General features: G+C 69.9%; 56 protein-coding genes. 6 read left to right on the plus strand and 50 right to left on the minus strand.

The window, feature by feature from the left end; genetic code table 11:
• The 3 genes from JK364_RS49360 to JK364_RS49370 all read right to left on the minus strand — a co-directional run.
• Nucleotides 1–181: DUF2637 domain-containing protein (locus tag JK364_RS49360; RefSeq protein ID WP_201858020.1), on the minus strand; the 181-nt coding region annotated here is incomplete at its 3' end.
• A gap of 144 nt (nucleotides 182–325) precedes the next feature.
• The gene (locus JK364_RS49365) at nucleotides 326–3,613 is read right to left on the minus strand and encodes a LysM peptidoglycan-binding domain-containing protein (RefSeq protein ID WP_201858021.1); all 3,288 of its coding nucleotides are present in this window, start codon (nucleotides 3,611–3,613) and stop codon (nucleotides 326–328) included.
• Nucleotides 3,613–4,080 (minus strand): Tad domain-containing protein, encoded by a 468-nt coding sequence (locus tag JK364_RS49370; protein WP_201858022.1) that lies wholly within the window; start codon nucleotides 4,078–4,080, stop codon nucleotides 3,613–3,615. The genes JK364_RS49365 and JK364_RS49370 overlap by 1 nt, the downstream gene beginning before the upstream one ends.
• A gap of 90 nt (nucleotides 4,081–4,170) precedes the next feature.
• Between JK364_RS49370 and JK364_RS49375 the strand changes: the two genes are divergently transcribed.
• Nucleotides 4,171–4,482 (plus strand): hypothetical protein, encoded by a 312-nt coding sequence (locus tag JK364_RS49375; RefSeq protein WP_307841646.1) that lies wholly within the window; start codon nucleotides 4,171–4,173, stop codon nucleotides 4,480–4,482.
• A gap of 90 nt (nucleotides 4,483–4,572) precedes the next feature.
• On the opposite strand, the gene JK364_RS49380 is transcribed toward JK364_RS49375, so the two are convergent.
• The 22 genes from JK364_RS49380 to JK364_RS49485 all read right to left on the minus strand — a co-directional run bounded on the left by JK364_RS49380 (nucleotide 4,573) and on the right by JK364_RS49485 (nucleotide 26,912).
• Nucleotides 4,573–5,079: a TadE/TadG family type IV pilus assembly protein gene (locus tag JK364_RS49380; RefSeq protein ID WP_201858023.1), complete on the minus strand. Its 507-nt coding sequence runs from the start codon at nucleotides 5,077–5,079 to the stop codon at nucleotides 4,573–4,575.
• Between the two features lie 4 nt (nucleotides 5,080–5,083).
• Nucleotides 5,084–5,512 carry a TadE family protein gene (locus JK364_RS49385; protein ID WP_372462087.1) on the minus strand — a complete coding sequence of 143 codons (429 nt, stop codon included), beginning with the start codon at nucleotides 5,510–5,512 and terminating at the stop codon, nucleotides 5,084–5,086.
• Nucleotides 5,512–5,718 (minus strand): hypothetical protein, encoded by a 207-nt coding sequence (locus JK364_RS49390; protein WP_201858024.1) that lies wholly within the window; start codon nucleotides 5,716–5,718, stop codon nucleotides 5,512–5,514. Before JK364_RS49390 ends, JK364_RS49385 begins: the two co-directional genes overlap by 1 nt.
• A gap of 46 nt (nucleotides 5,719–5,764) precedes the next feature.
• Nucleotides 5,765–6,652 (minus strand): type II secretion system F family protein, encoded by an 888-nt coding sequence (locus JK364_RS49395; protein WP_372462088.1) that lies wholly within the window; start codon nucleotides 6,650–6,652, stop codon nucleotides 5,765–5,767.
• Nucleotides 6,649–7,572 carry a type II secretion system F family protein gene (locus JK364_RS49400; protein ID WP_201858025.1) on the minus strand — a complete coding sequence of 308 codons (924 nt, stop codon included), beginning with the start codon at nucleotides 7,570–7,572 and terminating at the stop codon, nucleotides 6,649–6,651. The genes JK364_RS49395 and JK364_RS49400 overlap by 4 nt, the downstream gene beginning before the upstream one ends.
• Nucleotides 7,569–8,996 carry a TadA family conjugal transfer-associated ATPase gene (locus JK364_RS49405; RefSeq protein ID WP_307841648.1) on the minus strand — a complete coding sequence of 476 codons (1,428 nt, stop codon included), beginning with the start codon at nucleotides 8,994–8,996 and terminating at the stop codon, nucleotides 7,569–7,571. The genes JK364_RS49400 and JK364_RS49405 overlap by 4 nt, the downstream gene beginning before the upstream one ends.
• A gap of 94 nt (nucleotides 8,997–9,090) precedes the next feature.
• Nucleotides 9,091–9,930, minus strand: a complete 840-nt coding sequence (locus JK364_RS49410; RefSeq protein ID WP_201858027.1) for a CpaE/TadZ family protein — start codon at nucleotides 9,928–9,930, stop codon at nucleotides 9,091–9,093.
• Entirely contained in the window at nucleotides 9,930–10,607 is a 678-nt protein-coding gene (locus tag JK364_RS49415) for an SAF domain-containing protein (RefSeq protein ID WP_201858028.1), read from the minus strand. Before JK364_RS49415 ends, JK364_RS49410 begins: the two co-directional genes overlap by 1 nt.
• A 24-nt stretch (nucleotides 10,608–10,631) precedes the next feature.
• Nucleotides 10,632–11,285, minus strand: a complete 654-nt coding sequence (locus tag JK364_RS49420) for an ATP/GTP-binding protein (protein WP_230993745.1) — start codon at nucleotides 11,283–11,285, stop codon at nucleotides 10,632–10,634.
• 227 nt (nucleotides 11,286–11,512) lie between these two features.
• Nucleotides 11,513–12,067 (minus strand): hypothetical protein, encoded by a 555-nt coding sequence (locus JK364_RS49425; RefSeq protein WP_230993746.1) that lies wholly within the window; start codon nucleotides 12,065–12,067, stop codon nucleotides 11,513–11,515.
• Nucleotides 12,068–12,298: 231 nt separating this feature from the next.
• Nucleotides 12,299–13,084 (minus strand): SAM-dependent methyltransferase, encoded by a 786-nt coding sequence (locus JK364_RS49430; protein WP_201858029.1) that lies wholly within the window; start codon nucleotides 13,082–13,084, stop codon nucleotides 12,299–12,301.
• Complete coding sequence (locus tag JK364_RS49435; RefSeq protein WP_201858030.1) at nucleotides 13,081–13,920, minus strand: helix-turn-helix domain-containing protein; 840 nt, start codon at nucleotides 13,918–13,920, stop codon at nucleotides 13,081–13,083. Before JK364_RS49435 ends, JK364_RS49430 begins: the two co-directional genes overlap by 4 nt.
• Nucleotides 13,921–14,140: 220 nt before the next feature.
• The gene (locus JK364_RS49440) at nucleotides 14,141–15,091 is read right to left on the minus strand and encodes a replication-relaxation family protein (RefSeq protein WP_201858031.1); all 951 of its coding nucleotides are present in this window, start codon (nucleotides 15,089–15,091) and stop codon (nucleotides 14,141–14,143) included.
• Nucleotides 15,088–17,733, minus strand: a complete 2,646-nt coding sequence (locus JK364_RS49445; protein ID WP_307841649.1) for an ATP/GTP-binding protein — start codon at nucleotides 17,731–17,733, stop codon at nucleotides 15,088–15,090. Before JK364_RS49445 ends, JK364_RS49440 begins: the two co-directional genes overlap by 4 nt.
• Entirely contained in the window at nucleotides 17,715–18,398 is a 684-nt protein-coding gene (locus JK364_RS49450; protein ID WP_201858032.1) for a hypothetical protein, read from the minus strand. The genes JK364_RS49445 and JK364_RS49450 overlap by 19 nt, the downstream gene beginning before the upstream one ends.
• Entirely contained in the window at nucleotides 18,392–19,507 is a 1,116-nt protein-coding gene (locus JK364_RS49455) for a C40 family peptidase (protein WP_307841650.1), read from the minus strand. The genes JK364_RS49450 and JK364_RS49455 overlap by 7 nt, the downstream gene beginning before the upstream one ends.
• Nucleotides 19,504–22,116, minus strand: coding sequence for a hypothetical protein (locus JK364_RS49460; protein ID WP_201858033.1), 2,613 nt, complete (start codon nucleotides 22,114–22,116; stop codon nucleotides 19,504–19,506). Before JK364_RS49460 ends, JK364_RS49455 begins: the two co-directional genes overlap by 4 nt.
• 6 nt (nucleotides 22,117–22,122) lie before the next feature.
• Nucleotides 22,123–22,506, minus strand: a complete 384-nt coding sequence (locus JK364_RS49465) for a hypothetical protein (RefSeq protein WP_201858034.1) — start codon at nucleotides 22,504–22,506, stop codon at nucleotides 22,123–22,125.
• Nucleotides 22,503–25,172 (minus strand): ATP-binding protein, encoded by a 2,670-nt coding sequence (locus tag JK364_RS49470; RefSeq protein WP_201858035.1) that lies wholly within the window; start codon nucleotides 25,170–25,172, stop codon nucleotides 22,503–22,505. The genes JK364_RS49465 and JK364_RS49470 overlap by 4 nt, the downstream gene beginning before the upstream one ends.
• Nucleotides 25,172–25,756 (minus strand): hypothetical protein, encoded by a 585-nt coding sequence (locus tag JK364_RS49475; RefSeq protein ID WP_201858036.1) that lies wholly within the window; start codon nucleotides 25,754–25,756, stop codon nucleotides 25,172–25,174. The genes JK364_RS49470 and JK364_RS49475 overlap by 1 nt, the downstream gene beginning before the upstream one ends.
• Entirely contained in the window at nucleotides 25,753–26,067 is a 315-nt protein-coding gene (locus JK364_RS49480) for a hypothetical protein (protein WP_307841651.1), read from the minus strand. The genes JK364_RS49475 and JK364_RS49480 overlap by 4 nt, the downstream gene beginning before the upstream one ends.
• The gene (locus JK364_RS49485) at nucleotides 26,064–26,912 is read right to left on the minus strand and encodes a conjugal transfer protein (protein ID WP_230993747.1); all 849 of its coding nucleotides are present in this window, start codon (nucleotides 26,910–26,912) and stop codon (nucleotides 26,064–26,066) included. Before JK364_RS49485 ends, JK364_RS49480 begins: the two co-directional genes overlap by 4 nt.
• Nucleotides 26,913–27,705: 793 nt before the next feature.
• On the opposite strand from JK364_RS49485, the gene JK364_RS49490 reads away from it, so the two are divergent.
• The 3 genes from JK364_RS49490 to JK364_RS49500 all read left to right on the plus strand — a co-directional run bounded on the left by JK364_RS49490 (nucleotide 27,706) and on the right by JK364_RS49500 (nucleotide 30,149).
• Nucleotides 27,706–28,083: a hypothetical protein gene (locus JK364_RS49490; protein WP_201858038.1), complete on the plus strand. Its 378-nt coding sequence runs from the start codon at nucleotides 27,706–27,708 to the stop codon at nucleotides 28,081–28,083.
• Nucleotides 28,084–28,162: 79 nt separating this feature from the next.
• Nucleotides 28,163–29,449, plus strand: coding sequence for a helix-turn-helix domain-containing protein (locus JK364_RS49495; RefSeq protein ID WP_201858039.1), 1,287 nt, complete (start codon nucleotides 28,163–28,165; stop codon nucleotides 29,447–29,449).
• Nucleotides 29,450–29,672: 223 nt separating this feature from the next.
• Nucleotides 29,673–30,149, plus strand: a complete 477-nt coding sequence (locus JK364_RS49500) for a hypothetical protein (protein ID WP_201858040.1) — start codon at nucleotides 29,673–29,675, stop codon at nucleotides 30,147–30,149.
• Between the two features lie 128 nt (nucleotides 30,150–30,277).
• Here the strand turns inward: JK364_RS49500 and JK364_RS49505 are convergent, their stop codons facing one another.
• The 5 genes from JK364_RS49505 to JK364_RS57370 all read right to left on the minus strand — a co-directional run bounded on the left by JK364_RS49505 (nucleotide 30,278) and on the right by JK364_RS57370 (nucleotide 34,166).
• Nucleotides 30,278–31,306 carry a protein-L-isoaspartate O-methyltransferase family protein gene (locus JK364_RS49505; protein WP_201858041.1) on the minus strand — a complete coding sequence of 343 codons (1,029 nt, stop codon included), beginning with the start codon at nucleotides 31,304–31,306 and terminating at the stop codon, nucleotides 30,278–30,280.
• 93 nt (nucleotides 31,307–31,399) lie between these two features.
• Nucleotides 31,400–31,744 (minus strand): lasso peptide biosynthesis B2 protein, encoded by a 345-nt coding sequence (locus JK364_RS49510; protein WP_201858069.1) that lies wholly within the window; start codon nucleotides 31,742–31,744, stop codon nucleotides 31,400–31,402.
• Between the two features lie 5 nt (nucleotides 31,745–31,749).
• Nucleotides 31,750–32,052, minus strand: coding sequence for a PqqD family protein (locus JK364_RS49515; protein ID WP_201858042.1), 303 nt, complete (start codon nucleotides 32,050–32,052; stop codon nucleotides 31,750–31,752).
• On the minus strand, nucleotides 32,036–33,874 hold the full coding sequence (locus JK364_RS49520; protein WP_201858043.1) for an albusnodin/ikarugamycin family macrolactam cyclase: 1,839 nt from the start codon (nucleotides 33,872–33,874) through the stop codon (nucleotides 32,036–32,038). Before JK364_RS49520 ends, JK364_RS49515 begins: the two co-directional genes overlap by 17 nt.
• 160 nt (nucleotides 33,875–34,034) lie before the next feature.
• Nucleotides 34,035–34,166, minus strand: a complete 132-nt coding sequence (locus tag JK364_RS57370) for a hypothetical protein (RefSeq protein WP_269146434.1) — start codon at nucleotides 34,164–34,166, stop codon at nucleotides 34,035–34,037.
• Between the two features lie 147 nt (nucleotides 34,167–34,313).
• Here JK364_RS57370 and JK364_RS49525 point away from each other — a divergent pair, with 147 nt between their 5' ends.
• On the plus strand, nucleotides 34,314–35,597 hold the full coding sequence (locus JK364_RS49525) for an NsdA family TPR-like regulatory protein (RefSeq protein ID WP_307841652.1): 1,284 nt from the start codon (nucleotides 34,314–34,316) through the stop codon (nucleotides 35,595–35,597).
• A 184-nt stretch (nucleotides 35,598–35,781) separates the two neighbouring features.
• On the opposite strand, the gene JK364_RS49530 is transcribed toward JK364_RS49525, so the two are convergent.
• The 7 genes from JK364_RS49530 to JK364_RS57375 all read right to left on the minus strand — a co-directional run bounded on the left by JK364_RS49530 (nucleotide 35,782) and on the right by JK364_RS57375 (nucleotide 41,844).
• Nucleotides 35,782–36,492: a hypothetical protein gene (locus JK364_RS49530; protein ID WP_201858044.1), complete on the minus strand. Its 711-nt coding sequence runs from the start codon at nucleotides 36,490–36,492 to the stop codon at nucleotides 35,782–35,784.
• Nucleotides 36,493–36,708: 216 nt separating this feature from the next.
• Nucleotides 36,709–37,053 (minus strand): hypothetical protein, encoded by a 345-nt coding sequence (locus JK364_RS49535; protein ID WP_201858045.1) that lies wholly within the window; start codon nucleotides 37,051–37,053, stop codon nucleotides 36,709–36,711.
• 217 nt (nucleotides 37,054–37,270) lie between these two features.
• Nucleotides 37,271–37,780 (minus strand): hypothetical protein, encoded by a 510-nt coding sequence (locus JK364_RS49540; protein WP_230993748.1) that lies wholly within the window; start codon nucleotides 37,778–37,780, stop codon nucleotides 37,271–37,273.
• Nucleotides 37,781–38,147: 367 nt separating this feature from the next.
• On the minus strand, nucleotides 38,148–39,380 hold the full coding sequence (locus tag JK364_RS49545) for a hypothetical protein (RefSeq protein WP_201858046.1): 1,233 nt from the start codon (nucleotides 39,378–39,380) through the stop codon (nucleotides 38,148–38,150).
• A gap of 255 nt (nucleotides 39,381–39,635) precedes the next feature.
• On the minus strand, nucleotides 39,636–40,193 hold the full coding sequence (locus tag JK364_RS49550; protein WP_201858047.1) for a single-stranded DNA-binding protein: 558 nt from the start codon (nucleotides 40,191–40,193) through the stop codon (nucleotides 39,636–39,638).
• A gap of 69 nt (nucleotides 40,194–40,262) precedes the next feature.
• The gene (locus tag JK364_RS57860; protein WP_307841653.1) at nucleotides 40,263–40,952 is read right to left on the minus strand and encodes a DUF3263 domain-containing protein; all 690 of its coding nucleotides are present in this window, start codon (nucleotides 40,950–40,952) and stop codon (nucleotides 40,263–40,265) included.
• A gap of 70 nt (nucleotides 40,953–41,022) precedes the next feature.
• Nucleotides 41,023–41,844: an N-6 DNA methylase gene (locus JK364_RS57375; protein WP_201858048.1), complete on the minus strand. Its 822-nt coding sequence runs from the start codon at nucleotides 41,842–41,844 to the stop codon at nucleotides 41,023–41,025.
• A 72-nt stretch (nucleotides 41,845–41,916) separates the two neighbouring features.
• Between JK364_RS57375 and JK364_RS57380 the strand changes: the two genes are divergently transcribed.
• Nucleotides 41,917–42,051, plus strand: a complete 135-nt coding sequence (locus tag JK364_RS57380; RefSeq protein WP_269146435.1) for a hypothetical protein — start codon at nucleotides 41,917–41,919, stop codon at nucleotides 42,049–42,051.
• Between the two features lie 81 nt (nucleotides 42,052–42,132).
• Here the strand turns inward: JK364_RS57380 and JK364_RS49565 are convergent, their stop codons facing one another.
• The 13 genes from JK364_RS49565 to JK364_RS49625 form a co-directional block, all read right to left on the minus strand.
• Nucleotides 42,133–42,480, minus strand: a complete 348-nt coding sequence (locus tag JK364_RS49565; protein ID WP_201858049.1) for a hypothetical protein — start codon at nucleotides 42,478–42,480, stop codon at nucleotides 42,133–42,135.
• A 95-nt stretch (nucleotides 42,481–42,575) separates the two neighbouring features.
• The gene (locus JK364_RS49570) at nucleotides 42,576–42,932 is read right to left on the minus strand and encodes a hypothetical protein (RefSeq protein ID WP_201858050.1); all 357 of its coding nucleotides are present in this window, start codon (nucleotides 42,930–42,932) and stop codon (nucleotides 42,576–42,578) included.
• A gap of 102 nt (nucleotides 42,933–43,034) precedes the next feature.
• On the minus strand, nucleotides 43,035–44,636 hold the full coding sequence (locus JK364_RS49575) for a ParB/RepB/Spo0J family partition protein (RefSeq protein WP_201858051.1): 1,602 nt from the start codon (nucleotides 44,634–44,636) through the stop codon (nucleotides 43,035–43,037).
• A gap of 118 nt (nucleotides 44,637–44,754) precedes the next feature.
• Nucleotides 44,755–45,414: a hypothetical protein gene (locus JK364_RS49580; RefSeq protein ID WP_201858052.1), complete on the minus strand. Its 660-nt coding sequence runs from the start codon at nucleotides 45,412–45,414 to the stop codon at nucleotides 44,755–44,757.
• A 310-nt stretch (nucleotides 45,415–45,724) separates the two neighbouring features.
• The gene (locus JK364_RS49585; RefSeq protein WP_201858053.1) at nucleotides 45,725–46,057 is read right to left on the minus strand and encodes a hypothetical protein; all 333 of its coding nucleotides are present in this window, start codon (nucleotides 46,055–46,057) and stop codon (nucleotides 45,725–45,727) included.
• Nucleotides 46,058–46,117: 60 nt separating this feature from the next.
• Nucleotides 46,118–46,513 carry a hypothetical protein gene (locus JK364_RS49590; protein WP_201858054.1) on the minus strand — a complete coding sequence of 132 codons (396 nt, stop codon included), beginning with the start codon at nucleotides 46,511–46,513 and terminating at the stop codon, nucleotides 46,118–46,120.
• Between the two features lie 125 nt (nucleotides 46,514–46,638).
• Nucleotides 46,639–47,199, minus strand: coding sequence for a hypothetical protein (locus JK364_RS49595; protein ID WP_201858055.1), 561 nt, complete (start codon nucleotides 47,197–47,199; stop codon nucleotides 46,639–46,641).
• A 118-nt stretch (nucleotides 47,200–47,317) separates the two neighbouring features.
• The gene (locus JK364_RS49600) at nucleotides 47,318–47,950 is read right to left on the minus strand and encodes a hypothetical protein (RefSeq protein WP_201858056.1); all 633 of its coding nucleotides are present in this window, start codon (nucleotides 47,948–47,950) and stop codon (nucleotides 47,318–47,320) included.
• Between the two features lie 57 nt (nucleotides 47,951–48,007).
• Nucleotides 48,008–48,874, minus strand: coding sequence for a hypothetical protein (locus JK364_RS49605; RefSeq protein WP_201858057.1), 867 nt, complete (start codon nucleotides 48,872–48,874; stop codon nucleotides 48,008–48,010).
• A gap of 219 nt (nucleotides 48,875–49,093) precedes the next feature.
• Entirely contained in the window at nucleotides 49,094–49,567 is a 474-nt protein-coding gene (locus JK364_RS49610) for a hypothetical protein (protein ID WP_201858058.1), read from the minus strand.
• A gap of 834 nt (nucleotides 49,568–50,401) precedes the next feature.
• A complete protein-coding gene (locus tag JK364_RS49615) occupies nucleotides 50,402–51,586 on the minus strand; it encodes a DUF932 domain-containing protein (protein WP_201858059.1) in 1,185 nt (394 codons plus the stop codon).
• A 144-nt stretch (nucleotides 51,587–51,730) separates the two neighbouring features.
• A complete protein-coding gene (locus tag JK364_RS49620; protein ID WP_201858060.1) occupies nucleotides 51,731–52,300 on the minus strand; it encodes a hypothetical protein in 570 nt (189 codons plus the stop codon).
• A 60-nt stretch (nucleotides 52,301–52,360) separates the two neighbouring features.
• A complete protein-coding gene (locus JK364_RS49625; protein WP_201858061.1) occupies nucleotides 52,361–52,750 on the minus strand; it encodes a hypothetical protein in 390 nt (129 codons plus the stop codon).
• Nucleotides 52,751–53,498: the final 748 nt, after the last annotated feature.

Raw genomic sequence — 53,498 nt, forward strand, 5'->3', positions numbered from 1 at the left:
CGAGCAGGACCACGATCCCCGCGTCGATGCCGATCGGGAAGACGTTGGCGAATTTGCCGAAGCCTTTGTCGAGGGCGAGATCGCGCACTGCGGCGTAGGAACCGGCGAAGCCGATCCCGGCGATCACCACCGCCCCGGTGACGACCACCCCGGCCAGAACACGGTGGCCCCGAGTGAGCATCCCTGACGTCGTTTCCTTCCTTGTGGTCACCCTTGCGCCCTTTCTCAATCGGTCCTGTCACTCGAAGCGGGTATCAACAAGCGGTGTCGAACCTTGGTCAGTCTGGGGCGGAGCCCGCTGCCTCGAGGCTTGCGGAGAGTCTTTCTACATCGCCTCCGTGGACGGGGTGTTGGTGAGCAGGAGGCTGATCAGGTGTTCGGTTTCCGGTTCGAGGTCGAGGTCGAGGGCGCGGTTGGCCTGCTGGAGCGAGGTGATCGCGGTGTGGAGTCCGCCCCGGTTGCCCGCGGCGTGCTCGATGCGCATCCAGTCGCGGTAGAGCAGCTCTGCGGTGGGTTCGACGTCGATGCCGACGGCGATCGCGCGGCGGGCGGCGTCGAGGTCGAACAGCCCGCCGGCGGGATCGGAGCGGTAGGTGGCCAGGGTGTGGGCGACATCGACGATCCGGCTGATCATTTCCTGCTGTAGCGGTGCGGCCCAGGGCAGGTCCCGGCCGCCGAAGGGCCGGCCGCGGACCAGGCCGAGGGACTGCTCCAGGCAGCGCACGGCGGAGGCGGAGGATTCTGCGGCCAGGCCCTGCTCGGCGAGTTGTTGGAAGCGTGTCCAGTCACAGCGCACGGCGGGGGAGAGGTTGTATCCGTCGGACCCGCTGGTTCGACGGGGTACATACGGGTTGCCGTCGGGGTCGGTGCCGAGTTTGTTGCGTAGCCCGTACATGCGCGAGTTGAGGGTGCTGGAGGACCACGGGTTCATCGGGTCCATGGCCTCGCAGATCCCGGCAGCGTCCCGGTGAGGGCGGAAGTACAGCAGCACAGCCAGCTCGGTGAGTTTAGGGCCGTGCCCGGACGCGCCGACGCCGGTCACTTCGATCGGGCCCAGGACCCGGATCTCCGGTGCATGCAGATCACGCGCTGCTGGTGTCTCCGGCTCATCGTCCCCGCGGGAGTCCTCGGAGGAGCCCGTGCCGGCCGAGCTCTCAGGTTCTTGGGGGTCCGGGGCGTCCTGGGCGCCAGAACTCGCGGCGGCCGTGTCCGGGGTGTCGTCGCCATCTTGTTCCTCTGGACGATCCTGGGCGGGGACGGCGGGGGAGAGGAGCCGCAGTCCGGCCGGGTCGCTGGCGGCTCCGACCAGAGCGGGGAACGGCGCGTCCGGTGACTCCTCCTCCCCGGCACCGGCCTCTTCCTCGAGGGCCGGGCCTTCCCCGGGCGCGGGGAGGGGGCCGGACGCGGCCGGCTCGGTCGGCTCGGGCGGCACCTTCTTCCACACCCCGGTCGCGGGGCGCGCCGGTTGCTCGGCGACCGACAGGGTGGCCAGCAGCTGCTCGTAGGCGTCGCCGGAGACGGACTGCAGCCGCAGCCGCGCGCCGAGGACCTCCAGATCCTGGGCCCCGTCCGAGCGCGCGTCGAGGTGCACGGCGTCGGGGAAGAGCGGGCCGATGCCGCTCGCCGGGAGGACGGCTGCGACCTTCAGACCCCGGACCTTGTCCAGGGCGTCAGCCAGCTGCCATGCCTCGTCCTCGCTGATGCGGGCGGCGCAGATCAGCATCCATGGCAGCTGGGCGCCGAGTTCAGGGTCCTGGTGGGCTTCCAGGAGCCGCTCGCCCAGGTCGCGGATGGCCGCGGCGGCGTGGGGGAGATGCCGGATCCGGCTGGTGGGCAGCAGGCGGGGGAGTTCCCGGCCGAGGCCGATCAGGAGGATGTCGGCCTGGTCCGCCCACGGGCTCATCCCCGTCTCCAGTGCGAGCGCCGTGCAGACTGCGACCACCTGGGCCTGGTCCCCGTCGATCAGAACCGTACGGAGTTGGGGGAGGTTGGCCAGGTACAGGCTGCCGTCTTCCCCGGTGCCGAGGGTCGCCAGCCCCGGATAGGGCGCCGGGATCGTCCGGGCCTCGTCCGCATCCAGCAGATCAGTCTGCTCACCCAGGGTCCACCAGCCGCCGGCCCCGGCGGTGAACGGCGGCATGGCCTCGCCTGGCTCGTCCGGGAGGAGCTCGACCGTCCGCGCGGTGACGCGCGCGCCGCGCACGGCGGGCAGCGTGGCGGCGGTCTGGGTGGCGTGGTGGGCCAGCGTGCGCAGCGCGGTGTCGAGCAGTTCCGCGCTGACGGGGGTGGCGCTGGCGGTCAGGGCCTGCTCCAGGCGGCTGGAGTCATCCGGCATGGCGATGGTCTGGCCGGGCTTGCGGCGGCGCTGCTGGATCAGGCGCAGGAGGCCGATGCCGCCGACCAGGACGGCGGCCAGCAGCGCACCGATACCGGCGATGGCGCGGATCTGGATGCCGTCCGATGACGTGTCCGGCTCGGGTGCGGGCTGGTGTGGTGTGCCGGGATGCTGCTGTGGGGCGGTCGGCGCCGGTCGCGCCGACTCCTTGCCGCCACCTGCGCGGTCATGGTGCTGCGGCGGGGTCTGCCGTCGGGGAGTGGCCTCCGGACTGCGGGTCGGGTGGTCCGGCTTGGAGGGAGAACCAGACGGCTCGGTGCTGTCCTTGTCGTCGGAGGGGCGCTGCGGGGTGTCCGGTCGTGGGGCATGGTCGCTGTCGTGCGGGGGCAGGGTGAGGTGTTGTCCGGGGTAGATCTGGTCCGGGTCGGTGAGGGCGCGGCCGTCCGGCCCGGGGTGGTTCTTGTTCAGTTCGAAGATCTCGTCGTAGCGCGCCGGATCTCCGAGGGTGGTGTCGGCGATCGCGGAGAGCGTGTCGCCGGGTGCGACGGTCACCGAGCGGGACGGGGCGTGCTGCGGGCCGGCCGGATCGTCAGCGCTGCCGGTGTCCGGGAGCAGGAGCGTCCAGCCGGGCTGGAGGAAGGCGTCGGCGTCGAAGCGCGTGCCGTCGGCCATGGTGCGGCCCTGGTTGAGGGCGGCGATCTGCCTCCACCGTTCGCCGTCGCCGAGCTCGGTCTCCGCGATGCTCCACAGGCTCTCGGCCGGACGCGCGTCGCGCACGGTGTAGGTGTGCTGCTCGCTGCTGCGGTCCGCCACGGGGGCCGGAGCCTGGTGGTGATCGGCCGCCGTCGTCGGGCCGGGGGTGGGCTCGGCGGTAGGGGCTGCGACCGCGGGGGAGGGGGTGGCCAGCGCGGTGCTGGTGGGCAGCAGGACAAGGATGCTGCTGATCAGGGTGGCGGCGGCGTGACGGCTGATGTTCAGGCGGCGGGCACTTCGGGAGGGGCGGCCGCGGAGCTGAGCGGGGATCTCGGCGAGCACACACCATGCGAAGTGGGCCCAGGCGATCCATGCGATGGCGGCCAGAGCCAGGAGGAAAGCACCACCGGTGTCCTGGCGGTCCAGCAGGTGGGCCAGGTCGTCGTGTCCGCTGTCCCACAGGGCGGTGGTGACCTGCGCCAGCAGGACGGGCAGCCCGGCGACGGCCGCGGCCAGGACGAGGAGGCTGGCCAGGCCGCGCAGGACCGCCCGGCGAGGCGTCGTCGGCAGTGGGGGAGTGGGCATCACGGGCCTTCCTCGGGTGCGTCGACGCCGTAGAGGAGGGTGGCCTGCCCGTGGCCGGTCACCTCGAGGGAGCTGACGCCGGCCACGGCCAGGAACCGGGTGGCATAGGTGGTGTGGGTGGTTACGGTCAGGGTCTTGCCGTCGGGGGAGACGGTGACGCTGCCCGGGGTGCCGGTGGCGCGCAGGTAGGAGCGGGCCGCGGCCTGGGCGGCCTGTGGGTCGGCGACGATGGCGCGGCCGGGGATGGCCTGGGAGGGGTCGATCGCCTGCCCGCCGGCCCGGGCCGCCTCGGTGGCCAGAGCGTCGGCGCGTTCGACCGCCCTCACCTTGCCGCCGCCGTCGACCGCGATGCCGATGATGGCCAGCAGCGGCAGGACGCAGATGGCTACGTAGGCCGCCACACCACCCCGGTCTCCCACGGGGCGGCGGGCGCGGCAGAACGCGGCGAGGCTCAAGTTCAGGCGCATCTACGCTCCTTCGCGTGTCGGAAAAGCCATGGGTTCGGCAGTGGCTGCCGTCGCAGGCCGCGCTGTGGTGCCGGCCAAAAGGGGGACTTCATGGAGCAGTCGGCACGACCGCGCGCCATCACGGACAATGAGGCCATGACGCGCTGGTTCCGCAGCTACTGGGCCGAGGAAGAGATCTGGTTCTACTTCGAGGTCGCCGCCGACGGCTGGGTCGCTCGCCAGGTTGAGCTCCAAGGACCGCTCCAGGAGCCCATCGCTGCGGCTTCGTTGGCCGAATGGGAAGCCGCCCAGCAGGCCGGGACCCTGGGAGACTACGAAGCGACGTTCGGCGGCACGGCGGAGGTCCCTGTCCAGGAGTGGGAAGCACAACGAGCCGCAGGACCTCACCGCCGAGGAGTTTGAGACCGTCTGGCTCACGGCACGAGCCGTCTGCCGAGCAGGAGCTCGAGCACGCTCGGCGCACCGAGCGTGAGCCCGAGTACCCTCGCGCGCTCACTGCTCGGCACCCACACTTCGGTGTGTACTCCACGGCACTTCCACATTCGCGAACCCAAGAGCTCTTTGCCGGTACTGGTCGACGACCGAGGTGAAGGTCGAGGTCAGCGTGCGGGAGCCGGGGGCGGGCAGCAGCAGGTCGGTGAGATCGACGGTGCACCGCACGGTCACGGTGACGGAACCGGCCTGCCCCAGCGGCGCGTTGAGGCCGCTGGTGTCCACGGCCACGCTGGTGCTCGCGCAGGCGATCCCCTGATCGGCCAGAGATTCCTCGGCTGCGGCGGTGGCCGCGTGCTGTGCGGTGGCGGCAGACCGTGCGAGGGAGGCTTCGCGAGCGGCGTCCTCGGCCGCGGCGTCGATCTTCGAGCCCGACGTGGCCAGGCGGCCTCCGGCGATCGCCAGACACACAAACATGATCAGCAGTGGGGTGACGATGGCGGCCTGGACCGCTTCACTGCCCCGGTCATCGCCGAGCCGCTCACGCACCCTGTGTAGACGCGGCATCCTCTCAGCCTCCCGGCGTGGTGAAGCGTTCCACGGGCCCGGACGCGGACTGGGCGACCGGCAGGTCGGGTATGAGCGGCAGCAACGACGGCGCCGTGCCGTGGACCTGGACGCGGATCCGCTCGCCGGTGCTCCCGGAGGTCGACACCGTGGCCCCGCGGAGGCTGTCTCCGGCGGTGCGATCCAGCACCTGGCGGGCGCGGTCCGCCGCGTCGCTGGGCCTGGCCTGGTAGGTGCGGCCGGCGGCGACGCCGTCCCGTGCGGCGGCCAGAGCGATCTGACGGGCGTAGTACCACATGCTTGCCTGCACGACCGCGATCGTGAGCACGATGACGAACGGGAACACGATGGCCATCTGCACTGAGGCGTCGCCCCGGTCGCCGGACAGACGCCTTCTCCACGTCTGCCACACGCTCAAGATGGTGGCCGCCATCAGATGCCCGAGAGCTGCCCGTTGTACTTCGCGACTACCGCGGCGATGGTTCCGGCGATCGCGATGGCGCCGCCGATGGCGGCCACCCAGATGATGACCGTGGTGATGCTGATGTCCCCCCGGTCCGGGCGGCGCCTGGCCTCCTCAAGACCTTTGCCCCAGGCGGCGGCCAGTCCAACGGCGGTCTTCGCGGCGAGGTAACGCATGAGTTCCCCTCTGTGGTGATGTGCGTGGTCGGTCGTGCATGGGTGGTCAGGACGCGAGGATGCGGATGACGGCCGGGAAGGCGATCAGCAGCATGACCAGTACCGCCAGCAGGGCACCGGGGGCGGTCATTTTCTCGCTGTCGGCGTTGGCCTCGGCGGCCTGTGCCTCGAGGAGTTCGGTGCGCAGGCTCTGGGCGCGGGCTCGCAGACTGGCGTAGACGGCGGCCCCGTCATGGGCCGAGCGGCGCATGATCTCGGCGATGTCTTCCAGCACGGGCAGATCGAGTTCCTGGTGGAGGCCCTCCAGGGCCTCCCATGGGGGGACCCGGTCGACCCGGGCGCGCAGCAGGGCCTGCTGCAGGAGCTGGAAAGGCCACCCCTGTCCCACCGCGGCCGCGCGTTCCATGGCCTCGGTCGGGCCGGAACCGCCCGAGCGCTTGAGCGCCACCAGGTCCAGATAGGCGGTGAGCGCGTGGGCGAACTCCTCCCGGGCCCGCTTGGCCTGGTCGCGCACCGACAGATCCGGCACGATCCACAGCAGAGCGCCGACCGCCAGACCGGCCACGGCCGGCACATAGAACGGCACACCAACGCCCAGCAGGAGCCATGGAGCCGTCGCCACCGCGGGAGTCAGCAGCCCCAGAGCGGCCAGGGCGACCTTGGTCAGCACAAACTTCTCGGGGGACTGCCGGAGCAGCATGAGGTTCTTGGCCGGTATCCGCACTCCGGGCAGGCCGCCGAGGCGGTCGACCAGCCAGCGCCCCCACACCTCATCCCGGTCCACCGGCGCCTCGCCCGGCCCGGCAACTCCTGAGGGTGTGCGTTGCAGGGCGGCGGCCAGCGACGGCTGCGGGCGCAGCAGTTCCCGCACCAGCACGGCCAGGCCCGCGCCCACGGTGCATCCGGCCACGACGGCCAACGTCATGGTGCTCATGACACCTCCAGCGTGGTGGCGGCCGGGTCGGGCATGCCGCGGACACGGCTGCGTGGATCGGGGGCGAGGAAGCGGGGGATGGGGCGGTACTCGGCCAGCGACCGCATCCACGTCAGCACGGCGATGAACGCGGCGGTCACCGCGGCCAGGACCAGCTCGCCGAGCAGCGTGCCGTACGGGGCGGTGTAGCTGGTCACCAGGAAGCCCAGGCCGATTAGGCCGAGGGTGATGAAGGTCATCCAGCGCACCGTCTGCCGTGGCTTGGCCCGGTCCGCCTCGCTCTTGCGCCGCTTCCCGACCTCCTCACGGACGGTCTCGGTCAGGTCCTCCAGCGACTGCGCCAGCCCCGGACCGCGGTCGGAGACCGACAAGATGAGCGCGGCCACCAGCTTGTCCGCCGTGATATCGCCCAGCTCGTCAGCGAATTCCCGCAGCGCGTCCTCAGGGTTCCAGCCGACCTGGAGCCGGTCCGCCAGCGCCGCGACCGGCTCCTCCAGCACGGCCGGGGCGCCCTTTCGGCTGGCGATCAGGGCCTGTTGCAGCCCCCGGCCGACCCGCAGACCGTCCGCCAGCTGGCGCGCCCAATGGCTCAGCGCCTCCAGCTGGATGATGCGGGCCTGGGAGGACTTGGTGGGAGACAGCAGCCAGGGCACCCCGACGACGGCGAGCCCCGTCAGGACCCCGGCCATGAAGACCCCGGTCACCAGCCACACCGCCAGGCCGAGCACGATCCCGGCCCCCAGCAGGGTCTGGCGCCGCATCCGCGCTTCCGCCGGGTCCGGCTGGCCCGAGGTCCTGGCCCGCCACCGGGCCACCAGGCCCGGACGCTCCGGTTCGGTAGTGCCGACCAGCCCGGCGATGAGGGCCACCAGGCCGCCGACGACGGCCATCCCGCACACCACCATGATCAGCGTGGTCATGGCGTCGCCACCTTCAGCGCCAGCGGCTGCCCGGCCCAGCTGTCATACCCCTGGTTCAGCAGATGGTCCGGGAAGCCCACGCGGCGCAGGTCGTCGATGCAGGAGGGGTGCATCCGCGGGACCGCGCGGACTTCGCCGAACTCCTCACCGGGGGTGAAGATCGCGTTGGTGGCCGGGCGGCCGAACTCGCCGGTCCCTGCGACTTCCAGGACGTGGGTGGCGAACCGGTGCCGCTGCCCGCCGATCTTCGACTCGTCCAGCATCCGCACGAAAACGATGAAATCCAAACCATTGGCGGCCTGCCGGTACGCCAGCTGCTCGCTCATGTTGCCCTGCGCCAGCAGATACAGCTCCGCGATCCGGTCGAAGACCACGCCCGGCTGAGAGGCATGCAGGGTGCACAGATTGCCGCCCTGGCCGTTGGTCATCGCCTGCAGCATCGCCACGATCTCCGGGCCTCGGACCTCGCCGACCACGATCCGCGACAGCGACATCCGCAGCGCCCGGTACATCAGGTCCATCAGCGTGATCTCTCCGACCAGTCGCCCGTCCGGGCCGCGCTCGCCGTTGGACTCCCGTGCTTCCATCGCCACGACCTGCCGGTGGAAGCCGTTGGCGTGGGCGAACAGCTCGAATTCGGTCTCGATGGTCGCGAACCGCTCGTCCGGGTCGATCTCCTTGAGCATCGCCCGCATCAGCGACGTCTTCCCGGCTGCCTGGGGGCCGGCGATCAGCACGTTCTTCTCCGCTTTCACGCACGCTGAGAGGAAAGCTGCCAGCGTGTGGCTGACCATGCCCAGGCGCACCATGTCGCCGAGATCCGCGTCCTGCACCCGGTGCCGGCGGATGGTCACATAGGTCCGCGGGCTCACCTCCGTGACGGCCTGCAGCCGCGAACCGTCCGCCAGCCGCAGCGCCAGCATCGGACTGGCCGTGGTCAGGGTGCGCTCACTCTGTCCGTCGTCGGCACTGGCCAGCCGCCGCAGCAGCTCCAGGAGCTCCTCCTCGGAGTCGGCCACCGGCTCGGCCCGCTCCCGGCGTCCTCCCGCCAGGTCCAGCCACACCTCGTGGGGTCCGTTGACGAAGACGTTCTCCACCTGCGGGTTGTCCAGATGCTGCTGGAGGCGGCCCGCCCGGAACAGCTCATCGAACACCGCTCGGGCCAGCGCCGCGTCCTCCGCCGGCGTGGGGCTGATTCCGCGCTCGGCCGCGGCGGCGTCCGACCACTCCGCTACCGTCTCGTTGATCCAGTCCCGGGCCCGCTGCTCCACACTGGCCGCGCTCACTGACGGCGTGGTCTTGCGGAACGCGGTCACCTGCCGGGCGACGCGGTCCTTGACCGCGGCGACCGCCTGACGGTCCACCACCAGCGTCGGCACCGCCTGGCCCAGGACCTGGTGCTGCACCGCGCCATCGGTGGCCACACTCCGGCTCCGCGGGTAGCCCGCCGGGTCCCCGTCGCCGGTGGCCGTGTTCCACGGCCGTGTCACCCGCACAGTCGGGTCAGGATGCAGGGGCCTACCACGCACCGGCCCTCACCTCCCCTCCTCCGGGCACCGGCCCGCCGCGCGGCGCCAGACGTGCACGCCGCAGCGCAGCCCGCTGCCGCAACGGCGTCGTCGCCCCCTGCACCGCCCGCATCAGCTCGCTCCGCGCGAACCGGGACGGCTGCTCCGCCCCGTCCGACAGCACCCGGGCCAGCGACGGACTGTACGGCAACGTTGCCAGGACCGGTGTCTTGAGCAGCCGTTGCACTTCCCCCGGCGAATACGGGCCCTCATCCACCAGCAGCAGCCCGATCTCGCCGACCCGCTCCTGCAGCGCCTCGATCCGCATCTGCACCGACTGAACCGAGCGCATCGTGGAGCGCGCCACCATCACCAGCAGGTCCGCTCGCTGGGCCAGCACCCCGGACGGGCCGAACGCTCCATTGCGGCCGAGGTCGATGAGCACGTCATGCGGATACGTGGCGTGCCGCTCGATCCCGTCGATCAGATCAGCCAGCTGTTCCCAGGCCGGTGCCAGGGCCGCCGCCTGCGCGGGATCGGTGATCCCCGGCAGCAGCAGGCGTTCCCCCGCGGTCTGCGCCGCCTTGCCGTCCTCGGTCATGTCGACCAGCTGACGCCAGAACGCCTCGGTCATCTCGCCCTTGCGGGCGGCCACCGACAGGTTCTTCAGCCCGTACCGGTCCCCGAGCGACCCCTGCAACAGCCCGTACAGCACGCTGCCGCCGTCGGGATCACACTCGGCCAGCACCACCCGGCGTCCCGGCTCCAGCGGCCAGGACAGCAGCAGCCCCAGCGCCGTCGTCGTCACCCCGGGCGACCCGGCACCCCCGGCTATCGCGATGACCGGCATCAGGAACCACCATCGATCAGCAGCCGGATGTTCCCGGTCGACGCCCACGACGCCAGCATCGGCGCCTCGCCCTTCGCCGCGGCGACATCGACCACGCTCGCCCCGGTGCCGGGCGCGGGGTCGCCGACCTTCACCACGTGCGCCGAGATGGGATCGGCCTGCGTCTGGCCGCCCTGCTGGTCCTCACCGGGCACGCGCACGACCTGCACCCGCTGGCCCGGCGCCAGAGAACTGGCGGGCACCTGCTCCGGCTTCAGCCCCAGCGGCACCACCTGCTCACCGGCCTTCACCAGGGAATCCGCCGTCACCTGCCCACGGGAGAGTAGCGATCCGGGCGTCAGCTCCACAGCGGCCCGCTTGCCCACCACATCACCCCGGTTCGCGGCCTTCACCGCCTTCAGCACCGGATCGAGTGCGACCGACGCCTTCCCCAGATCCCGGTCCGTGACGACCTGGCCCACCGGGACATGCCGGACCACCGTCACCACCTCGGTGCGCTGCCCGCTCTCCATCAGCAGCACCGCACCACCCGCGCCCCCGCCCGTGATCAGCAGCACGGCCAGGGCGATCAGACCTGGTCTCCTGCGCCGAGCCGACACCCGCGGGGGAGCCACCGGCCCCCTCGGCTGCGCCGGCACCCCGGCGCCTTGAGCACTGCGCTCCTTGGTCTTGCTCACCGCTCCGTCCTTCCGACACCGGCGTCAGCCGAGAGCCTGCAGCTCTCCGACCGACACCTCGACCTGGGACTCCCGGATCTCCGTGAGCTCCCCTGACTGCCCGCCGCCGTTCCACTCCACCGCCCAGGTCGCGGTCGCGGTCACCGTGTACTTCTTGCCGGGCTCCGAGACGGAGGTCTGCGCGTAGGTGTGACCGCAGTCCGGCGAGGTCCGCTTGCCGTACGCCTTCCGGTACGGCGTGCCTGCCCCCGCGCAGGTCACGGTGGATCCGTCGCCCATCTGCCACCTGATGCTCGAGACCCTGGCGGTAGCGGTCACCGTCACCGCCCCGGCCGACGCCGACGCCGAGGTCGGCCCGTAGGTCGCCGGTGATTTCCCGGCGTGCATCCACACCGGCACACCCACCGTCCACCGCCCGGCCGCGTCCGGGGTGACAATGTCCGGCCCCTTCAGCAGCATCTTGTCCACGGCCTGCTGCGCCAGTTGGGCCGGATCCGGACCGGTGGCGGCCGGAGGCGTGGCAGACCAGAACGTTTGGCCGGGCAGCGGCACACCGGCGGTGACTGGGGAAGTAGCCGCGTCGAAGACACAGGCACGCTTGTAGACGGCGCCGTCGCCTGGATCGTGGCCTTCCCAGATCGCGCTTCCGGCCGGCGGTTGTGGGTCGAGCTTCTTCACCACACAGGACTGGAAGTTTGCCTTCTGATTCTTGCCGCCTTTGCGGGGTTTGGCGGGCCGGTCCTGAGATGCGTCGGACCCGGGCGAACCGGGGTCGGTCGCGCAGACACTCACCCAGGAGTGGGTCCCGCCACACAGACCGTTGCCTGCGGAATCCCCTGCGTGCGCTTCCGCCGGTAGTAGTGCAGCGGCGAGCAGAGCAGGAGCGGCGATGGAAGTCAGGCTCTTCAGCAGGTGCGCGCCTTGGAGGTGACTTTGAGCATCATCCACTGCTTCCCCCACTTCTCGGCTTCGATGGTGGTCGTATAACGCTTGAGCTGCCCCCTCGGAGGAGGCACTGTCTTTCCGGTTTTGCGGTTGACGCTGATCCATTTGGAGACATCAATGCAGTCGTTGATCGTCGCCTGAGGGACTTGCCGGTCCATGTCGATCCGCGTGACTTCCGGGTCGCTGGTCGGCTTGCCCCTGGTCACGACTCCGGCTTTCTGTAGGCTCAACACGTCGCCCTCAGCCCGTCCCAGAGCGTCGGCGCTGGCGTATTTGTCGAGGTCAGTGTCTTTGACGCTCGCTTTCGAGTACGCCTTGGCCTGTTCGCGCCAGTAGCTCCGGTATGCCGTAAGAACGTCGCGTTTGTCAGCAGCCTGTGGATCGGAGGGGGCCGACGACTTCGAGGACTCGGGGGTCGACTCGGTGGGTGTGGACAACTGCTTGGACCCATCCGACTCCTTGCTGTCGCCGCTGCAGGAGGTGACCGACAGCGCCACCCCGACCGCGATCGTCATCGCCCCGTACCGCGCCATCCGGGTCTTCCGGTCGTAGCGGGCAGTAGGTCGGGCGGATGAACGTGGAGCTGTCACAGGACCTCCTGGACGAGTGCGGATGATGGCCGACGGAGTCGGCAGATTCCCGGGCCGCGCGCTCTGGGACAAAATGCGGAGAAAGTCGTACAGAACATGCTGTTTTCCTTGATGGTGGTCATGAGCCGGTCAATCTGAAGGCCAGAGCTGGCGCCGTTACCGCTTGTACGCGAGGGCGGCGTGAATGCAGGAGTCGGCCTCCGCACCCGGCCGGGGGTCCTCGGATCTCCAGCGGTTGGTGGCCACGATGCCGGGGGTGAGGACGGCCAGGTCGGCTCCGTCGAGGAACCCGGCGATGGTCGCCTTGTCCCGGGGTGTGACGATCACCCCGCCCTCGGCATACATCCGCGTCAGGTGGTAGACGGGGCGTCGGTCGTCGTCGTAGTCGTAGGTGCCCTGGCTGAAGGTCACGTAGCTGCCGGAAGACAGCGCGCTGACCAGGCGTTTGATGATCCCGGCCGGGTCGGCCTCGTCCGGGACGAAAAGGAAGACCGAGGCCAGCAGCAGACCGACCGGCTCGTCGAAATCGATGAACTCCCGCACCACCGGGGCCTGCAGGATCCCATCGGGATCGCGGACGTCGGCGGTGAGGTGGCGGACCCGCTCATCCACCGCGAACGACGCCTCCTGGTTCGCGGTGATCACCGCGTCCTGGTCGACGTAGACCACCCGGCAGGCGGGATCGACCGTCTGCGCCACTTCGTGGACGTTGGGCGAGTGGGCGAGCCCGGAGCCGATATCGAGGAACTGCCGGATACCGTAACCGGCGAGCGTGCGCACCGCGCGCATGACGAACTTGCGCTGGTTGCGGGCGATGAGCCCCACGTTGGGCACACGCCGCTCTATTCGCTGGGCCAAAGTCAGGTCGCCGGGCCAGTCGTCTCTTTGGTCCCCCAGGAAGTGTGCGTATAACCGCGCCCCGTGCGCGGTGTCATCGGTCATGCTGCTCTCCAGTGGTCTTGGATCCGCTCGAGCAGGAGGCGGGTCTGCTCTCCGCGGCGGGTGGCCTTCTCGACGGTCTGGTCCAGGACCGCGGTGTAGTGCGTGACGGCTGAGGGTTTGTCCACGAAGTCGAGGCCGTCGAGCTGCTGGACGCAGACGATGTCCGGCAGCTCGCGATGGCGCAGGCGGTACACACAGCAGGTGCCGACTCGGGCCGCGGGCGAGGGGCCGGCGTCGAACGGCACCACGCGGAGGCCGACGCGCGGCCGGGTGGCCATCTCCAGCAGATGTGTGAGCTGGTCGGCCATGATGTCGGGGCTTCCGACCTGCCAGTGCAGTACCGGTTCGTCGATCACCGCCCACAGCAACGGCCCGGCGTCATCGTCCAGCACGGCCTGGCGGCGCTTGACGAGGTCGAGCCACCGGTCAGGATCGGGACCGGAGGCCAGGGCGCGGGCGTAATCCTCCGTCTGCAGCAGGGCGGGAACTTCCCACGGCGCGTAGGCCCTGATCCGCTTGGCAGCGCCCTCCAGCATGACGCAGTCCGCCATCGCCTCGGACAGGTTGTACTCGTCCCACCAGTTCCGGCCCGACGCCCTCTCCGCCAGCTCCACCAGCGCGCTGACTTCCCCCGCGTCAGCGCCGTAGAACGACAGCAGCTCCCGCAGATCCGGCGGCCGCGGTGGCCTGCCGAGCCCCTGCTCCATACGCCGGATGGTGGTGTGGTGCACCCCGAGCCGGCCGGCCGCCTGAGCGAAGCTACGGCCCGCCCGCTCCCGCAGCATCTGCAGGTGCTTGGCCAACACCCTGCGCAGTATCGCCGGACTCTCGGACACGTCACTCCCGCCTCTGCCTGTCGGCCTCGCACGTCGTGTCCACGCGCATCGAGATTTGCGAATCGCATTCCGCGATTCGGCTGTGACGCATGTGATGTTAGTGGTCACGCCGCTACGGAGGGCAAGCGACATACCGGCGGCCGCGCCTTTTCTTCGATCAACTGTGCGCACTTCAGGGCCATTTGGAATAGAATCGTCCTGTTACGGGAGTGGGTGAGGACTACAGGTCTGTCCACGCACAGCCCTCCGCCCGTGACTCCAGCCGCCACTGCTCCGGAGGACCGGCCAGCCGCGTCCAGACCGGCGCCCGGGGACCCTGCTCCATAAGGTCTGACAGCACCGCCGCACCGAGCGGCACTTTCACCGCCATCTGGGCGACCAGCGGATGCTCGGCGGCCATGGCCTGCAGATCCTCGATGCGGTGCTGATAGGTCACCGGACTGGCGTTGGTCAGGACGAACAGCAGCCGCGGAAACACCGGATACCAGCGTTGCCACCCAGGGGCGACCGTCTGCTGGGCAGCGGCCGAGCGCCGCCCGGCCACCGGCACCTGCGTGTGGGTGTAGAAGCGGGCATACCGGATCAGCTTGCTCGCGAGCTTGCCGCTGGTCGACGTCGCCCGATCGACTTCGACGAAGGCGCGCAGCTGAACCCGCGAGCCGTGAAGGGAGGCGGCGCCATAGTGCAGCAGCGCATCGGCTTGTAGCAGCTCGCCATCGGGCAGCTGGTGAACGGTCTCCGGAATCCAGTCCCACGGACCGTGCTCGTCGCCGCGGTTGCGTGCGTCTTGGACGAAGGCCAGATGGGTGTCGACTACCGCGCACGTGTGCGCGGCAACCAACGAGGCGACGGTCTTTCCCGTGGCCGGATACTTCGACCGGCCGCGCACCTCAGGCCAGTTCTCGGTGGCGCGTACACCCTCGCGCGTGAGGAACCATGCCCGCATCCGATGGGCCGAGGGCATGGTGATGTACTCGACCAGGTGCTCTCTGCGCAGCGTGTTGAGAATCCCCGCCAGCCGGGCCCGGGAGCTGGGCTGGAGCAGGCCCTGCAGCTGCCCGGTATTGACCACCCGGTGCTGGGCGAGCGCCGCCAGGGTGCGGTGGGCGAGCGTCTCTGGGAACCTCGCCGAGGTCTCGGCCGCCGGCTGTACGGGACTGGATACGGTCACTGATGCCTCCGAACGGGGGAAGCGGCCTCGGACGGGCCGGACGATTCGACAGCGGGAGTGCGCTCCGCATTGGTGAGGAAGGCGATGACGCGCTGCTGTTGTTGCTTGGCGATGGCGACCAACTCGCTCACCGGCCGGGCGGCCGCCCTGTCGTCGGCGGCCCGGTTGAGAGCTCCGACGCTTCTGGTTCGGGCGAGCCGGGGGAAGACCTCGGACAGCTCCGGTCCCCGAACCTGCAACGGCCCGACGCGACGGCCGTCGACGGTGAGACTCATGTAGTGGTGGTACCGGTCGAGCTCGGTGACCTCGACCGGGTCGACCTGATCCCCCCACTCATTGGTGATATGCCGGATCGCATCCAGCGACCCGGCCGTGGTGGACAGGGTGGAGGAGTTCTGCATCAAGGAGGCACGCACTTCGGGAGACAGCCGCTGGAGCAGCTGGGTCATGCCGTGCACCCGCACCTTGAACTTGCGCAGCTGCTCCAGGATTTCCGCGATGCTGCTGCCGGCGGCCCCGTCCAGGGAAATGAGCTCGTCCAGGTAGGCCCGGAACGGCACCCGATGACGTTCGTCCACATCACGCCGCGAGAGACCCGCGCGCAACAGGTCGCGCACGAGCAGCGCCACCAGCAGCCGGTCGGTCGGACCGTTGCCCGCCGGGCAGATCCACACGACCATCCTGGCATCCATAGCGGCACGGATGTAGTAGGCCCCCACCGGGCTGCCGAGCATGGCGTACGTGGCCGGATTGGCCGCGAGCCGGTCCAGCGGGTTCAGGACCGTCGGCAGCGCGTCCGGAGGTATCGCCGCGAACGACGTGCGCCACCAGGCGGCCCGCTCGCTGTCGAGCGCTCCGAGGACCGCACCGCGGAAGGTTGGGTCAACCAGCAACGGCCGGACGTGGAAGATCGTGGCCTGGCACTCAGGCATCTGTTCCCGGCTGGCCGCAGCGTTCACTGTGACCAGGGCCTCCACGGCCTTGGTCAGGATCGTGATGGCCCGGGGAGCGGTAACGTCGCTCCAGCCCAGCGCGGAGCCCAGCGCGTCCACCACCGCGCCCACGACTTCATGGGCCCGCTGCCCACGGTCCATCCCCAGCGGATTCCAGCAGCCCACCCGCGACCGTGGCCCCGCAACGGCAAGATCAATCCGTGCGATCCGCTCCATGATCGCCTCGTGGGCCAGATAGGGGGCCGCTCGTTTCCACGAATCACCGTGCGGATCCACATAAGCCAAGCCGTGGCCAGCGTGCGCGGCTCCCACCGCCTGACACAGAGCCCGCTCGGTCTTTCCTCCTCCCGCCTTGCCGACGGCCACCTCGTTCAAGGTCTCCTCTTCGCGCGTCGCCAGCAGCCGCCACCGGCCATCCGCGCCGCGATGCCAGCCCTGAAGCAGCAGCTCCGGATTCCCGACCCTGAAGGTGGGCACGTCACCCGACAGCAAGGGCAGACGGCAGTGCATAGTCGGTGGTTTGAGCAGCCCAGCGATCTCCTCAAGATGAACCCAGTTGGTGCGCGGCGGCAGCATCTGGCCCGTGCGCCAGCGGTGATCGAACACCCGGCACCAGGGCCGCCGGTCCGGGCCGAACCTGACGGGGCCCCACAGTTTGCCCATCCAGGCGAACCGGGCCCGTGCGGCGAACACGTCGAGTACGGCCTGAACCTGCTGCATGCGGCGCTCGGCCCGCGTCACCGTATTGGAAGCACAGCGCACCATCAGCTGGACCCGCACCAGGTGCGCCTCCTCAGCCAGCTTCCCCAGTACCTTCTCCCGGTCCACACGGCGAGGAGCGGGCGGCATCATGACACGCCGCTGCGGATATTCGCTCCGGCCAGAGCCGCCTGGCGTCAGCAGCCGTGAGAGGTGGTGCGCGACGGAGTCCTCCACCTCACGGAAGTCCTGCCGCATCCACCGTGAGGCGCGGTGCGCTTCACGTCGTTCACGCTGCCGCGCGGCCTCGATGACCTGCCAACGCCGGGCTTTGAGCCGCCAGCGCGGGGCCGGCTGGAGATCCAGACACACCTCGGCCAAGTCCCCCAGCTCTGCACGCAGGTCGGCGACCGCGTCCACCAGCGGCTGCAGCGGATCAGGCTCCAGCGGCACTTCCCTCAGCCGTGCGCCTGCCCCGCCATGCAGGGCGAACTGGGCCCGGACCACATACTTCCGCTGCTTGTCCCGCGCGACCGGAGCGATCTTCTCGCATCGCACCTGCGCATACGGTGAATTCCGCAGGAGCTGCACCGCCCCGGCCGGCGCCTCCACCCGGTACGACAGAGGGCGAGAGCCGTCCGCACGCATCCGGATCCGCACCGCCTTGGCCCGCCGCGGAGTCCACCACGGCACGGCCACCGCCGAGCGGGCCAGCAGCGTCCCGTACCGGAAGATCTCCTCAGTAGACGGTTCGAACCGCCTGGACGGAACCAGCTCAACCGCCACACGCTTCCTGGTCGCCCGATTGGCGAGTCGACGCCTGACATAGAACCCCGCGCCATACAGCAGCAGCACGGCCAGCATCAGCCACAGCCACTGATCCACCACCCACTCCACCAGACCGACCGGGGCTCCCAGCGCGCCGGCGGCCTGCCGGATATCAGACGGTGTGCCGGTCAGCGCGCTTGCCATCACCGTGACGGTGTCCACCTGCTACCTCCATTCCGAGTAAGGAACACCTGTGCCGTGCGGTTGTCGATGTCATCGGTCCCAGACGGGGAGGCCCCGGCCCACACCAGCTGCACCACCACCCGGCCGCCTGCTGCGCGGCGGGCGATGGCGGCCTGGATGCGGAAGTGGCGGTAGGGGCGGACCTCTGTGCCTGTGAAGTAGTCGGGCCACCGCTGCCTGCCGCGGCCGGTGACCTCGGCCGTCCACACCGCGGACCCGAGCTGGACCAGGCGCCGCTCGGCCTGACGGGAAAGGTCGGGAGGGGAGGAACGGTCGAGCGCGCGCTGGACGGCGGTGTTTCCGGCGGGCCCGTCGCCGGGCGGCGGCAGTACCTCGTGCCCGGTCGGCGCGGCTTCCCTCCGCGGGCCGTGTGCGCGGAGCGTCGGCCCCGTGGAGCGCCTCGGCACAGCCGGTGAACCCGCCGATGCTGGAGCGGACTTCTGCGGCGACGAGCGGGTGCTGGGCTGAGCGGGTGCCTCGTTGCCGCCGCTGTTGCCCTGGCCCAGCAGTACGCCCCCGGCCAGGGCGAGAACGCTGGCTGTACTCAGCATCGCCAGGACAGAACGGCGGGACCGGCGAGCCGGTTCGGTACGAGTGGGGAGGTGCTCGTGCGGATGGGCGCTCTTCCGGATCAAGGTCACCATGGCCGGGCTCCTCCGGCGTAGTCGGACATGACGCTCACCGGGTCGACTCGCACCTTCGTGCCGGGCCGCAGGGCGTTGATCATCTTGCCGTTGCCGAGGTAGATGCCGACGTGGTGGATGGTGCCGTCCGCGGTGGGGACGTAGCCGAAGAACACCAGGTCGCCTGGCCGGAGCGCCTTCACGCCAGCGGAAGCGGGGATACGGCGTCCCACCCCGGCCTGTGCGGCGGCGGTCCGTGGGAGGGTTATCCCTGCCTGGGCGTAGGCGTAGCTGGCCAGCCCCGAGCAGTCGAACCCCCGGATGTGTTCGCCGGAGGATCCGCCCGGGCTGCAGCAGATCCCGTGGGACGGGCCGTTGACGGATCCGCCACCCCAGGAGTAGGGCTTGCCGCGCTGGCTGAGCGCGGCCGCCAGGACCGTCCGGGCCTTGCCGGTGACTCCTTTGATCGATGCGGCGCTGCTGGTGGTCTTGTAGCGGCTGATCCACCCCATCACGTCGGCGACATAGGCGGCGGAGTGGTTGTAGGAGCGTATGGCCGTCTCCAGTTGCTGCCGCTGGGTCAGGTCACGCCCCTTTCCGCACAGGTAGACCGCCGCGCTCAGCGCCGCGTCGTCGACGTTGTGTGGGTCCTTCACGCCGTCGTTGTTGCCGTCCTTGCCGACGGTGCGGAAGGTGGCGGGCAGGAACTGGAAGGGGCCGACGGCCCGCTCGCCGTCCGGATCTCCGTCCCACCGGCCGTGGTCGGTGTCCGGCACGGGCGTGGTGTTACCGCCCGCCCCGGATCCATCGAGTCCCGGGCCCAGGATGCGCGGCCGGACCTCCCCGTCGGAGCGGACGGTGCGGCCGACCGCATGCCCGGACTCGACCTTGGCGATCCCCGCGAGGATCTGCCACTGCATCCCCCGGCACCCGGCCCGGTACGACTGGACGCCCTCGGCGGCCGCGATGTAGGCGGTGAGCATACGGGCCGGGATGTCAGCGGCGGCCGCTGCGTTGGCCGTGGTCCCGCCCGAGCCGGAGGACGCCGACATCGACATCATCAGCGGCCCCGCGCAGCACACCAGCGCGAAAAACAGCGTTACTCCCAGGCACCCCATCTTCCGTTTCACGACTGGTCACCGCCCTCGTCCCCGGGGTCACCCCGCCGTAGCCGTCGCTCCTCGACATCGCGGTCGGTCCACCGTGGCCGTCGCTCCCAGGTGGAGCGCTGGGCTTCCATCAGGGCGTCGAGGATCCGCCGACGGGCCTCGCGGCGCGGATCTACACCGGCGCTGGAGGAGGCCGCGGGCCGCGAACCGCCGATGTGTGAGTGCGGGCGGTCCGGCGAAGTCGATAGGACAGCGGCCGTGGCGGCCGTTGTCACGCTGCGGCGTACGGCGGCAGAGGCAGCCGGACCGTAGACCTGCGCGGTGGTCGCGGCCCGCTGCCCGGCCCGGTCCACCGCCTGGCCGGCTCGGACAGCTGCGCGACCGACCGGCTCCCAGCTCCGGGCGTCGGTGCGTACCTGGTTGCTGTAGACCCGCAGCTGAGTGCGGGCATCCTGCGTCGCCCGGCTGGCACGGCCGCGGCCGCGGGACAGGGCCGCGGGCAGTCCGTAGGTGGAGTAGTAGGCCAGACGCCCACCTCGCCGGGCGATGCGGTAGCCGCGGAGCCGCACCATGCGGTTGTGGACCCGGGTTCCCAGCAGCGTCCGCCCATCCCTAGGGTCGTAGAGGATGTCCCCGGTCCACCGGTCGACGATCCTCCTGTCGCTTCCCTCCCGAGCGGAATCTGCTGTCAGTTCCCTCCGCCCCGAATCGTCATCGCCGCCATCGCCGTCGCTGCTGCCTGCGGCGGTGGGCTTGCGCCACCGGTCGAGCTTGGCGTCGTCCGGGCGGCGGCCGATCAACAGACCGTAGGCGCTTCCGAGGGCGAGACGGCCTGCGATGAGGGCGGGAGCCAGACCACGGCGTGCTTCGGCGGCGGCATCCCCCAGCAGCTGCCCGGAGTCGACGGGCATGCCGGTCCCGTCGGTCAGGGCCATCGCGTTGTTGAGGAGCTTGTGGCGCATGCCCAGGGCGGCGTGGGCCGGGGACCCGCTGCCGAGGGCCATCAGTCCCGGGGACCGCCCGAAGCTGGCCGAGCCGTGCATGGCCAGGGCCGCGCCGATCTCGGAGGTGTCACCGGGCAGATGGCTACCGCCGACCTTGGCGTAGCGCATGCGCATCGCCATCCGGGACCCGAACTCGCTGGCGCCTCGCAGCAGGCGGCGGTGGAAGGCGAGGGCGGCCAGTGCCAGGGCGTCGACGAGGAGTAGCCGCTCGACCATCAGGTCCGGTCCGTTGGTCAGTACCGCGTCCACGCCGATCCCGAAGGCGGGCAGGAAGCCGGCGGTGACGAACATCAGGAGGACGGAGATGAGGAAGATGGACGCCCATCGCCAGACGACCATGCGGCTGGGGCCGGGCAGCATGCCCCAGACGAGGGCGACGCCGCCGACCGCGGCGGCGCCGACGTCGGCGCCCTGGGCGCCGAGCAGGACCAGGGCCATGGTGCTGGCCAAGGCGGTGATCAGAATGACGGCGATCAGCAGCAGCAGCACCGCGCCGACCCGGTCCCATGTCGGATTCTCGGCGTAGGCGGCGGCCGCTTTCCCGGTGTCTCCGGCGTCCTCCATGTCCTTCATGAAGTCGTCGAAGTCGCTCTCGGAGGGATTGAGCGCGCTCAGCGGATCGGTCTTGAGCTTGATCGTGTCCCCGATCTCATGGAGCGTCGCCTCCCGGCGGCTCTCTCCCCGCAGGCAGTACTCCAGGGCCCGGCCGGTCAGCGGGGCGGGCTCGGCTTTGCAGACCTTCTCCCGCTCGGCCCGCTTGGCCGCCGTGTCGTACTCCTTGCCCCGCACCCACTTCAGGTGGGCGGCGTACGCCTGTCTGTCGCCGGGGTCTTTCGGGTCGAGGATCCGGCCGTACTGCAGCAGCTGGTAGGGCTTGACGACCAGGACGTCGGTGAGCACGTCCTGGATGGGCTGGGCGACCGAGGCGGCGTGGACGTCGGTGTCCTTGCACGCGTCCTGGATGGGGCCCATGACCATGTCGCACGGGTCGTCGCTGCTGCCGTCTCCCCAGTGGCTGTCCACCGTGATCTGGGTGACCTCCATGGCGGCCTGGTGCGTCTGCTCCAGCGGGCCGTGGCGGCCCAGCAGGTAGTCGGGGCGGATCAGACTGCTGGCGGCGATCGCCGCGATCACCAGCGTCAGCACGATCTCCCCGAGCCCGCGGCCGACCTTGCCGCGCTGGAAGAGGATCAGCCCGAAGACGAACGCCCAGGACAGCAACAGCCCTTTGAGACCGAGCGTGTCCACGACGATCCTGTTGTACTCGTCGGACACCTCCTGCGCGGGCCGCAGCAGGAGCTTGAGCAGCGGAAAGTCGAACGCGGTCTTGATGAGCCAGCAGGCCAGGCCCACCATCAGCCGCACCAGCGTGAACAGCCCGCCGAGCAGCAGCGTGCGCACCTGCCCGCCGACGTTCGTCACCTTCCCGCCGTCGGCGCCGAGCTCGTACCGGTTCAGCGGGGCACCCTCGCCCGTGCGGATGTTCAGCGGCGCCAACAGCCCGCCGCCGCTCTCCCCTTTACCGTCCGCCGCGGCGGCGACCGAGGTATTCACGATCACGAACACGACCGCGATCAGCACCACGAATCCGGCCGCCCGCAGCGTGCCCCGGTCCAGCCGCCTCACGGGCCATCACCGCCGACGCCCGGAGACCGCGCAGACCAGCAGCCCCAGCCCGGCGGGCAGCAGCAACATCACCCACCACGGCCCGGCAGGTTCGGCACCGGTGCTCTCGCCGGGCAGCGGCTCATGACACCCCTCCGGACCCGGCGCCGGGGAGGAGGAGCCGCACCCCTCCGTCGCCTCCGGCACCGGACCGCTCTCGCCCTGGGGCGCGGTGGCGGTGGGACTGAACGCCTTGCCGGTGTGGGGGAGCGCGCCATCCAGCAGGGCCTCGGTCCCGGCCAGCAGCGCCCAGGCCAGAGCACCCCCGGCCAAGGCCAACAGCACCATGACGGCGACCGAGACCGCCACCCGGCCCCGATGCGTCGCGCGTGCGCGCTTGAGCGGATTCACGCCCGCCTCCCCGGGACCGGGGCGGTGGCTGGTCCCGGCTTGCGCAGATCGACACCCTGGCCGGGCAGATCACCAGGGGTGGTGAAGATCTGGTCCATGATGCGGGCCACAGCAGGCACGATGACCTTGACCTGACCCACCTGCATGGAGGGAAACCGCACCAGCATCTCCCCCTCCCGGCCCGCTTTCCCGACCGGGGACAGGCCGGTCGTCACCAGCCGCACCAGGTCCTCGTCCTCCGGGTTGAGGCCGAGGAACTCCAGACCGCGGCGAGCCCGGGCCGGATCGCTGGTGCGGCTCAGGGCCTTGTACGCCAACAGTCCGCTGACGTCGTGGAGATGCGCCTCATCGGGGGCGCCGAAGATCGCAGCCGCGTTGTGCTTGCGGCCGTCGTAGGTGATTTCGTGCGCCAGGGCCTGGCCTTCGGCGCTGCTGGTGAGCCAGTAGCACTCGTCCATGACGATCAGGCAGAACCTTGAGGGGTCGGTGAACGCGGTCCGCCGGGCGATCGCCGCGATCAGATACATCACGGCCCGGCCGATCAGCGCCTCCAGCGGCTGCTGCCGCAGGACTTCGGGCTGAGCGAGGGCTTCCATCGGCGGCAGCGTCAGCCCGGCCGTGGTGAGCACGACAAGGTCGTGCCCGGGATCGTCCAGGCGCAGCGGAGGCAGGTCGGGGTCGAAGACCATGCCGGCCAGGGGGCTGGTCACGACGATCTGCAGCAGATCGGTGAGCGTCTGAGCCGCATCGCGGCGTGCCGGGCCCGCCGTGTCGGAGTCGGCCATGGCCGCCAGCGCGGTCAGGACCGCGGCCATGGACGGGGCGGGGGCTGCGGCCGCCTCCTCGACGGCCCGGTGCAGCACGGCTCCCATCGTGGTCATCGGCCCGATACCCAGCTGCAGGGCCAGGTAACTCATCGCGTAATGGGCACCAGTGGGACCCTCGAAGATCCGCAGCGGGTCGATCGACACTCCCGCCGCGGCCGCGTCGATCACCTGGCAGGTGCCCGGAGCGGCGGCCTCGGCGAACGCCGCCCACTCACGCACCGGCGTGCGGTCAATCACGATCGCCCGGTCGCCGCGGTCGACCACCGAGATGGTCAGCAGCTTCTCCAGGACGGATTTACCGCTGCCCAGGTCTCCGATGACCCCCACCGAAGCGGACGCCTGCTGCTGTGGCGCGTCGGCGATGTCGACCAGCACGGGCCGCACGGTGCCGCAGTCCAGATCGATCCCGATCAGCGCGCCGCGCCGATCGCCCACTGCGGTGTCGGTGACCGCCCCGCTCATGGCCCAGTCCTCGGCGAGCTGGACCTGCCGGAACTCCCGTCGGATCTTCGGCGGCCAGGACGCACCCGGCAGCCCGAAGGTCAGCAGCCGCTCCTGCAGACCCACCGCCCGGACCGCCCGGTAGTCCGCGCCCCGCAGCAGCCCCGTCAGCGTGCGGGCCCGCGCATCACAGGTCTCGGCCTCCCGGCCCCAGACCGTCAGCACCGTGACCGGCTGGACCTCGACCTCCACACTGGACCGCGACAGCCGCGCATCCTCCTCGCCCAGATCCTTAGCCGCGCTCGGCAGCGAACCGGGTATGCCGCTCGGCTTGGCGTCCCACTGGTCGGCCTGGTCGACCAGCTCGTTCTTCTTCTTCCGCAACTGCTCCTTGGCCCGGTCCGCGCTGAGGATCTCCAGCTCGACCAGAAAATCCACCGGGAACGCGAGGCTCTCCAGCTGCGCGAACAGGTCCGCGACGTCCTCCGACACCGCCGGCGGCACTTCCGCCAGCACCAGGTGCGCCTGATACCCGGTGCCCGCCTCGGCCTCCACCTGCAACCAGTTCCGCCGCAGAGGAGACGGGACCGCGGCACGCCACCACGGCTTCCGGCCCGTAGCGGCTCGACGTCCCTCTCGACGTTCCTGCGGACCCGGCATCTCCTCCTCTCCGGTCTCCTGATGCACACCGGTTTCAAGAGCGCGGCCGCTTTCGGCCAGCCGGGCATGGCCCAGATCGGCGTAGGAAGGGGAATGCAGCACCCCGTCGCGCACCCGGCCGCCGTACTGGCCATCGGCCTCGGCATCGGACAGTAGCGGCTCATCCATCCCGCGGTGCACGGCGTGCTGCACCATCCACACGATCTCCGCCGGGGTAGCCGGCCGCAGGGGCAGCCCGCTGCCCAGCACCGCCGCCACCCGGTCCGCCTGCTCCCGGTAGGCGTCAACCGCCGCCCGGCGTACCGGGGTCGGCGGCAGACCGAAGGCAGCCTGCGTATCCGCCCAGACAGAGCCGACCACCGCCGACAACGAGGCCCGACCGCCTACGGACGCGGACAGGGGCACCACCAGCCACAGGGTCCGGGTGTGCATCTCCTGCTCTTCCAGCAGATCCAGACCCGCCTCGACCGTCTGCACCCAGGCCGGACACCGCTCCAGATCGACACCGTCGACCATCCGCTCGGCGACCTCGGCCGGATCGACCTGCGCGCACAGACCGAACAGCCGCGGCGCGCCCGACAGCGACCGCACCAGCGAGGTCACCCGGCCCAGCACTTCCTCCCTGACCTGATCCGGGACGTACCGGCCGCCGATCGCGGTGACGCGCCAGACCCCCCACACCCCGCCGTGTGTGGACCACAGAACGTGCCCGGCCAGGTGCCGGATGGGCACACGCATTACTGACCCCTCCCGTTGTCTGGTTCTTCCAGCAGCAGCTGCAGTGCGGTCCGCGGCGCCGGAGCGATCTGCTCTTGACCCCGCCGCCGTGCACGGCCCCCAGCTCGGCGCGCGGGCCGGTCCTTCCATTCCGCCGACGGCGGCGGCGAGCCGCCCGCCCGCCTCAGCACCGGACCGCGCAGCATCGACGGCGGGAGACCGGCAGCGGCGGGCTCGATGGTGAACGCCCCCAGCAGCACCGCGGGGCGGCGATCCCGCGCCGGGCGGCCGCCGATGCGCCCGGCAGGCGGCTGGAGCAGCACACTGATCACGCCGCCCAGAGCCGCCCACGGCGACCGGCCCCCGATCCGGGACCGCCGGGCCATCCAGACCGCCACGGCCCACCCGGCCACCGGCACCGGCCCCAGCCACGACCACCAGCTGAATGTCTTGATCAGCAGCAAGGCGCCGACGAAGGCCACCACCAACTGCGGGGGCGTATACGGGCCCAAAGGGATCTTCCAGTCACCGACCCGTCCCAGCACCCACGGATGCCGACGCGCCGCGGTGTACGTCCGGCTGACCCTCCGCTCCGAGGCGCTCATCGCGAACCCCCCACTGGAGGTACTTGGTCCACGACCCGCGTCACAGCGGGAGGAGAGGACTTCGCGGGGTTCTTGACCTCGTCTTCGAAGATCGCCGCCAGGCTGAACTTCGAGGCGTAGATCCCCAACGCGATCGCCATCGCCAGCAGGGCCCCGATCCCGGCCTTCAAACTCCCCCGGCGCACCAGCTCGATGATCACGATCCACGTCAGCGCCACCGGGAGCCCCTTGTCGGCCCAGCGGCCCAGCATGTCCAGCCACCCGGTGCCCGCCTCATCGAGCATCCCGGCAAGCAGCATGCTGCCGCTCACCGCACACCACCCGCTGTGCGCAACGGCCCGCCCGCGCCCAGTACAGCCGACCGGTCCACACCGGCTCCGCGGGCGCGGGTGTACCCCACCGGCCTTGGGCCGGTGTCCACCGACGCGATCTCCCAGCGACCGTCCCGTGCCGACATCCGCAGGCTGTAGACCAACGGCCAGGCGGCATCCGCATCGACCGCCCGCACCCGGACCTGGACCCGGGCCACCGTGCCGTTCTTCGGCACCGGCCCCTTCACCGCGGCGTCATCGGCCAAGACCTGCTCGACCTCCACCCGCTCGTACCGGGGCGCATCCAGCGGTAACAGCCGCATCCCCGGCGCCAGATACCGGTCCCTCTCACCCACTCCGGTCAGATAGGCCGTCAAGAACTCCGACGCCGTCGACGCCAGCTCGCTTCCCTCCGGCACCGGCACCCGATACGCAGACCCCGGGGCCCGCATCGCCTGTGGTCCGGCCAACCGGGCCGGGGCCGCCGCAACGACGAACGCTCCCGATCCGGAGCCGGACGCCACCAGCGGCACCGAGAAGTAGCGCACCTGCTCACCCGATTGCACAGCCATCGTCACCGACCAGGCCCCACCGGACAGCTGCGCACTGCGCACCGCGACCACCCGATCGACACTCAGCTGCGCACCCTCACGCGGCTCAGGCAGATCCACCCCCGGAGCCATCGCGCGCAGCCGGCGCTCATCGCCGCTCTCCTTGCTCCGGCTGTCGCTGCGCAGCCACAGCGCGACGAACAACTCGGCGTACCCGGACGGGTCGGCAGACCGCGCCTGGTGGGGTACCGGCGTCTTCTGGATCACCGGTGCCGTTTCGGACGAAGCCGTCATGATCACCAGCGCGGCCGGGCCGGCGGCTAGCGCCCCCCACATCGCAACCCGGCTCAGCCGGACCCACCGGCGGGCCCGCAACAGCCTCACCGGGACAGCCGCCTCCGACGACGGCACCCCGGCCTCTGAAGACGCCTCACGGCGTGGGAACACAGGCATGAGAACTCCAGGTCACAAGCAGATTGGTCGTATGCCTGGAGACAACCCGCCGCCCCTGACCGGTCCACTGGCCAGCCACCGTTGACCACCGTCACAACCGGGTCACATTGGCCTGGCCGCGCCGTGGTCAACCAACCGGTCAACCCTGACCACACCCCCGACGGCCTGCCTCGCACGCCGACCCGGCCTGCCCTCTGCCGCTCCCGTCGGGGCCCGGCCGCAGCCAGCCGTCGAGGGGCTCGCCTTCAGCCAGCAGTACCTGACCGGCCTGTCGTCGACGGCCGGTCAGCCACATGACGGATCCCTGCAGCTAGCCCTCGATCAGCGGGTGACCGGTGGTCTTCATCCCCCGGCCCCCGGCCCCGCCGGCCCCGAGGGATGGCGGGTTGCGCAGCCCGCTGCCGCTTCCGGCCCCGTCGTTCCTTACCGGCTGCGCAGCCGGTGCGCGGTCGCCGTTGCGCAGCCCAGATACGCAACCACGCGGCTGCGCAATCGCCGCGGGCCTGACCACAACGTCGACCACGGCCAACGTGACGCGAACGTGACTCCTGGCTACCGGATTTGGCCACCGATCCGGTCAGGGCGCCCGGGTCTGCTCATCGCCAAGCAGAACCCGTCCTCAAGGAGGAGCCCGATGCCGCTCTGGCCGCGCCGCTCACGTGTCCGTCACTACCGCACGTCCAAGGCGGCCGCCCCGGCCGCTGTCGACTGCACCACGCACGACACTCCGTCGACCTCCGTGCTGATCCACGAGCTTCTCGCCGTCGGCCAGCACACCCGAAAGATCGGCAGTTGGCTCGCGGCGCGCGAGACCCGCCCGGAGGAGTACCTGATGCTCGCCCGGGCCGTGGTCGCCGACCTCGCCTGCGGCTGGCAGCTCCAGAGCGGCGGTGAGGGCCGCGCCGAAGACCTGCTGACCGACGGCCGCATCCGCATGCAGCCGACCGAGGCCGACACCCCCGCAGCCCGCGGCCACATCGAATCCACCCGCATCCACGAGCGATACCCGTGACCCGCCGTGCTGCGGCCGCCACGGCACGGACCACAGCTCCGCTCACCGGCTCCGCCCGTGCGGAACACGGCGGCCAGAGGTGAGCGGAGTCGACGCCGCCGCCTACGTCATGCGGCTGCACCTGCCCACACCGGCGCACAAGCTCGTCCTCCTGGCGATCGCCACCCGGTGCGACCAGAACTACTCCGCCTTCCCCAGCCGCGCGCTGATCGCCGGGGAAGCGCTGGTGAGCGAAGAGCGCGCCCGGACCCTGCTGCGGGAGCTGCGGCGGGACGGCTATCTGTCCGCCCGGCAGCGCTACCGCGGCAACGGCAGCAAGACGAGCAACCGGTACTTCGTCCACGGGCCGTGGGACCAGTGGGGCGGCCTCGGCACACCCTTCGCCGAGATCAGCCATTACCAGGACCACGACGACCGGTACGCGGCCATCCGCGACGGCGAGTTCATCCCCCGGCCCACGCCGAAGGCAGGGGTTGCTGACGACCCCTGCCCCGACCAGGGCTCTTCCGTCGCAGGGGCAGGGGTTGTCAGCAACCCCTCTCAGGGGGCGCCGGCAACACCCTCCCTGGGTGTCACAGGCGCCCCCTCCATAACCGGTCATCAAAAACCCACCAGGCGGAACCATCTCCCGGACGTCCGCAGGACCAGTGCGGGTGGTAAGAGCGCTGTCTCCACCGCAGCGGGCTCCGCCTCGAGGACGGCCGGCACCACCCGGAAGGCCAAGACCATCACCACCGGGCCGCGCAAACGGCCCCCCGGCTGGGACCAGGTCGCGGCCGCAGTACCACAGGAAGTCCAGCCCACTCGCCCCGGCGGACGCCTCGCTCCGACCCTGGTGCGCGCCATCTGCACTGCCCTCACCGGAGTCCCCGGCCCCGAGTCCGGCACCTACCAGATCCCGCCCCGCACACCCGAACAGCTGATCGCCCGCATTAACCGCCGCTGGCACCAAGCCCGCGGACCCGCACGAGCAGCTGACGACTACACCGGCCCGGACCCCATCCGGCGCCCCGTCGGCTACGTCGCCGACCTCCTCACCGCCCACGAGTGCCCCGACCCCTCCTGCGAGGACGGGCTGATCCTCGGCACCGACCGGCCGTGCACCGCCTGCCAGGCGCGCTGTGCCGAACAGCGGCAGGCCGAGCAGGCCCGGGCCGCCGTCGAAGACCGCCTTACTCGTGACGCCGAGCTGGCCTCCGCACACGAAGAGCACGCTACGGCGGCCGCCCGCGAAGAGCACCGGGCCCGCGAGCGCCTGGCCGCCGCCGGCCACTGGGGCGAGCTCCTGGACCACGAGGTCGAGACGCACATGCGCCACTGGCGCCTCCACCGCCCCGACCCCAAGGACGCCCCCCATGCCCCCTGACACACCCCCGTCTGCCCAGCACACCAGCCCGGCCGCCTCACGGTTCGGCCGTACCGGCAGCGCAAGCGAGGCCCGCCTCCGCATGCGGACCGCTCACCAGTGGCCGTCCACGGCACTCATCCAGCCGCGCGGCCGGGCACCGCCGCGACGGCCCTCGACTCCAGCGCAGACAGACCACAGACCAACCCAAACGCGAATAGTCATCATGGAAGGTAAGAAGACCATGCATAAGATCCGTAAGACCGTCGTGGCGGCCTCGGCCGTGGCCATGATCGGCAGCACGGTCGCCATCGCGACCGCGCCGAGCGCGAGCGCCACCGACAGGGGCAACCGCTGCGGCAGCGCCTATCACTTCAAGAAGTCCTGGCCGATCAAGAACGTCTGGGGCAGTGACACTCGGCACCGGACCGTCGGGTACATCGACGTCTACTGGTCCAACTCCACCGGCAAGAACTGCGCCATCGCCCGGCCGAAGAACGGGATCTACAAGCCCAACCACATCAGCGTCAGGATCGTCAAGAGCGGCTCGGGCAACTGGGACCAGGACGGCTACGGCAACGAGAACTACAAGAAGTTCGCCGGGCCGGTCTATGCGAAGGCCCGCGGCGCCTGCGTCAACCTCGAGGGCGGCTTCGAGTACAACAACAGCTGGGACCGCGCGGAAGCCTGGGGCTCCTACGAGAAGAAGCACTGCTCGTAGCCCGCGAACGACCTGAGGAACGAGGGAGGGCTGTCGCCGATGAGGCGGCAGCCCTCCCACCGTTTTCCGGGGTGCGGTCTGGATCAGCGACGCTATTGCGCCCAAGGTCCGCGTCTCCAGGAGTGCCTTCAACGGCTGAGACGGAGGTTCCAGCCGGTCAGTCCGGGTTCGTCGTGCCGGTTCAGGGCTGGGGTGTAGGTCTCGGGTGCGGGTCGTCCGGCGTTTTCCCAGGCGGTGAGCCAGCCGTGCAGGGCGGCCAGGGACGGTGAGTCGGGGTGGTCGGCGCGGATGGTGCCGTCCTGCTGGATGACGGCGGCCGTGCGGGCGGTGGTGCGACCCAGGGCCCGCAGTTCGGGGCGGAGTCCGGCCTGGGTCAGCTGGGGATCGGCGAGGGAGGCGGCGTAGGTTCGCCAGGAGTGCCAGTCGATGTCGGGCCCGCCGTAGGGCTCGGTGTGTGCGTCCTTGAGCAGCTGGTTGAGTGCGGTGCGGGCGCCGGTGTGGAGGTAGTCGTCCTGGCCGCGCCAGGTGATGGAGATCCAGGAGGGGGCGGGGACGCGGTTTTCCCAGTCCACCCAGCGGCCGGGCAGATCGAGGTCGGTTTTCGGTGAGGTGGTGGTCTCGATGTATCCGCCGGTGGCCACGGCCTCCACGACCGGTTCGCCGCTGCGGACGCGGATGGCGGCGACCACGGTCGTATGGGGCACGGCCGCGATCGGGAGCGGGGTGACGATCAACCCGCCGTCGGTCACCTGCTCCACCCACGACCGGGGCAGCAGCGGCGGGGTGCACCAGGCCACCATCCGGTCGTACGGGGCATGTTCGGGGAAGCCGCCGACAGTAGCGTCGGCGGTGTGGCAGCGCACCGTGCGGGCGCCGCGTTCGTGGTGAATCACGTTTGCCCACTGCACGAGGTAGGCGCTGACGTCGAGGCTGGTCACCTGCCCAGTGGGTCCGACGAGCTGGGCGAGGAGGGCGCCGGAGTAGCCGGAGCCGGTGCCGACCTCGAGGACATTCATGCCCGGGTGGACGTCGAGGGTGGTCAGCTCGCGGTGGATCACGGCGGGGTTGGAGCGGTGCGGGGTAGCGCCGCGGCCTTCGTGGTGGGTGTAGTGGCGCTCGGGTACGAGCTCGGCGGCCTCTTCGACGGCGGCGGTCACTGCTCACTCCTTGCAAGGGGGCGGGGGCACTCGTATGCGGTAACTGCTCCGGGCGGGTGAAGGACACGCGCCCGGAGTGACCGGGGCACGGGGTCAGACCGTCAGCGCGGTGTGGCGGTGCCACCCGTCGGCGGTGTACTCGCCGACGGGCCCGTGGCCCGGGAGTTCGGCCCAGGCGTGGTACTCGACCGGCGGCGGGGCGAAGCGGGCTCCCAGACACCAGGTGAGGCGTCGGCCGAGCAGAGCGGCGGCGAGGACGGCGCCGAGCGAGGTCTCCATACAGGCGGCGCGGCCGGGCCACAGCCGGGCGGTGTGCCGCACGGCGCGGACGGTGTGACGGAAGGGCAGCCGCAGCAGCACCAGGGCGAGCGCCAGACCAGCGGCCGCGGCCGCGCGTTCGCGGCGAGTGCCGGTACGGACGGTGGAGTACGCCTCCATACTGGTCACCGCCCCCACCTCCACAGGCGCCAGCGCCGCCGCGAGGGCGCCACTCCGTACGTGGCCAGACCCTCGGCGATCAAGGTCTCAGCGACCGTGCGCACGTCGGCGGCGGCCTGGGCGGCGGGAATGCCGTACCGCTGGGCGTAGCCGGCCGCGGCCTGCTCCTCGCCGGAGCAGGTGCGCAGGAGCATCACCGCGGCGGTCGCGGTCGCGGTCAGGTACATCCAGCGGCCGCTGTGTTCGTCCAGGATCGCGCCACCCTCGTCAGCGAGAGCGGCATGGGCGCCATCACGCAGCTGCCACACCGGAGATCACCTCCTGCCACCACGGGGCAGGCGCGGCAGCCAGCTGGCGCAGCCAGACCTCGGCGGCGACGACCAGATGGAGAGCGCCGAGCGCGGTGGGCTGTCCGGCGGCGGCTCGGCTGAGCGTGGCGGTGATGGGCGCTTCGGTGACCAGGCCCAGGGCAGCCAGCCGTGAGGTGGGCCCCAGCAACTCCCGCAGGACCGGGGCGTGGTGGGCCAGACCCTGGTAATTGAGGGCGTTGAAGCCGCCCTTGGTGGTGCGGGCGAGGACGAAGCCGGGCACCACGCCGGTCGGCGCGAAAGCCGAGGCCAGCAGCGGTTTGTACCGGGAGGGTGTGCCGCGCTGGTCGGCGGGGACCGCGAGACAGGCCCGGATCACCTCGTTGTCCAGGTACGGGGCGGCCAGGTCGATGCCGTACTCGTCGAGCGCGAGGGCCCGCCACCCGCTGGTGTTCACGCCGAGCCGGGTCAGGTCCTGGCGTTCGGTCCAGTCGGTCAGCAGGACCGGTGCCTCGCCGAGGTGGTCTGCCGCATGGTCCAGGGCAATGGCGAGGCGGTGGCGCAGGTCGGGGGTCATCCAGTCCGCCGAAGCCAGCAGCGGAGTCCAGGCGATCGGCCGCTGTGCCTGGGGGATCCAGTCCCGGACCGGCGCCCGCAGGTCGGCGGCCGTCTGGCGCCAGGCCCCGGCCAGGTCAGTGCGGGCCGCCGGCCGCGCCCGGGACAGCACGGTGCGCGTGGAGGTGTTCCGCAGCCGGGCGCGGAGGTGCGCATGCTGCCAGGCCCGGCGACGCTGACCGGTGCGCAGCAGGTCCGCGAGGTAGGAGGAGGGGGCGGAGAGCACCGCGTCCCCGGCGGCTCCGGTGAAGTGCACCCCTGGGGCAGGGGTGTGCGCGGCGACGGTGTCCAGGACGGTGCGTTTGATGGTGGCGGTGATCGCGAACTGGTTGGGGGCGTCGGTGACCGGCAGGTGGCCGAGGTCGTCGAGTCCCGCGTAGTACATGGTCTCCGGGGCGCCGGGCACCGGGAGGTGGGTGAGGTTCGGCACCGCGGCGGCAGTGCGGGTGGCGAACGCGAGGTCGTCGTCGCGCAAACGGTGGTCGGCGAAGGTGACGGCGGTCACCGGTCCTCGCTGGGCGGCCAGGCAGGCCAGCGTGGTGGAGTCCAGCCCCGCGAGGTCCGTACTGACCGGCCGGCCATCGATGCGGGCGGCGACCGCCTCCGCCAGGGCGGCCCGCACCACGGGCGCGGCCTGCCGCAGGTCCACGGGCGGGAAGACGACCGGTTCGTACCGCTCGGTCCCGGCTGCGTCCGGACCGATGAGCAGCAGGTGCCCGCCCGGCACCCGCCGCACACCGCGGAACAGGCTCCGGGTGGCCAGGACGTCGGGCTGGGCGAGGGCCAGGTGGGCGGCGAGCGCGGTGGCGTCGACCGGCGCCCCGTCCAGCGCCGCCAGGGCGGAGGCCGCCGTCGACCACCAGGTCCCGGCCGCCTCGGTGCGGTAGTAGACCGGGTACTGCCCGGCGAGATCGCCGATCACCGCCAGGGTCGCTCCGCTGCGGGCGATCGTCAGATACGAGCCCGGCCAGCGGGTCAGCGCCCGCCATTCCTGCGCCCGTACGGTCGCCAGCGCGTCCTGCAACTGGTGGTCATCCGCGCCGCATTCGCCGACCACCGCCAGCGCCGCGGGGCCCGCGCCGGCGGCGCGCACCTTCGGGGCGGGCCAGCCGCAGGTCCATGTCGTCTGCAGGCCGGGCACCGCCCGGCCTGACGCGGGCTGCCGGTCATGCCCGGTGCCGCCGTACCATCCCGCACTCCACCTCATCGATGCCCTCTCCCTCATACCTGACCGTGTGCGACAAGGCGAAGGCGCCGACCCCGCCCGCACGCGTGCCCCAACACGAGAGCGGGAAGTGGACCGGCGCCTCCCGGGTGCCCGGGGCCGGGCGTGGTGTTTCATGGACCGCCCGGCCCCGGGCGGCGGCTCAGGAGTCCTTGTACTCGGACTCGTCGGAGCTGTCGAAGGTGTTCGGGCCCAGAGTCACCACGGTGACGCTGCCCGCGTCCAGCACGACGGGGGCCCGGTACACCGGGGGCGGGGGCGTCCTGTGATTCATGGTGGATATCCCTTCGCTCGCTGCCCGGCTTCCGTCGGCCGGGCTGTGACTATCAGTCAACGCGCAGACGCAGGGTGTGGGTAGCTGCCAGAATGTCTGCCACTTGTAGGCCAGTTGTGAACCACATCACGGCGGATGAGACCGGACATGACCATCGGGGAACGTATCCGCGCGGCGCGCAAGGCACGGCGCCCCTACTGCAGCCAGGACAGACTTGCTGATGAGCTGTCGGAGGCCCGCTGGGGGAAGAAGGGGTATCTGGGCCGGCAGTCGGTCTACCGGTGGGAGGCCGGGAAGAGGGTCCCCAGGGAGTGGCTGCCGTATCTCGAACAGGTCCTCGCTCTCGATCTCTCCGGGGCCTGCGGGGACAATGAGGGCCAGTTCGCCGATACCTTGACCTCGGTCATGCTCCTGGGAGGCACCGACGTGGATCGCCGTCAGTTCTTCTCAGCGTCCGCCGCCGTCGGCCTCGCCGCCCTCGACCTTCCCGACGCCGAAGCGGTCACCCGCCGGGCGAACCGGCCCGGCCCCGTCAGGGTCGGGATGGGCGAGGTCACCGCGATCCGCACCATGACCACCACCCTCGGGGACGCCGCATCCGAGCTCGGCGGAGGCCACGCCCGGCACCTGGCGGTGCGCTACCTGACCGTCGACGTCGATCGCTGGCTGAACGGCTCCTGGACCCAGAAGGTCGGCCGTGAGCTGTTCGCCGCCACCAGCGAGCTGGTGCACCTGATCGGATGGATGGCCCGGGACGAGGGCAACCAGGGACTGAGCCAGAAGTACCACCTGTTCAGCTACCGCCTCGCCGCCGAGGCCGGTGAGAACGAGCTCGCCGCCACTGCCCTGCGCGGCCTGGCCGAGCAGGCCATCGAACTCGGCCACATCCCCACCGCCGTACGGCTCGCCGAGGCATGCGAACAACGCGGCCGGAAGCTCGACAACCCCAAGGCACTGGCCTATTACCGCAACACCTTCGCCCGCGCGTCCGCCGCCGACGACGACCACACCACCGCCGCAACGATGCTCACCGCCGCACAGACCGCGATCGAGCACGCCCCAGCCAGACCCGGACAGTCCTGGGCCAGCCACTACAGCCACGGCCGGTGGGCCCATGACTCCGGCATGATCCACGCCAAGCTGGGCGATCTCACCGCAGCCGAGGAACACCTCCACCTCGCCCTCGACATCCACGGCCTGGACCGCAAACGGACCCGCGCGATCGTCCTCGCCGACCTCGGCCACGTCCAGCTCAAACGCGGCAACACCGCCCAGGCCCTGACCACGTGGAACGAATTCCTCGACTGCGCGGAGGGAGTGCACTCCGTCCGCATCACCGACGGCTTGACCAACATCTCCGCCCGCCTGCCCCGCCTCCCCGACGTCCCGGCCGCCGAGGAGCTCAGGGAGCGCATCGCCGCCCGCGCGTAAAGACGGAAGGTCTCCACTCATGAGCGATGGCCGGTCCGCAACGGCATATGCCGTTGCGGGGAGGGATTGGTGGTCCCGCCATGCCGGCCATCGTGCGGTCGCCCGGCCCGCCTGGGCATCAACAACCCTGACCGGGTGCCGCAGCTTACGGTAGCCGAACCGTTCACCGATTCGGCTTCGCCATTCATCTGGGGCTGCGTGCTGCCTTCTGGTCCAGGACACGGCGCCGTGTCCATGCGCGTGATTTCCGGCCCCGGCTGCCGGGCACCTGGCCGTCGCTCTCCTTCAGCAGGGGGAGGTTCCCCTGGGAGAGGGAGCTGGAGAAGGTATTCACGCTCTTGAACCCGAGAAGTGCTGCGGCCTGGGGCGCCGCCAGCAGCTCATCGGGGTCACCATCGGAGGAGACCTTCGGCAAGGCGGGCGGCGTCCGGGTGTTCCCCTCCCGGCGTCCCCTTCCCGGACGCTCCTTCCTCCAGGCGGTGATGGTCCGCCGGTACCACTGCATCCTGGTCCACGGACGCTCCTCCGAGCCGAGATGCTCCACCACGTCGGGCTCAGCGAAGTAGCCGGGATGGTCCCGCATGTAAGTGGTGATCTGGTTCGGATTCTTGTAGCCGAGTTCCTTGGCGACCTGGGAGGCGTTGAGGAGTTCATCGGGGTCACCGGCGTCTGCAGGCAGATTCGCCAGCCTGTTCAAGGCATCCCGATCGGCGAAATACTTGGCGACTTCGCCGTAGTCCCATTCCTGTTTGCGGCCGTTCTTGCGGCGTGCCGCCGGGAAGCCTGTCTTCTCGCGGTCTGCGTGGAGGGCATTGACACGGCCAGGACTCAGATCGAACTCGTCACCGATCTGCACGGCGTCGACCAGCCGGCGTGCTTCGGTGTTCGACGGCATGGCGGCCCAATCAGTAGCAGACGGTGAGCGCTGTCGCGCTCCGTTACTGCTCATAATGGCAGAAGGGCCCTCGTGGGATCCAGCCCGGCGAGAGAGATTTTTGGCGCCAGCTCCACGAGCGACCTCAGCCGCAGACGGAGTCGCAGCACGGCCGGCGGACTCACCGGACACGGGAGGGCGGCCGCGACCGTGCCACCGTCCGTTCCAGCCGGGCGATCACTCTTCCGGGATCACGCTGACTCCGCGGCGCGCCGCGTGCTCTGCGATGAAGCCGAAGGCCATAGCTGGCGGGGTGGAATCCCAGCGGTGGAAGGCCAGCATCGAGATGACCTCATCCCGCGTGCTGCCTGCTGGCCAAGGAGCCCCCAGGCGCTGGAATCGCTCGGCGATCTCCTGCTCGGCGAGGTCCGAGCACTCGCGGGTGGCTTCGGCCTGCATTTCCTCAAGCCCACGGTGGTAGAGCTCGCGTCCCTCACGCAGGATTCTCTTCAGCTCCTGTACGTCGCTGGTGGCGCCTGCCAACACCGCCAGGTCCATCAGGTGCTCAGTCGCGAAGCCCATTGGTCTTCCCCTCCTTTCGATTCGATTGTGTGTGGTCAGGGGTGGGCGGGGCAGCTGGTACACGGCAGTGCGTCGGCGCGACGGGCCAGCTTGACGGGCTTGCGCGGAGGCTGGGCGAGCGCGGCCTGAACCTGTTGCTCGAGCATGGCGAAGGCGTGGGTGTCGTCATCGCAGACAACGCCCGGGTCGGGAGCGTCAGAAGCCTGCGCCAGATGGATCAGGTCATGGATCCGCCAGTCGCTTCCAGCGCTGGAAGCCACTCATCGACGACCCTGGCACCGTTGGCCAGTACGTTCCGGTATGGGCTGAGCGTGCTGCGCCTGCGGCTCTCGTCCCGCCGCATGCCCTGGACCTTCAAGATCCGAACCGGGCGTCCCAGCTCCTTCTTCCGCCGGGTGACGAACGGCGTCCAGGATGCCGAGACCACGATTTCCTTGGCGCTCTTGGTGCAGTACTTGCTGCCGGGCCGTGGGAACCGGCCGTAGGCGGCGATCTCGGTGAGCAGCGAGTGGGGCATCCGGGTCCCGTCGGGGCCGGTGATGGTGCGGGTGACCTCGGTGTGCTGCTCGGGAGGCAGGCCGAATGCGGTGCTCTGCTGGGCGGCGAGTTCGGACACCCCGGGCCAGTGGACGCCGTGATAGGTGATGCCCGGCCAGTCCAAGAGGCCGAGCGATGCGTGGTAGCTGTGGACCCGTTCGACGACGCCGGTTGCCCGGGCCGTTTCCATGAACAACCACATCATCAGGGCGCTGTCTTTCCCGCCGGACAGCTGGGGGCCAGCAGGTCGTAGTCAGTGAGGTCCGGTATCGGCGCGCGGGTGACGGTTTCAGCGGGAGCGCGGTGTGCAGGGGGCATGATCTTTCTCTTGGCTGAGGGCAGGGAGGCGCTGGCTCGGCCGCGGGTTGGCCGGGCCCGATGCCGGGTCATCGCTTACGCGGTCGTCGTCGGGAATCAGGGTGCGAAGGGGCTACGGACAGCGGCGGGGTTGGCTCGTCCCGATGAGGGCTGCCTTCACGGCGCATGGCGGATACGGCGTTCCGCACGTCTGGCTCCGAGCGGGCGGCCAGGTACAGCACGGGGCACCTGCATTCCACTCACACCTGGCTGGTGAAGGCCGGTCGGCCGAGGCCGCGATGGGCGGCCCATTCGCGTTCGAACCGCTCCTGCTGCTTGTCCTTGACGAAGAAGGGAGCCGCCACCAGGAAGTGCTCCACGGTGGGGAAGCCCTGTCCGCGCTTCTTCAGCCATGCGCGAGCCGAGCCGTACTCCGGGTCGATCTCCACCGGCACGTCGTGCTTGTCCGAGACCTTGATCAGATGCCGCCCCGTCTGTGAGGGGGTTCCGAAGGTCAGGCGCGCGACGGACCGGAGCGCCGGAGCTCGCACGGTGGGGTCCGCCTTGGAGACGGGCAAGATCCGTCGGACCTCGTAGATGGCCCAGGGGCAGTCCAGTTCGCGCTGGAAGGCATCCAGGACTTCTCGGGAGGCGGGGTCGGCGGGTGAGAAGTGCTCCAGCAGGCTGCGCTTGCCGAACAGACGGCCGTTGGGGTTGAGCGCCATGGAGGTGTATTCCAGGCGCAGCACACGCCCGGCGATCTCGGGGTGGGCCCGCATCCGGTCCAGGTGCGCGGGGAGCGACCCCATGGACACGGGGAAGCAGCAGAAGGTGCAGTAGCTCTTCTTCCACCAGATCCCGAACCGGTCGAACAGGTAGTTCTCGCAGTCCTTGAGACCCCAGCCCCATTCGATGAGCGGGAAGACGGCCGTGCGCAGCGGGTTCTTGCTCATGACGGCGTCGGCTTTGGCCCGGCCGGGTTCGTCGGCGTTGAAGCCGATGATCTGCCGGAAGGGGCCGCCGCCGGTGGCTGCCGGGATCCACCGGTCCCCGACCTCCGCCTTGGCGTGGAGACTGCACAGCCGGGTGCCGGCCTGCTGGGGCACGGTGCCGTTGGACTCCATCTCCTCCCACAGCGTCCAGCTGCCGCGGGTGACCAGTCTGGCCGGGCACCGAGAGTCATCGAGCACTTCGATCCCCGCGGCCATGGTCTGGCCCGCTCGCGCGAGCTGGACCAGGCGCAGCCTGTGGCGGCGGAAGAGCGGCAGCATGAACCGCTCCGCGTCCGCGATGGTGTCCGGCCACTCGTCGCCCGTCGCCATGTGGATGACCGCGGTGCGCTCCAGGTCGATGCCGTGTGCTGCGGGATCGTCGAGGAGCCGGGCGATGATGCTGCTCGAGTCACGCCCGAGCCCCCAGTTGATGACGACGTCGACGTCGCCTCGGCCGAGGCCCGGCAGCGGCTCGGGAAGCCAGGCGGGAGTACTGGGCACGGCGAATCTCCTTAGATGGTGTGGGACGTGCTGGAGCAGCCGTCGCCGGTTCGGCCGCGAGGGCTGCCGGGGCCGAGCACGGGCGTCCGGGCCGCGCGTAAGGGGGCCGCTGAGGCCACCGCCTGGGCTCGTTGGACCCGGCGAGGAGTGGAGTCGTAGAGCACGGTGTCTTTGACGGCGGCGCGCGTCTCGGCAAGGGGGTGCCCTTCGCCCCACAGGTGGTGTGGGGCATGGCGAGCCGGGGGCGCGGCGCGATCAGGTGATGCGGAAGGCGCCGGGGTCGGACGTGGCGCGGGCGGCCATCTGAGTGAAGCCCTGCCAGCTCCGCGCTCGCTGCTGGTGCCACCAGTTCGGCGCGGCCCCGTGCACGGTGGCAGTCTCGGCGGTCGCCGGTCCGACGGTTCCCGCGTCCTGGTGCGCCGGTGTCGGTGCTGCGGCGCCAACTCCCTGGGGGCGGGCGGCGAGTGGGCTGGGAAGGCTCACTTCGGTGTAGACGATGCGGTCACGGAGACTGATGCCGATGTCGTCGACGCTGATGTGTAGTACGCGCCCCTCGGCATCGGTGATCCGGCCGAAGACCAGCACGTCCATCCCGTTCACCACGGATTCGGCGACGTGCTCGGCGACCTTGCGCCACACCGTGCACACGTAACGCAGGGCCTTCCCATCGGTCCAGGCTCCGCCCCGGGCGTCCCACACCCGGGGAACGGACTTCATACGGAACCGGGCGACAGCGATGCCGCTGTCGGTGAAGCGGATTTCGGGGTTGCCGATCACTGTGCCGGAGACCGGCACGGCGGGCTCACCAGGCATGAGAACCTCCTCCCTAGTGAAATCATAATAGTGGAAGCTCTGGGATTGTGAACCCCCGCCTGACCAGGCCTATGACCCTTCCGGGTCCTCCCGTTTGACCCGGTTCTCCTCCCTGATGCGCCGCAGACGGTTGATAGTGACCGGGTCGTGTGCCAGCGCGCGGACATCGTCGAGCAGGCCGTTGAGAAGCTGGAAGTACCGGGTGGGAGTCAGCCCCAGATGCTCCCGGATGGCGCGGTCTCGCGCCCCCGGTGTGCGGAAGCCCCGTGCGGCCATACGGATGATCGCCTGGTCGTGGTCGCTCAGCGGATTTCCGGCCCGGCCCAGTCGCGCGTCCTTGTCGGGTTTGATGAGCCCTGCTGCGCAGCAGATGACACCATCGGCTGGCGGCGCGCAGACGTCTGTGTCCCCCTGCCGGGCTGCGGGAGCGATGAGCAAGGGTGCGGCAGCAGGATGAGGGTCACAGACCCCCCAGGGGGTGACGGAGAGGACGACGACCGGTCCGGGTTGGTCAGCCAGCAACTCGCAGACCCCGCACGTGCAGTGGCGGTCATACGGCATCGGTTCGGCCTCGTAGGGAGCGTTGAAGTAATCGGGCTGCAGTCCGTCGAAGGAAGCGAGGACCAGGTCGCCGGTTGCGACGTGATCGGCTCGCACGATGCAGATCCGCCGGGCGTCGGCCTCGACCCGGACGCGGTCCTCGTTCGCAACCCGGCGCGTGACGATCAGCGGTGGAAACACGACGTGCTGGGTGGTCATGGCGTGCCTTTCGCATGGTTGTGGTCGGTGAGCCTGTGCGTAGAGGACGGGAGGCGCTGCCGAGTCGTGGTCACTCTGCTGCAGGAGGGCACTGCCGCTCGTGCGCGGCGGGCGCAGCGTGCCCGGTGGCTGCGGACAGGTTCAGCAGTGAGGCGGCGGAGCGCGTGGTCGCGATGAGATCCGCCTGCCCGACGAGGCGATCGCGGTGAGACCGGATCTTGCGGCGCTGGGCCTCGGCCTGCTGGTGGGCGTCGGGGGTGACCAGCACGTCGGCACACGCGATCACGACGTTCGGCCCCAGGTCCCAGATGGCGGCGTTGACCGCGCAGCAGGCGGCGGCGAGAGGGTCGATCTCGACCATTGACCAGCCGTAGTCATGCGGATTCAGGCCCCTGCGGCGGAGGTGCTGGGCGGTGGCGCGGAAGATCCCGCCGGTGCTGGCCGCTACCTCGTAGAACCATCGTCCAGGCTCCGGAGCGTCTACCTCTCGTACGGTGAACTGGCTGAACAGCGCAGCAACGTCGGGCGGCGTGTGGTGTTCACCCATGGCCTTGCGCGCGCCATGAGAACGCAGTTCTTCCAGCGCGCGGCCGAGCAGGTCAGCTCGTGCCCGGCCCCAGGGATCCGGGGCACCTGTCAGCTCCAGCTGCCCGGCACGAACGGCGGCCTGAGCGGTGGCATGGATGGCTTCGACGGTTTCCGCCGGTGGCGTGCTGCTTGTGAGCCAGGCGTGGAGCGGTTGAGCCCACACAACGAGTTCGGGGTGCACGATCCATTGCAGTGACCACACCCGTTCCAGGAGGGCCAGCAGTTCCTGGGGCGCGAGAGTCAGCAGACGGGCGCTGACGTCCGGTCCCTCCGGTGGCTGTGTCACCTGGGCGAGAGTGGCCACCACTCCAAGAGGGATCTCGATGGAGACACCACCGCGGTCTCGGTGCCAGGCGGCAGCGGCACCTTCGGCGACATGAGCGACGAGCTGTTCCGTGGTTGTGCCGTGCTCTCGGCGAGGACGGAGGAAGCGCTCGGCGGCGGTGCCTACCTCATTCTGGGAATCGGGTTGGTCCATAGCAGTGTCTCCGGATCGGGCAGGCACGCCTGAGAAGCGGCCGATGAGACGCAACAGAAGCGAGGGGCGGGGCCGTCCGCGCGGCGGACCACGCGGACGACCGACGGGATGGGGCTACAGGACCTTGCACGTGGAGGCGGGGACGCGCACCCGATGCCTCTTCGTCTCCGAGGGGATCTCCCTGTGGAACGAGTACTCGGTGGTGGACCGCTCATCCAGCAGGACGGTCGCGATGATCTGCTTCCGCTTGCGCTTCACCTCCTCGACCTCTCCCTCGAGCCCGTTGAGGAAGCCGGGCCTCAAGTCGAACAGGCGCACGACCATGCCTTTGGTGACCTCGGCGGCACGGGCGTTACGCAGGGTCTCGATACGCTGGTTGGCCGCCGCGAACACCTTATGGACGCCGTCCTCGTCGGCCTGGTTGAGGATGAAGTTGATGACCGATGCGAGCGTGGCACTCATGGTGATCTCTTCCTTATTTGGTGATGGTGCGGTCCGATGGACCGCCGGGACGACTGAGCGGGAAGTTGGTTGCGGGTGCGGGATGACCGTGCGGTTCAGGTGTCGGGGTTCCTGTGCCGCTGAGCGGGGCTGCCGTTCGTCTGGCTGTCCCAGTGCTGAGCGAGAAGGCGGGTAGCTGCGTCCCGCTCCTCGCGTGTCGGGAAGGCATGCACGGTGACGTCGCCGTGGATGTTCGTAGCGAGACCGAAGGCTCGGTCCACGTCGCAGTGGGCGGCGATTTGGTGCGGCCAGACGCCCAAGGGACGGGTGTCCCAGTACGCGACGGCTGTCCAGCCGGTCTCCGGCAGGAGATCGATCCAGGGGAAGCCGGACAGGGGCCCCCACCGATCCGCAGGAAGGTCCGGGAGCAGGGCCTGGAGCGGGGGGTGGTCACGGATGTCGGGGTCGGACATGGCTGTTCTCCAAGAGGCGCAGGGGGGGGGACGGCCCCCGGCTGCTCCGGGCAGGAAGCGCCGGGCCGGGGGCCGATGGGAAGGCGGCGAGCGGGCGGCCGATCAGGCGGTCTCAGAGGAGTCGGGACCGGCCGCAGACGCTCCGTCAGCGTCGGTCGGCTTCCCGGGCTTCGCCTCGGACTTGGTATCCGCGCGCTGCTGAACGTGCTTCGGGCGATGCGGAGCGAGGGCCTCTTGCTCGACCTCGGACAGCGTGTATCCCAGCGCTTCCAGGAACGCCAGCCACCGGGCCTGGTGGCCGAAGAGGTTGCGCCACGCGTTCTTCTCCCGAAGGTCGTACTCGAAGGCGGCGGCCACGCCCGCGAACACCACGTGCATCTCCCGGGGCTTGCCGGTCCGCTCGACCAGATCCCCGAAGGGGTCGGAGCCGGAAGCCGTCCCACTCGCGTCGGCCTGGGGGTCCTTGATTCCCAGGAATCGGGCGAGGTCCTCGGTCGGCTTCTTCTCCACCCACTTCTCGTAGTGATACGGGAGGCTGACGACGGTCCGCAGCGCGAGCTTGCGGGCCTCATCGGGCAGGGTCCGGCCCGCGCACAGCTTGGCGATGAAGTCCTTGCGCGGTCCCTGAGCGGCGACCCACGCCTTGTTGTGAGCGATCACCTTGCGCCGCTCGGCGGCCTGGACCTCATCCTCCGCTGTCCGGGGCTTCTTCGGCGCCGGGCGCACCTTGTGCCCGTGGGCGGCCGGGTCGGAGCAGTGCCACACGGGCTGCCCTTCGTCGTCCAGGCGCGCACTGTGACCCGGACACCCCGCGTGGTTCTCCCCGGTGAACGGGTTGCCCAGCGGCGTCGTCAGGTCCGTCAGGGGCTTGGACGGGTCCTTCTGCCCCCAGGAGTGGCGGGTCTCGAGCAGCGGGATCCCGGCCTCGGCGAGCTCCTTGACCGTCTGCTCACGGGCTTCGTTCTCGGCCTTGGTCTGACGGAGCTGGGCCATGATGTGATCCCAGTGACCTCGGCCGCCCTTGCCCTCCTTCTCGTCCTGGGCCTTGGCGGCCTCCAGCCTGCGCTGTGCGCCGGTCACGGACTCGACCTCGAACAGGTCGGCCATCTGCTCCAGATCCATGCCCTCGGCCGATGCGCTGCGCAGCGCGGCGTCGCTGAGCTGCGCCGCCTTGCGCGCGGTCTTGGCCGCGCCGCGCTTGAGGCCCATGGCCTGGCAGGCTTCCGTCTGCTCCACGTCGTTCATGTCCAGCAGACACAGTTCGACGGCCTGTACGGTGTCCCGCTCGCTCATCTGCTCGCGGTTCTTGTTCTCCGTGAGGGACAGGAACCGGGTCCACCCGTCACGGCCTACCAGGTCGTCGCGGACGAACGCGCCGATCGTGCGCTCCGGCCGCTTGTCCGCCTTGGCGGTGGCATTGGCGATCTGCTGCGCCTGGACACGGCGCCATCCCTTGAAAGCCCCGTAGGTGCCGTCGGGACGCGGGCGGACGCTGATGGGCTCTTCGACGCCGAGTGCCTTGACGGAGGCGATCAGTTCGGGGTCCGCCTCGGTGTCGGTCGTGCGGGCGTTGCACTCGTCCCGGACGATGGCGGCGGGGTCGAGCTGGACGATCCGGCGCTCCTGCTCGTGCGCGGGAGGCGTGGTCTGCGCGGGCTGCGTGGCCTTGGCGGAAGACGGGCGGGGCGGCGTCTTGGTGGACACGGGTGCCTCCTGTCGATGGTGGGCGGTGTCGGCTTCGACCGACACATATTCATAATAGTGGAAGATCAGGGGAGGGGAATCCCCACCTGACCTGCGGAAATCCCTTCCCTCGGCCCTCTCAGGACGCGCTCAGCTCTTCGAGAAAGGAACGGAACGCCGCTTCGCTCACGTACCCCTCATACAGAAACACCAGCTGCGCAGCCATCCCCATATCGTTGATGGACTTCGCCTTCTGCGCGGCCTGGCCGTGCGGCAGCTCGGCGGCGTCGCCGTCCGGTGTCTCGGGCATGTCCCTCCGGGCGGCCTGCAGCACGGCCTTGCCCAGCATCCCGCCGGTGACACCGACTTCCTGAGCGATCGCCAGCAGCCGGACCGACGCACCGGGCGGCGCGTCGGACAGAGAGGCACCGTCCGAAGCGAGCTGCTGCACTGCCGCGGGGGCCGGGCGTTTGAAGAGGGTGCCGGTCGGGCCGTGGCCGTGGCTGGTCCATCCGGCATCGAGCAGGTCGCGTTGCAGCCGGTCGGCAGCCAGGAACCAGGCACGCTTGTCGTGCGGCCCTTCCCATGCACCGCCGGCGCCGGGCATCTGGTCGTCCTCGCCGATGACCGGTGCGATGAAGATGTAGTCCGGCCCCATGCCGGTCGGCCGCATGCACAGGCCGCGTCCGGCCTCCCAGCGCCGCGCGGTGAGCGCGTCGATGGCCGCGGTCTCGGTTGCGGTGCTCGTGGTGCCTCGGCCGACGTCGAGCATGGACCGGGGGACGTCACGATGGGACATGGCAGGGTTCTCCTTTTGAATCCGGGATAGGTCTGGTTCCCGCTGGTCATGGTGTGGTCGTGGGCTCCCGGGCAAGGCGGGGCGAGCGGGGCTCGGTGCGCCGGGACGCGGTCAAGCACAGGGTGGGCGGTGCAGGTGCTGCGGTGGCAGCCCTCTTTCCCGTGGCCACGGGGAACGCTCCCTGGCTCATCGCGTATCGCGTGCGCTGCATCGGGGACAGACGGGCTCGGCTTGCCGGGAGAGGGGCCAGCCGGGCGTCAACTGCAATGCCTGGGCGTTCGTGCAGTCGTCGCGGCTACAGCGGATCTCATCAGCGACCGCGCGCAATGCCGGGGTCGGCGGTGAGCACGCCGAGCACGGCCCGGACGGCAGCCCGGGTCTGGCCCGACGCCTTCGTCCATCCCAGGGCCTGCACCGCGAGGGTGATCGCCGACTCGGGGACGTCCTCCCGGTACCCGACGCGGTACAGGTACAGCGCAACGGCGGTTGCCACGCGCGTGCGGTTGTAGGTCTCGGACTCCACACCGGTCGCGTCCGGAAGCTGGATCCGGGCGATCGGCGGGAGAGACGGGCGGCGGGCAAAGGCGCGGTAGACGCGGACCGGGATGCGGCGCGCCAGGGCGCCGAGCGTGTGGAGCAGCACGGGTTCCTCCATGCGGTTGTCGGGTGCCGGACCCGCGCTGATGGCGAGTCCGGCAGCAGGTCAGCTGCTGGTTCCGGCCTCCTCCGCGTGGCACGAGCGGGCCCAGTCGGTTACGGTCTCCCAGCCGTCCGTCGAGTCCCTCAGCCCCTGGAGCAGGCGCACGATGTCGACGGCGCTCCCCGCGTCCTCGGGGGTATCGGTCTCAGCGGCCCTCAGGAGTTCCTCCGGGGTGACGGACCGCTCGTCGGCCAGGTGGAACAGGTCGGTGATCAGGTCCCGGGTGACCTCTTCAGCGGGTTCGTTCTGCTGGTCAGTGGCCTCGGCATAGGAGGCCAGCGTTTTCCCTGCGCGGTGAGCGCGCTCGCCGACGCTGCATGTCGCGTTGAGCCCACCGTTGGCCTGGAAGTGATCGAGCGCGCTCTGTGCGTACTCGGCGCATTCTGCTGGCGATGACATCGGAGTTCTCCGTACCTGATCCGGGACAGAAGGGCGGGGAGGCGGCGATTCCGCCCCGCGTGTTCATAATGGTGGAAGTTACGTTGCGGGCAACCCCCGCTATGACCTGAGCGCTTGCGTGCCGGTCACGCCTTCGGCTTCTTCCTCGTCCGGTGCTGGTGCCCACAGGGGAAGCCGTCGGTTTCATGGCCGACCAGTGATACGTAGGCGCCGTGCACGCGGCCGCGCGCAAAGCGCACTTCGTCACCCCGCCGCGTATCGGGGGAGGCGTTCACTCGGGCGAGCCAGGCGCTCCATTCACGGGGGCTCGTGGGGCGTACGTGCAGGCTGAGGACGTCGTCGGCGATCGCTCGACAGATGATGACGTCCTCCAGGGCGTGAAGTTCCGCACGAGCCGTACCTGCTGGCGTGCCGGGCCCCGGAGGGGTGTAGCAGCTGGTGCACGGGTACTTGCTCTCGGCGCTCCAGAAAGAGGCCATGTGCAGCCCTGTGTGCTCGTCGTACCCCAGCGGTGCCATGTGAAGACCGTGATGGCCCAGGTTGAGCTCGCAGAACGCCAGACCGCGCGTGTGCCTGTTGCGGCACGGCCCGGGGTCGGTGTCGTCGATGAGAGCCTGAATGGCGGCCTGCGGCATGCCGGTCTGGGCAAGGCGGCCGGCCAGGCGCTGGATGGCATCGGTGGACACGTCGGCCTCTCTCGGGTGGTCTGGGGAAGGGAGGGCGGCCGGGCAGCACTGCCGCCCTCCCAACAATATCCATAATAGTGGAATTTAATTTCGGGGTAACCCCCCCTGACCAGGGGATTTACCCTGCTGAATCGCCTTTCCGCGTGCACCAGCCATCCAGGGACGCCATCCCGCGCAAGGCGTGTTCCGCCTCCTCGGGTAACGCGTGGATCTCCAGCTCGACCGAGTCGCCCCGTGGTCCGACGGTGGCCCAAATACGGCCCGTGAACGCCGAGTCTTCAAGATCCTCGCGCCGATGGAAGCTCACCGTCGTGTACCGGGGCCTCGGGTACTCCGGATTTACGGACGCGCCCGGAAGCAGCCTCGCCAGTCTCTGCACCACCGCGCGACGGGCCCGTTGCTCCGCCTCCTGCGCAGCCTTCTCAAGCCCGGCTATCTCCAGCGCCTCCGCATGTTGGGGCAGCAGCCTGCGCCGGATGTGATCAGCGACGTGCTTCGGAGCCAGCGCGCTCACCCGGATACTCGGGGACTTCACCGATGCGTCGCCCGGCAGCTGTGCCCAGACACGCAGACGAGGGTCATCGTCCTTCACGAGGTCCAGCGCGCGGCCGTCACCGTCCACGATCCGCGTGGCCGTCCAGACATGCTGCGGCAACGGCTCAACGCGGCACTGAGGGTCCAGGAGCGGGGCGATCTCCTCGGCGTACTGGTCGAGGTCAGCCTGGCTATCGAGGCTCCGCGGTTCATTCACGGCGCACTCCCTTCCAGTCGTAGGGCTGGTGTCGGCATGAGGACGGCAGCTCAGCACTCACACCTCCGGAGCAATGGCGCCGGGCCGGGATGCTGGGGAGCGGACTGCCTCCAGAGCAGCGCCGTGAACGGCGGCGGTGCCGGACACAAAGACGCGGCCATTCCAGATCCACCTTGCGCGTAGCCCTTCTTCCTCCTCGCGGTAGCGATCGAGACGCCCGCGTTCGAACGCTGCGCACTCGTCGAAGATCTCGCCCCATCGCGGAAGGTACGCAGCGCGGTGCGCTAGGTGCTCACGCCGGTTGGCGAGTAGACAGGCGAGCGCCGGCGCAGGGCGGTGGACGTACAGCTCAGCCAGCGCCCACCACAGCTGCGCGCACTGGCGCGCTTCCGCCCGGTACTGCTCGGCCTGCCGTTGCAGTCGCTCGCAGTCGGCAACGGTCTTCGGGATCCACCGGTGCAACCAGGCGAGCCGTTCGGGGGCTTCACGCCGATGGGCCTGCCGGAACAACTGCGGAAGGTCGGGGCGGTCTGCATAGTGCTGTCCACACGCTCGCATGATCACGTGAAGCGTCTCGCTGGCCTGCGGCGGCGCGTCCCTGTCGTCTGTGTCGGTCAAGCCACTCGTCCAGTACCAGCCCTCGGCGGCCTCGGCCGCGTGCTCCAGTATCCGCACCACCATGCCCTGATAGGCGCGTCGGCGGATTTTGGGCAACGGTCCGGTGGGGAGGTGGCGCAGCCCTTCGACGGAACCGAGCGTGATCCGAACTGCACCGAACTTGTGCCACTGGCTGGGGTCGTGAGTGGCCACCACGTGCACCATGCCGGTGACCGGACCGGTGAGGTTGTAGAGGACGGCGCCGGTCTCGTCAGGATCGGACGGAGCGGCGTGGACCGTACCGGACGCGGTAGTGATGGTGAGCACTTGTGCCTCCTAGCTCGGTGTTGGCCGGGCTGAGCCCGGCGGGAGTGGGCGGGAACGTGGCCAGCGGCTGATGCGTGCTCAACGTCGCCGTGGCTGAGGAGGTCGGCGAAGCACGGGCCCGGTGACCGGGAAGAACGACCGGGCCCGCGCTGCGGCGGGGTAGCCGGGCGCGACGTCGTGAATGACGTGGAGTTCGGACGGGGCCCGCCGGTACGTCCGTCACAGCGGCAGGGACGGGGGCCTGATGGGGAAACCGGCCTCGAAGAGCGTGCCAGGGTCCGGCTCGAGGCGGTCGCCGGTACTCGGGTCGGTGCAGTAGGCGGTCCGCGCTTGGTCGGCGGTAAAGGGGATCACCTTGCCCTGGTGGATTCCCCAGCCGCGTATGGTGCGGCCTCCTGCGCGATGGGGGCTGCTCAGAAGGAGCCCGGCATTCGTTGTCTCCGGCCGCGTGAACGCGTAGGTGATCAGCGTCATCAGCATTTCGATGTCGTCAGCGGAGAGCGGAAAGACGCCAGTTTCGCGGTAGACCATGACGACGGCCTGGGCGGCGGCGGGCGGATCCGATAGTGCGCATGTGAGGTCATGCGGCCCGTCGCCTGCGGCGAACAGAAGCTGTGTGACGGTCTCGTCTGCCCGGGCATGGGCAGCCTTGATCAGTGCTGTGTCGGGGGCGGATCCGGCGTGTTCCGGCATGAGTTGCTCCTGGTGGTGGTTGGCCGACGAATGCGGGTGGAGCGCCTTTGCGCTATCCATAATAGTGGAATCCGTGAGGGGGTGAACCCGCTATTGACCTGCTCCTTAGCCCTCTTCCAGCGCTCGCAAGGCGTCCTCGTAGGCGCTGGCGATGGCCTTCGTGATGTTCTCGTGGGCACGGTCAATATGCGGTTCGACCGCCGTCTGAGCCCGGCCCCGTCGCCATCGGAGCGCCACCACCAGCGTGCCCAACTCCGCGCGCGTCAGTGACTAGGGACCGCGGTCGGTCAAAGTCGTCTCCCGCAGCCGCATGGAAATCTCGACCTGCTCCGGCTGGGTCACACGGACCGAGCTTGTGAAGGAGCGCCCGGTTCAGGGTGGCGCGCAGATAGGGGCCTGGACGCCGTGCGTGGGCTTCACCGTGAAGAGACCTGGCACGGCACGATCCCTCTGTATGCACAACCGGTCTTCCTGAACGGTGAGCCGCTCGCCGGAAGCCAGCTCGAACTCTGCGACGTGACGCTGTGCTCCGCACCGCTGGCAGGCGTACAGGGCGACCCTGAGCCGCGCGTAAGGCCCGATGCGGCATTGGGTACAGGCGATCGGCATGACGATGTTCATGGGGTCGGCAGTCCTCTCGGTGCGGGTCCTGGGGCTGGTGCTGGGCAGCCCGGCCGCGCTCCGCCGGCCCGGCCTGAGCGGTCGGCCCGGCGGAGCTGGGACCCGCACGGGCCCGGGGCGGGGGGAACCAGCCGGGCCCGTGCGGGCGGGCGCCAGGGGTACGCCCCGCCGGACGGAGAGCGGGAAGGCGTAGCACCCTGGCAGGGGGTGGACTCAGGCGGCTCGGGCGGCTGCCGCGAGCGCGGGCAGGGCCATGGCCTCCAGCTCGTGAGCGGCGTCGGCGTCGGAGAGTGTCTGCGCTGTCGACGTCACGGCCTGCATGACGCCTCCGGCGGTCGTCTGTCCGCCCCGAATGAAGTGGTTCAGGATCGACTCCCGCACCGCGCCGGAGAAACTGAGCTGCTTGGACACCATTTCGATGGTCTGTGCAGGATCCGAGATCTGCTTACCGGCCTCGCGCTCGATCTCATCGATCTTGGCTTCGACGTAGGCGGGAGACAGGAACTGCTGGACTGCGTCGGCGGTCTTGGAAGCCACCAGCTCCAGCTCCCTGGCGCGCGTGGCACCGGACCACTGGACGATCCCCTCATCGTGCTTCGCACCGATGTGCACGGCTCGCATGACGTCCTTCGACATGGTGAGGCCGTTGCGGCACACCTGCACGACTGCGCGCGGAGTGATGCTGAACGCCCCGGACCCCACCTCACTATTAGAGATGACGAAGCCCGCCGAAACCATCGGCAGTTGATCGCCCGTCTCGCCTGTGAAGGGAGAGCGGTACCCCCGGAGCAACTCCCGGGCCTGGATGGCCACCTGGTCCGACTCCACGCGGACGTACATCCGCCGGTCGGTGAGGTCACAGCCCTTGATCTCCACGCGATGGCCGGACGCCTCGACTCCCTGAAGAGCGGCGGTGAGGATGTCGAAGTTATCGATCAGCCTGTAGCTGTCCGACAGGAAGGCCCGCGCGACCCCCTCACCTGAGTGCCCGTTCTCGGCGGCATCGCCACGGAACGCGCGGATCAGGAACTTGCGCGACGGGTCCTGCTCCAGCCAGCCGCACACATTGATGTCGTACAGGGCCGGATTCTCCGTGCGCATACGACGCAGGTACCCGACCGGAATACCCAGCTTGGCCGCGAACCCCTCCTCGGCAACGTCGGTGGGCCGGTACGTACCGTCGGACATGAACATCCGGCCATGGTCAGTCATGGCGGGCTCCACCCGACTCATGATCAGGTTTCCATTCGCGACCGTGAGCGATGAGGCGGGAGCGACCACGTCCAGCTTGCGGCCGTTCTGGACCTCCAGCATGTGCGCCAGATCGGATAGATCGGCGTTTCGGGTGCTCGTGCGGGGCGTACGGGTGACGGGGCTTTCCGTGACCTGCTGTGTCATGCTCTGCCCTTTCGTTGATGCTTCGGCGTGTCCGGGGCACCACCCCCGAACAGCATCCATAATAGTGGAAGGTGGAGAGGTGTTAACCCCCCTCTGACCAGGGGCGCGGCCCTCTGAGCCGCACCCCTGGCAGCGAGAGACCCCTTACCGGATCCACTTCACCTCGTGGAAGTTATCCAGGGGGGTGACGCTGGAGCGGTGGACGTCGGAGAGAACGCGCCGGTACCCCCTTCCTGTCCATCGCCCGAGCACGTAGAGCGCTTGCCCCTGCCCCTGGCTATCGGCCGTCTCCGTGACGCCCATGATCCAGAAGTAGGCCCCGTAGTACCGATCGAACGACCCGTGGTAGCGCACTTCCTGGCCGAGTCGCGGCGTGGGCCTTGTCCCTAGTTCGATCTTGAGCTCCCTGAAGAATGAAGCCACAGCTTCGGGGTGAATCGGCACGTCGGCGAGCGCGGGGCTCGCAACACCGCTCCGCGCGCAAGCTGCCCAACCCAACTCAAAGGCCGTACGCGCAAGATCCCTTACCTTCCAGCGGACCCCCATAGCCGGTCGGGCGGCCGAGCCGACCAACTGCCTCCAAGCCTCGCGAGCTTGCCTTAACTCGAAGTTGGTAAGGGACTCCGGGACTGGTACGGCGGGCGTGGTTTCCTCGGTGTGCTGGGTTCCTTCGCTGTGCCGCGTGTCCTCGGTGTGCCTCGTGTGGTCCCACATTGTCGTTTCCCTTCGGGTTGATGGGAGGCCGCCCGGATTTCCCGGGCGGCCGATTAGCGGCTATCCGAGGAATCCGCGCGAATTGAGGATCTCGGCGGTGAGGTGGGCTACCCCTTGAGGCTTGTAGATGGCCGGGAAATGCACGATTTCCTTTTCCGTCCGGCCGCCGTTTTCGTCGCTCGGCTCGATGAACTCGTGCACGATCCGGAAGTCGTTTCCGTCCTCGGTCGGCATTTGGAGGACGACCGGGCCGTTTACCGTCTCGAACCGCACACCGGTGTATCCGGCGTCCGAGTTGTGCACGATCTTTGCTCCCGCGCGCTCGCATACGAGCGGCAGGAAGTTCGCGATGGTCCGGGCCAAAATGGCCTTCGGAGTCATGGGGGCAGATCGCTCGTGTTGAGCGCCCCCCACGCGTCGGACGATTCCGCCAGCGATCGCGATTTCCATGCTGCTGCCTTCCTGTTGATGCTTCGGCCGTTCGGGACACCACTCCCGCACAAGTCCATAATAGTGGAAGACTGATTGGGGTCAATACCTGGCACACCAGCTGGGGCACTGTGTGGCACGCTATCTGACACGCTATCTTGCACACCACCGAAAGGGGGCATTGAACATTTCCGCTGTTCAGATCGCGTATTCGGCACAACTCGCACCCCGACTTCCCTCCTGCCCTTACCGTTCTTGACTGAGCGGAGACGAGAGGTGCGCGCGGTGGGCAGTCGGGAGCCTGGGACCCCTGCGGGTGGCGCGGGCTTATCGGCCCCACGTGAGAGTAGGGGCCGATAAGCTCAGTTCTGGGGTGTGCTTTGTTTTTGCCAATCCAACATGCTGCATCACAAGCTGATGCGCGGTCCCGTTCTCGTATCGGCATCCCGCTTCGCGTGGCTCACTAGGCCCACGTGAGTGGGTCTCAGGTCCCGGAGGGGCCGGGCGGGGGAGCGCAGCGGACTCGCCCGGCAACGGGGCTGTACACCCGTCAGGGGACGGCTGATGACCCATACTGACTCCTTGCCAGCCTTTTTGGATGACTGCGAAGCGGCTGCCCTTCAACCGCCCCGCAAAGCGGGGCGGTTGGGCTCCTGGAGCGAAGCGGGGGGAGCCGCTCACGCGGAGCGTGAGCAACGGCCCCGCGAAGCGGGGCCGTTCGCTGCCTGCGGGCGCAGCCCGCAGGCAGCGAACGGCCCCGCTTCGCGGG

It is taken from the genome of Streptomyces endocoffeicus (assembly GCF_016741935.1).
GTDB classification, from domain to species: Bacteria; Actinomycetota; Actinomycetes; order Streptomycetales; family Streptomycetaceae; genus Streptomyces; species Streptomyces endocoffeicus.

Coding starts and splice junctions, on each gene's coding strand:
- JK364_RS49620 (WP_201858060.1), bottom strand. CDS start 52,300: ATGTGGGACCACACGAGGCACACCGAGGACACGCGGCACAGCGAAGGA.
- JK364_RS49565 (WP_201858049.1), bottom strand. CDS start 42,480: ATGAGTGCCACGCTCGCATCGGTCATCAACTTCATCCTCAACCAGGCC.
- JK364_RS49490 (WP_201858038.1), top strand. CDS start 27,706: ATGCCGCTCTGGCCGCGCCGCTCACGTGTCCGTCACTACCGCACGTCC.
- JK364_RS49470 (WP_201858035.1), bottom strand. CDS start 25,172: ATGCGTGTGCCCATCCGGCACCTGGCCGGGCACGTTCTGTGGTCCACA.
- JK364_RS49500 (WP_201858040.1), top strand. CDS start 29,673: ATGCATAAGATCCGTAAGACCGTCGTGGCGGCCTCGGCCGTGGCCATG.
- JK364_RS49410 (WP_201858027.1), bottom strand. CDS start 9,930: ATGCCGGTCATCGCGATAGCCGGGGGTGCCGGGTCGCCCGGGGTGACG.
- JK364_RS49550 (WP_201858047.1), bottom strand. CDS start 40,193: ATGCCTGGTGAGCCCGCCGTGCCGGTCTCCGGCACAGTGATCGGCAAC.
- JK364_RS49625 (WP_201858061.1), bottom strand. CDS start 52,750: ATGGAAATCGCGATCGCTGGCGGAATCGTCCGACGCGTGGGGGGCGCT.
- JK364_RS49375 (WP_307841646.1), top strand. CDS start 4,171: ATGGAGCAGTCGGCACGACCGCGCGCCATCACGGACAATGAGGCCATG.
- JK364_RS49385 (WP_372462087.1), bottom strand. CDS start 5,512: ATGGCGGCCACCATCTTGAGCGTGTGGCAGACGTGGAGAAGGCGTCTG.
- JK364_RS49580 (WP_201858052.1), bottom strand. CDS start 45,414: ATGTCCCATCGTGACGTCCCCCGGTCCATGCTCGACGTCGGCCGAGGC.
- JK364_RS49530 (WP_201858044.1), bottom strand. CDS start 36,492: ATGCCGTCGAACACCGAAGCACGCCGGCTGGTCGACGCCGTGCAGATC.
- JK364_RS49615 (WP_201858059.1), bottom strand. CDS start 51,586: ATGACACAGCAGGTCACGGAAAGCCCCGTCACCCGTACGCCCCGCACG.
- JK364_RS49425 (WP_230993746.1), bottom strand. CDS start 12,067: ATGACGATCGCGGTCGGGGTGGCGCTGTCGGTCACCTCCTGCAGCGGC.
- JK364_RS49590 (WP_201858054.1), bottom strand. CDS start 46,513: ATGTCATCGCCAGCAGAATGCGCCGAGTACGCACAGAGCGCGCTCGAT.
- JK364_RS49395 (WP_372462088.1), bottom strand. CDS start 6,652: ATGAGCACCATGACGTTGGCCGTCGTGGCCGGATGCACCGTGGGCGCG.
- JK364_RS57860 (WP_307841653.1), bottom strand. CDS start 40,952: ATGACCACCCAGCACGTCGTGTTTCCACCGCTGATCGTCACGCGCCGG.
- JK364_RS49510 (WP_201858069.1), bottom strand. CDS start 31,744: ATGGAGGCGTACTCCACCGTCCGTACCGGCACTCGCCGCGAACGCGCG.
- JK364_RS49365 (WP_201858021.1), bottom strand. CDS start 3,613: ATGCCCACTCCCCCACTGCCGACGACGCCTCGCCGGGCGGTCCTGCGC.
- JK364_RS49610 (WP_201858058.1), bottom strand. CDS start 49,567: ATGCCGGAACACGCCGGATCCGCCCCCGACACAGCACTGATCAAGGCT.
- JK364_RS49540 (WP_230993748.1), bottom strand. CDS start 37,780: ATGGAAACGGCCCGGGCAACCGGCGTCGTCGAACGGGTCCACAGCTAC.
- JK364_RS49400 (WP_201858025.1), bottom strand. CDS start 7,572: ATGACCACGCTGATCATGGTGGTGTGCGGGATGGCCGTCGTCGGCGGC.
- JK364_RS49380 (WP_201858023.1), bottom strand. CDS start 5,079: ATGCCGCGTCTACACAGGGTGCGTGAGCGGCTCGGCGATGACCGGGGC.
- JK364_RS49430 (WP_201858029.1), bottom strand. CDS start 13,084: ATGACCGATGACACCGCGCACGGGGCGCGGTTATACGCACACTTCCTG.
- JK364_RS49535 (WP_201858045.1), bottom strand. CDS start 37,053: ATGGGCTTCGCGACTGAGCACCTGATGGACCTGGCGGTGTTGGCAGGC.
- JK364_RS49570 (WP_201858050.1), bottom strand. CDS start 42,932: ATGTCCGACCCCGACATCCGTGACCACCCCCCGCTCCAGGCCCTGCTC.
- JK364_RS49450 (WP_201858032.1), bottom strand. CDS start 18,398: ATGGTGACCTTGATCCGGAAGAGCGCCCATCCGCACGAGCACCTCCCC.
- JK364_RS49485 (WP_230993747.1), bottom strand. CDS start 26,912: ATGACGGCTTCGTCCGAAACGGCACCGGTGATCCAGAAGACGCCGGTA.
- JK364_RS49390 (WP_201858024.1), bottom strand. CDS start 5,718: ATGCGTTACCTCGCCGCGAAGACCGCCGTTGGACTGGCCGCCGCCTGG.
- JK364_RS49370 (WP_201858022.1), bottom strand. CDS start 4,080: ATGCGCCTGAACTTGAGCCTCGCCGCGTTCTGCCGCGCCCGCCGCCCC.
- JK364_RS49525 (WP_307841652.1), top strand. CDS start 34,314: ATGACCATCGGGGAACGTATCCGCGCGGCGCGCAAGGCACGGCGCCCC.
- JK364_RS57370 (WP_269146434.1), bottom strand. CDS start 34,166: ATGAATCACAGGACGCCCCCGCCCCCGGTGTACCGGGCCCCCGTCGTG.
- JK364_RS49520 (WP_201858043.1), bottom strand. CDS start 33,874: ATGAGGTGGAGTGCGGGATGGTACGGCGGCACCGGGCATGACCGGCAG.
- JK364_RS57380 (WP_269146435.1), top strand. CDS start 41,917: ATGAGCGACGAGCTGTTCCGTGGTTGTGCCGTGCTCTCGGCGAGGACG.
- JK364_RS49475 (WP_201858036.1), bottom strand. CDS start 25,756: ATGAGCGCCTCGGAGCGGAGGGTCAGCCGGACGTACACCGCGGCGCGT.